The organism is Litorivivens sp. (genome assembly GCF_041624475.1).
Classification (GTDB): domain Bacteria; phylum Pseudomonadota; class Gammaproteobacteria; order Pseudomonadales; family Spongiibacteraceae; genus Litorivivens.
In genome coordinates, this window is sequence record NZ_JBFJUX010000006.1 from 1 (window position 1) to 56,172 (window position 56,172).

The 56,172-nt window shown below is 56.4% G+C and carries 54 protein-coding genes and 1 tRNA gene (1 of these 55 only partly in view); 25 read left to right on the forward strand and 30 right to left on the reverse strand.

Annotated elements, in window-relative coordinates; all coding sequences use genetic code 11:
- The first annotated feature begins 64 nt into the window (after positions 1–64).
- Positions 65–140: transfer RNA gene (locus ABY734_RS08435), tRNA-Gly, on the forward strand.
- A 97-nt stretch (positions 141–237) separates the two neighbouring features.
- On the opposite strand, the gene ABY734_RS08440 is transcribed toward ABY734_RS08435, so the two are convergent.
- A complete protein-coding gene (locus ABY734_RS08440) occupies positions 238–621 on the reverse strand; it encodes a PA2817 family protein (protein WP_372778545.1) in 384 nt (127 codons plus the stop codon).
- Positions 622–740: 119 nt separating this feature from the next.
- On the opposite strand from ABY734_RS08440, the gene ABY734_RS08445 reads away from it, so the two are divergent.
- The 4 genes from ABY734_RS08445 to ABY734_RS08460 are packed head-to-tail and all read left to right on the forward strand — an operon-like array spanning position 741 to position 4,453.
- Positions 741–1,667 carry an ABC transporter ATP-binding protein gene (locus tag ABY734_RS08445; RefSeq protein WP_372778546.1) on the forward strand — a complete coding sequence of 309 codons (927 nt, stop codon included), beginning with the start codon at positions 741–743 and terminating at the stop codon, positions 1,665–1,667.
- Entirely contained in the window at positions 1,664–2,437 is a 774-nt protein-coding gene (locus ABY734_RS08450) for an ABC transporter permease (RefSeq protein ID WP_372778547.1), read from the forward strand. The genes ABY734_RS08445 and ABY734_RS08450 overlap by 4 nt, the downstream gene beginning before the upstream one ends.
- A gap of 7 nt (positions 2,438–2,444) precedes the next feature.
- The gene (queF, locus tag ABY734_RS08455) at positions 2,445–3,263 is read left to right on the forward strand and encodes an NADPH-dependent 7-cyano-7-deazaguanine reductase QueF (RefSeq protein WP_372778548.1); all 819 of its coding nucleotides are present in this window, start codon (positions 2,445–2,447) and stop codon (positions 3,261–3,263) included.
- 20 nt (positions 3,264–3,283) lie between these two features.
- Complete coding sequence (locus ABY734_RS08460) at positions 3,284–4,453, forward strand: alanine--glyoxylate aminotransferase family protein (protein ID WP_372778549.1); 1,170 nt, start codon at positions 3,284–3,286, stop codon at positions 4,451–4,453.
- 46 nt (positions 4,454–4,499) lie between these two features.
- Here ABY734_RS08460 and ABY734_RS08465 read toward each other — a convergent pair whose 3' ends face one another.
- Together ABY734_RS08465 and ABY734_RS08470 are read right to left on the reverse strand one after the other, a co-directional pair.
- Entirely contained in the window at positions 4,500–5,522 is a 1,023-nt protein-coding gene (locus ABY734_RS08465) for a M14 family metallopeptidase (protein WP_372778550.1), read from the reverse strand.
- Positions 5,516–6,940: a hypothetical protein gene (locus ABY734_RS08470; protein ID WP_372778551.1), complete on the reverse strand. Its 1,425-nt coding sequence runs from the start codon at positions 6,938–6,940 to the stop codon at positions 5,516–5,518. Before ABY734_RS08470 ends, ABY734_RS08465 begins: the two co-directional genes overlap by 7 nt.
- Before the next feature lie 131 nt (positions 6,941–7,071).
- Here ABY734_RS08470 and ABY734_RS08475 point away from each other — a divergent pair, with 131 nt between their 5' ends.
- Positions 7,072–8,211 carry a PilT/PilU family type 4a pilus ATPase gene (locus tag ABY734_RS08475; RefSeq protein ID WP_372778688.1) on the forward strand — a complete coding sequence of 380 codons (1,140 nt, stop codon included), beginning with the start codon at positions 7,072–7,074 and terminating at the stop codon, positions 8,209–8,211.
- Positions 8,212–8,227: 16 nt separating this feature from the next.
- On the opposite strand, the gene ABY734_RS08480 is transcribed toward ABY734_RS08475, so the two are convergent.
- The 3 genes from ABY734_RS08480 to ABY734_RS08490 all read right to left on the reverse strand — a co-directional run bounded on the left by ABY734_RS08480 (position 8,228) and on the right by ABY734_RS08490 (position 10,393).
- On the reverse strand, positions 8,228–9,289 hold the full coding sequence (locus ABY734_RS08480; protein ID WP_372778552.1) for a GGDEF domain-containing protein: 1,062 nt from the start codon (positions 9,287–9,289) through the stop codon (positions 8,228–8,230).
- Between the two features lie 91 nt (positions 9,290–9,380).
- The gene (locus tag ABY734_RS08485; protein ID WP_372778553.1) at positions 9,381–10,058 is read right to left on the reverse strand and encodes an aquaporin; all 678 of its coding nucleotides are present in this window, start codon (positions 10,056–10,058) and stop codon (positions 9,381–9,383) included.
- On the reverse strand, positions 10,055–10,393 hold the full coding sequence (locus ABY734_RS08490; RefSeq protein WP_372778554.1) for an ArsR/SmtB family transcription factor: 339 nt from the start codon (positions 10,391–10,393) through the stop codon (positions 10,055–10,057). Before ABY734_RS08490 ends, ABY734_RS08485 begins: the two co-directional genes overlap by 4 nt.
- Before the next feature lie 121 nt (positions 10,394–10,514).
- Between ABY734_RS08490 and ABY734_RS08495 the strand changes: the two genes are divergently transcribed.
- Positions 10,515–11,375, forward strand: a complete 861-nt coding sequence (locus ABY734_RS08495; protein ID WP_372778555.1) for a hypothetical protein — start codon at positions 10,515–10,517, stop codon at positions 11,373–11,375.
- 23 nt (positions 11,376–11,398) lie between these two features.
- Here the strand turns inward: ABY734_RS08495 and ABY734_RS08500 are convergent, their stop codons facing one another.
- The 4 genes from ABY734_RS08500 to ABY734_RS08515 are packed head-to-tail and all read right to left on the reverse strand — an operon-like array spanning position 11,399 to position 14,241.
- Positions 11,399–12,736, reverse strand: a complete 1,338-nt coding sequence (locus ABY734_RS08500; RefSeq protein ID WP_372778556.1) for an ATP-binding protein — start codon at positions 12,734–12,736, stop codon at positions 11,399–11,401.
- Positions 12,733–13,413, reverse strand: a complete 681-nt coding sequence (locus ABY734_RS08505) for a response regulator transcription factor (RefSeq protein ID WP_372778557.1) — start codon at positions 13,411–13,413, stop codon at positions 12,733–12,735. The genes ABY734_RS08500 and ABY734_RS08505 overlap by 4 nt, the downstream gene beginning before the upstream one ends.
- A gap of 21 nt (positions 13,414–13,434) precedes the next feature.
- The gene (locus tag ABY734_RS08510; RefSeq protein WP_372778558.1) at positions 13,435–13,746 is read right to left on the reverse strand and encodes a PepSY domain-containing protein; all 312 of its coding nucleotides are present in this window, start codon (positions 13,744–13,746) and stop codon (positions 13,435–13,437) included.
- Positions 13,747–13,752: 6 nt separating this feature from the next.
- On the reverse strand, positions 13,753–14,241 hold the full coding sequence (locus tag ABY734_RS08515; RefSeq protein ID WP_372778559.1) for a glycine zipper 2TM domain-containing protein: 489 nt from the start codon (positions 14,239–14,241) through the stop codon (positions 13,753–13,755).
- 134 nt (positions 14,242–14,375) lie between these two features.
- Here ABY734_RS08515 and ABY734_RS08520 point away from each other — a divergent pair, with 134 nt between their 5' ends.
- A complete protein-coding gene (locus ABY734_RS08520) occupies positions 14,376–14,999 on the forward strand; it encodes a glutathione S-transferase family protein (protein WP_372778560.1) in 624 nt (207 codons plus the stop codon).
- A gap of 93 nt (positions 15,000–15,092) precedes the next feature.
- Here ABY734_RS08520 and ABY734_RS08525 read toward each other — a convergent pair whose 3' ends face one another.
- Positions 15,093–15,446, reverse strand: a complete 354-nt coding sequence (locus ABY734_RS08525) for a hypothetical protein (protein WP_372778561.1) — start codon at positions 15,444–15,446, stop codon at positions 15,093–15,095.
- A gap of 215 nt (positions 15,447–15,661) precedes the next feature.
- Here ABY734_RS08525 and ABY734_RS08530 point away from each other — a divergent pair, with 215 nt between their 5' ends.
- Genes ABY734_RS08530 through ABY734_RS08540 form a run of 3 tightly spaced genes read left to right on the forward strand, consistent with a single transcriptional unit; the run spans position 15,662 to position 19,494 of the window.
- On the forward strand, positions 15,662–17,572 hold the full coding sequence (locus ABY734_RS08530) for a DUF3604 domain-containing protein (RefSeq protein WP_372778562.1): 1,911 nt from the start codon (positions 15,662–15,664) through the stop codon (positions 17,570–17,572).
- A gap of 6 nt (positions 17,573–17,578) precedes the next feature.
- Entirely contained in the window at positions 17,579–18,508 is a 930-nt protein-coding gene (locus ABY734_RS08535) for a peptidyl-prolyl cis-trans isomerase (protein WP_372778563.1), read from the forward strand.
- Entirely contained in the window at positions 18,505–19,494 is a 990-nt protein-coding gene (locus tag ABY734_RS08540; RefSeq protein WP_372778564.1) for a HupE/UreJ family protein, read from the forward strand. The genes ABY734_RS08535 and ABY734_RS08540 overlap by 4 nt, the downstream gene beginning before the upstream one ends.
- On the opposite strand, the gene ABY734_RS08545 is transcribed toward ABY734_RS08540, so the two are convergent.
- Positions 19,468–20,277, reverse strand: a complete 810-nt coding sequence (locus ABY734_RS08545; protein WP_372778565.1) for a hypothetical protein — start codon at positions 20,275–20,277, stop codon at positions 19,468–19,470. The two genes, ABY734_RS08540 and ABY734_RS08545, sit on opposite strands and share 27 nt — an antisense overlap.
- A 79-nt stretch (positions 20,278–20,356) precedes the next feature.
- On the opposite strand from ABY734_RS08545, the gene ABY734_RS08550 reads away from it, so the two are divergent.
- Positions 20,357–21,121, forward strand: coding sequence for an alpha/beta fold hydrolase (locus ABY734_RS08550; RefSeq protein ID WP_372778566.1), 765 nt, complete (start codon positions 20,357–20,359; stop codon positions 21,119–21,121).
- A 6-nt stretch (positions 21,122–21,127) separates the two neighbouring features.
- Here ABY734_RS08550 and ABY734_RS08555 read toward each other — a convergent pair whose 3' ends face one another.
- Complete coding sequence (locus ABY734_RS08555; protein ID WP_372778567.1) at positions 21,128–21,757, reverse strand: TetR/AcrR family transcriptional regulator; 630 nt, start codon at positions 21,755–21,757, stop codon at positions 21,128–21,130.
- A 107-nt stretch (positions 21,758–21,864) separates the two neighbouring features.
- Between ABY734_RS08555 and ABY734_RS08560 the strand changes: the two genes are divergently transcribed.
- Positions 21,865–22,884, forward strand: a complete 1,020-nt coding sequence (locus ABY734_RS08560; protein WP_372778568.1) for a TIGR03617 family F420-dependent LLM class oxidoreductase — start codon at positions 21,865–21,867, stop codon at positions 22,882–22,884.
- A 21-nt stretch (positions 22,885–22,905) separates the two neighbouring features.
- Here the strand turns inward: ABY734_RS08560 and ABY734_RS08565 are convergent, their stop codons facing one another.
- From ABY734_RS08565 to bioA, 10 genes are all read right to left on the reverse strand, one after another.
- On the reverse strand, positions 22,906–23,475 hold the full coding sequence (locus ABY734_RS08565; protein WP_372778569.1) for an outer membrane beta-barrel protein: 570 nt from the start codon (positions 23,473–23,475) through the stop codon (positions 22,906–22,908).
- 206 nt (positions 23,476–23,681) lie between these two features.
- Positions 23,682–25,130 (reverse strand): coniferyl aldehyde dehydrogenase, encoded by a 1,449-nt coding sequence (locus ABY734_RS08570; RefSeq protein ID WP_372778570.1) that lies wholly within the window; start codon positions 25,128–25,130, stop codon positions 23,682–23,684.
- Between the two features lie 3 nt (positions 25,131–25,133).
- Complete coding sequence (locus tag ABY734_RS08575; protein WP_372778571.1) at positions 25,134–26,729, reverse strand: GMC family oxidoreductase; 1,596 nt, start codon at positions 26,727–26,729, stop codon at positions 25,134–25,136.
- 233 nt (positions 26,730–26,962) lie between these two features.
- Positions 26,963–27,526 carry a YtfJ family protein gene (locus ABY734_RS08580; protein WP_372778572.1) on the reverse strand — a complete coding sequence of 188 codons (564 nt, stop codon included), beginning with the start codon at positions 27,524–27,526 and terminating at the stop codon, positions 26,963–26,965.
- Positions 27,527–27,636: 110 nt separating this feature from the next.
- Positions 27,637–28,044, reverse strand: coding sequence for a secondary thiamine-phosphate synthase enzyme YjbQ (locus ABY734_RS08585; RefSeq protein WP_372778573.1), 408 nt, complete (start codon positions 28,042–28,044; stop codon positions 27,637–27,639).
- 44 nt (positions 28,045–28,088) lie between these two features.
- A complete protein-coding gene (locus ABY734_RS08590; RefSeq protein ID WP_372778574.1) occupies positions 28,089–29,315 on the reverse strand; it encodes a thrombospondin type 3 repeat-containing protein in 1,227 nt (408 codons plus the stop codon).
- Positions 29,316–29,326: 11 nt separating this feature from the next.
- Positions 29,327–30,394: an OmpA family protein gene (locus tag ABY734_RS08595; protein WP_372778575.1), complete on the reverse strand. Its 1,068-nt coding sequence runs from the start codon at positions 30,392–30,394 to the stop codon at positions 29,327–29,329.
- A gap of 119 nt (positions 30,395–30,513) precedes the next feature.
- Positions 30,514–31,284 (reverse strand): 4,5-DOPA dioxygenase extradiol, encoded by a 771-nt coding sequence (ygiD, locus tag ABY734_RS08600; protein ID WP_372778576.1) that lies wholly within the window; start codon positions 31,282–31,284, stop codon positions 30,514–30,516.
- Positions 31,281–32,093 carry an ion transporter gene (locus ABY734_RS08605; protein WP_372778577.1) on the reverse strand — a complete coding sequence of 271 codons (813 nt, stop codon included), beginning with the start codon at positions 32,091–32,093 and terminating at the stop codon, positions 31,281–31,283. Before ABY734_RS08605 ends, ygiD begins: the two co-directional genes overlap by 4 nt.
- Before the next feature lie 2 nt (positions 32,094–32,095).
- Positions 32,096–33,379 (reverse strand): adenosylmethionine--8-amino-7-oxononanoate transaminase, encoded by a 1,284-nt coding sequence (gene bioA, locus ABY734_RS08610; RefSeq protein ID WP_372778579.1) that lies wholly within the window; start codon positions 33,377–33,379, stop codon positions 32,096–32,098.
- A 160-nt stretch (positions 33,380–33,539) separates the two neighbouring features.
- On the opposite strand from bioA, the gene ABY734_RS08615 reads away from it, so the two are divergent.
- Positions 33,540–33,791, forward strand: a complete 252-nt coding sequence (locus ABY734_RS08615) for a hypothetical protein (RefSeq protein ID WP_372778580.1) — start codon at positions 33,540–33,542, stop codon at positions 33,789–33,791.
- 37 nt (positions 33,792–33,828) lie between these two features.
- Here the strand turns inward: ABY734_RS08615 and ABY734_RS08620 are convergent, their stop codons facing one another.
- Together ABY734_RS08620 and ABY734_RS08625 are read right to left on the reverse strand one after the other, a co-directional pair.
- Positions 33,829–34,587 carry an SDR family oxidoreductase gene (locus ABY734_RS08620; protein WP_372778581.1) on the reverse strand — a complete coding sequence of 253 codons (759 nt, stop codon included), beginning with the start codon at positions 34,585–34,587 and terminating at the stop codon, positions 33,829–33,831.
- 16 nt (positions 34,588–34,603) lie between these two features.
- Positions 34,604–35,524 carry a sterol desaturase family protein gene (locus ABY734_RS08625; RefSeq protein ID WP_372778582.1) on the reverse strand — a complete coding sequence of 307 codons (921 nt, stop codon included), beginning with the start codon at positions 35,522–35,524 and terminating at the stop codon, positions 34,604–34,606.
- A gap of 49 nt (positions 35,525–35,573) precedes the next feature.
- On the opposite strand from ABY734_RS08625, the gene ABY734_RS08630 reads away from it, so the two are divergent.
- Positions 35,574–36,614 (forward strand): AraC family transcriptional regulator, encoded by a 1,041-nt coding sequence (locus tag ABY734_RS08630; protein ID WP_372778583.1) that lies wholly within the window; start codon positions 35,574–35,576, stop codon positions 36,612–36,614.
- Between the two features lie 58 nt (positions 36,615–36,672).
- Here ABY734_RS08630 and ABY734_RS08635 read toward each other — a convergent pair whose 3' ends face one another.
- Positions 36,673–39,285 carry a TonB-dependent receptor gene (locus ABY734_RS08635; RefSeq protein ID WP_372778584.1) on the reverse strand — a complete coding sequence of 871 codons (2,613 nt, stop codon included), beginning with the start codon at positions 39,283–39,285 and terminating at the stop codon, positions 36,673–36,675.
- A gap of 178 nt (positions 39,286–39,463) precedes the next feature.
- Between ABY734_RS08635 and ABY734_RS08640 the strand changes: the two genes are divergently transcribed.
- Positions 39,464–39,910 carry a TM2 domain-containing protein gene (locus tag ABY734_RS08640; RefSeq protein ID WP_372778585.1) on the forward strand — a complete coding sequence of 149 codons (447 nt, stop codon included), beginning with the start codon at positions 39,464–39,466 and terminating at the stop codon, positions 39,908–39,910.
- Positions 39,910–41,271 (forward strand): class II fumarate hydratase, encoded by a 1,362-nt coding sequence (locus ABY734_RS08645; RefSeq protein ID WP_372778586.1) that lies wholly within the window; start codon positions 39,910–39,912, stop codon positions 41,269–41,271. The genes ABY734_RS08640 and ABY734_RS08645 overlap by 1 nt, the downstream gene beginning before the upstream one ends.
- Here ABY734_RS08645 and ABY734_RS08650 read toward each other — a convergent pair.
- On the reverse strand, positions 41,263–41,871 hold the full coding sequence (locus ABY734_RS08650) for an arylesterase (protein WP_372778689.1): 609 nt from the start codon (positions 41,869–41,871) through the stop codon (positions 41,263–41,265). The genes ABY734_RS08645 and ABY734_RS08650 overlap by 9 nt on opposite strands.
- 34 nt (positions 41,872–41,905) lie before the next feature.
- Between ABY734_RS08650 and ABY734_RS08655 the strand changes: the two genes are divergently transcribed.
- On the forward strand, positions 41,906–42,589 hold the full coding sequence (locus tag ABY734_RS08655; protein ID WP_372778587.1) for an ABC transporter ATP-binding protein: 684 nt from the start codon (positions 41,906–41,908) through the stop codon (positions 42,587–42,589).
- Complete coding sequence (locus ABY734_RS08660; protein ID WP_372778588.1) at positions 42,586–45,057, forward strand: ABC transporter permease; 2,472 nt, start codon at positions 42,586–42,588, stop codon at positions 45,055–45,057. The genes ABY734_RS08655 and ABY734_RS08660 overlap by 4 nt, the downstream gene beginning before the upstream one ends.
- A gap of 16 nt (positions 45,058–45,073) precedes the next feature.
- Here ABY734_RS08660 and ABY734_RS08665 read toward each other — a convergent pair whose 3' ends face one another.
- Positions 45,074–45,688 carry a TetR/AcrR family transcriptional regulator gene (locus tag ABY734_RS08665; RefSeq protein WP_372778589.1) on the reverse strand — a complete coding sequence of 205 codons (615 nt, stop codon included), beginning with the start codon at positions 45,686–45,688 and terminating at the stop codon, positions 45,074–45,076.
- A 201-nt stretch (positions 45,689–45,889) separates the two neighbouring features.
- On the opposite strand from ABY734_RS08665, the gene ABY734_RS08670 reads away from it, so the two are divergent.
- Both ABY734_RS08670 and ABY734_RS08675 read left to right on the forward strand, forming a co-directional pair.
- Positions 45,890–46,663 (forward strand): SDR family oxidoreductase, encoded by a 774-nt coding sequence (locus ABY734_RS08670; RefSeq protein WP_372778590.1) that lies wholly within the window; start codon positions 45,890–45,892, stop codon positions 46,661–46,663.
- 19 nt (positions 46,664–46,682) lie between these two features.
- The gene (locus ABY734_RS08675) at positions 46,683–47,093 is read left to right on the forward strand and encodes a VOC family protein (protein ID WP_372778591.1); all 411 of its coding nucleotides are present in this window, start codon (positions 46,683–46,685) and stop codon (positions 47,091–47,093) included.
- Between the two features lie 85 nt (positions 47,094–47,178).
- On the opposite strand, the gene ABY734_RS08680 is transcribed toward ABY734_RS08675, so the two are convergent.
- The gene (locus ABY734_RS08680) at positions 47,179–48,159 is read right to left on the reverse strand and encodes a malate dehydrogenase (RefSeq protein WP_372778592.1); all 981 of its coding nucleotides are present in this window, start codon (positions 48,157–48,159) and stop codon (positions 47,179–47,181) included.
- 271 nt (positions 48,160–48,430) lie between these two features.
- Here ABY734_RS08680 and ABY734_RS08685 point away from each other — a divergent pair, with 271 nt between their 5' ends.
- Together ABY734_RS08685 and ABY734_RS08690 are read left to right on the forward strand one after the other, a co-directional pair.
- The gene (locus ABY734_RS08685; RefSeq protein ID WP_372778593.1) at positions 48,431–50,479 is read left to right on the forward strand and encodes an LTA synthase family protein; all 2,049 of its coding nucleotides are present in this window, start codon (positions 48,431–48,433) and stop codon (positions 50,477–50,479) included.
- A complete protein-coding gene (locus ABY734_RS08690) occupies positions 50,476–51,993 on the forward strand; it encodes a sodium/solute symporter (RefSeq protein WP_372778594.1) in 1,518 nt (505 codons plus the stop codon). Before ABY734_RS08685 ends, ABY734_RS08690 begins: the two co-directional genes overlap by 4 nt.
- A 542-nt stretch (positions 51,994–52,535) precedes the next feature.
- Here the strand turns inward: ABY734_RS08690 and ABY734_RS08695 are convergent.
- Positions 52,536–53,858 (reverse strand): exo-alpha-sialidase, encoded by a 1,323-nt coding sequence (locus tag ABY734_RS08695; protein WP_372778595.1) that lies wholly within the window; start codon positions 53,856–53,858, stop codon positions 52,536–52,538.
- Positions 53,859–54,098: 240 nt separating this feature from the next.
- Between ABY734_RS08695 and ttcA the strand changes: the two genes are divergently transcribed.
- Positions 54,099–54,926, forward strand: coding sequence for a tRNA 2-thiocytidine(32) synthetase TtcA (ttcA, locus tag ABY734_RS08700; RefSeq protein ID WP_372778690.1), 828 nt, complete (start codon positions 54,099–54,101; stop codon positions 54,924–54,926).
- 97 nt (positions 54,927–55,023) lie between these two features.
- Positions 55,024–56,172: the 5' portion of a FliG C-terminal domain-containing protein gene (locus ABY734_RS08705; RefSeq protein WP_372778596.1), read on the forward strand. 477 nt of this gene lie beyond the right edge of the window; the window shows 1,149 of its 1,626 coding nt (coding positions 1–1,149); the start codon lies at positions 55,024–55,026; its stop codon lies off the right edge, out of view.

Genomic DNA, 56,172 nt, shown 5'->3' on the forward strand with positions numbered 1-56,172 from the left:
AGGACACTGCCCTTTCACGGCAGTAACAGGGGTTCGAGTCCCCTAGGGGACGCCATTATTTTTGGCGGGAATAGCTCAGTTGGTAGAGCGCAACCTTGCCAAGGTTGAGGTCGCCGGTTCGAACCCGGTTTCCCGCTCCAAAAAGTTAGGCCAAAAAAGAAAAGGTGCCCAGAGGCGCCTTTTTTTTTGCCTGTGGTTTTTGCATTTGGTTTTACAGACGGCGCAGGGGCCTGCCGGTTAGTGGAGGCCGAACACTTGGGCGCGCAGATCCGCGTAGTCGGCCTGCTCGTCGCTGTCGAAGTAACGCTCTTCCAGGCGCTGAAATTTTTCTATCTCGTCGTCGCCGAGGTAATGCAGGCAATCGCCGCCGAAAAACCAGAACAAGTCGCGCTGCACATGCGGGGTAAAGGCCGGAAAGTGGGCCACGACGCGGCTCAGCAGGCGTTGTCCCAGCTCCGGATAATCCTCTCGTTGGGTCATGGCTGTGCGCGTCTGCTCCAGTAGAGCGAGTGTTTCGGTACAGCTTTGCGGGTCATGATCCGGGGTTTGCTTCAGAAACGCTTCCAGTGTTTCGTCAAAGCGCTGGAACAATTCCTGATGGTATTCAAAGTGGTCTTTCACTGATGCACCTCGGTTCTGCGGGCGGGCAGTGTATCGAACCGGGGCCTGTCGTGGCAAAATAGCCCGTTTTACTGACCGGGTGAAAATCCGGGAAATTTCTCAATAACGGATGTGAGTCTATGACTAAAGCCTTATCCATACGAGGCCTGCGTAAAACCTATGACAACGGGTTTGAAGCGCTGAAAGGCATCGATCTGGATGTTTCGCAGGGCGATTTCTACGCTCTACTGGGGCCTAACGGTGCCGGCAAGTCGACGACGATCAGCATAATCTGCTCACTGGTGAAGAAAACTGCCGGTGACGTGCACGTGTTTGGTAAATCCATCAGCGACGAGCCTGCCGAGGCAAAAAAATTCATTGGCCTGGTGCCGCAGGAATTCAATTTCTCCAATTTTGAATCCCTGTGGGACATTGTACGCAATCAGGCGGGCTACTACGGTCTGCCCCGCAAACTGGCGGAAGAGCGGACAGAAAAGTATCTGAAAAAGCTCGGTTTGTGGGAAAAGCGGCACGACGCAGCGCGGATGCTTTCTGGCGGTATGAAACGCCGGCTAATGATTGCCCGGGCGCTGGTGCATGAACCAAAACTGCTGATTCTCGATGAGCCGACAGCTGGCGTAGACATCGAGTTGCGTCGCTCCATGTGGGATTTCCTGCGTGAGATCAATGCGCAGGGCATCACGATCATTCTGACCACCCACTATCTCGAAGAGGCGGAAAGCCTGTGCCGTCACATCGGCATTATCGATCAGGGGCAGATTGTTGAAGATACCAATATGAAGGTGCTGCTCAAGCGACTGCAGAAGGAAGTGTTTATTTTTGATGTAGCAGGTGAGTTGCCTGACGAGGTTACCGTAGAGGGTTTTGACGCGCGGCGTGTGGATGAGCACTCCTTTGAGCTCACTATTGATAAGTCGCTCAGCCTGAATACGGTGTTTGAGCGTCTGACTCAGTCGGGCCTGCAGATCACCAGTATGCGTAACAAGGCTAACCGGCTTGAGGAATTGTTTGTCGGCTTGCTGGCAAAAGGGGGAGATGCCCAATGACCTTACGCGAACAATGGATCGCCTTTCTAACCATCGTGCGCAAGGAAGTGCGACGCTTTATGCGTATCTGGATGCAGACCCTGTTGCCGCCCGCGATCACCATGACCTTGTATTTCGTGATATTTGGCACTCTGATTGGTTCGCGCATCGGCGAAATGGGTGGCTTCAGCTATATCCAATTTGTGGTGCCGGGCCTGGTCATGATGGCGGTTGTTACCAATTCCTATGCGAATGTGGTGTCTTCTTTTTATGGCGCAAAATTTCAGCGTTTTATTGAAGAGATTCTGGTGTCTCCCATGTCGAACAGCATCGTGCTGTGGGGCTATATTGTCGGCGGAGTTGCACGGGGCTTGCTTGTTGGGTTGATTGTCACACTGCTGTCGCTGTTCTTTACCGAGCTGCATATCCACAACCTGTGGATCATGATAGCGATTGTCGCCTTAACGTCGGTGTTTTTCTCACTGGCGGGCTTTATCAATGCGGTGTTTGCCAACAGCTTCGATGATGTTTCCATTGTGCCGGTGTTTGTGTTGACGCCGCTGACCTATCTCGGTGGGGTGTTCTATTCCATCGATATGCTGTCTGACTTCTGGGCGGGCATGTCGAAGCTCAATCCGATGCTCTACATCGTCAATGCATTTCGCTATGGCATTCTCGGAGTTTCCGACGTGAATGTGGTGTGGGCTTTTGCCATGATATTGTGCTTCACCGCCGCAGCCTATGTGTATTGCATGTACCTTTTGGCAAACAGCAAGCGGCTGAGGCAGTAACGCCGCCATGAGCGATTACCGTGACCTGCCGCTGGGGAAACAGACTGATTACCCGGATCAATACGATCCTGGGCAGTTGTGTCCGATCCCCCGGGCAAAAGGGCGTTCAGTATTGGCGACACCGACTCTGGCTATGCAGGGCAGTGATCTGTGGAACGCCTACGAACTGTCTTGGCTGGATGGAAGCGGCAAACCGCAGGTTGCCTGCGGTCAGTTTGTGTTTCCAGCCAGCTCGCCGAATATGGTGGAGTCAAAATCCTTCAAGCTGTATCTGAATTCGCTGAACCAGACGCGGTTTGAAAGCCCGGAGGCGCTTGCGGCCGTCCTAGAGAAAGACCTCAGTGAGGTGGCCGAAGCCGAGGTCGCTGTTGAGTTGTTGTTGCCTGATCGCTGGTCGTCGCGCTTTGCCGTCGCCGAGCCCGAAGGCGAATCTCTCGATGAGCTACCGATGCAGCAGATGGCTAGCGAGCCTCGGGCCGAGTTGCTGCAGCTGACCGAGGCCTGCGGGGAAAAGCATTATTTCAGCAACCTGTTCCGTTCCTGCTGCCCGGTAACCGGTCAGCCGGATTGGGCGACGGTCGAGATAGTACTCGCTGGTGAGTTGCCCGATGCCAGCTCCCTGCTGACCTATCTCACCAGTTTCAGGCAGAACAATGAGTTTCATGAGCAGTGTGTGGAGCGTATCTTCAGTGATCTGTCCCAGCGTTTTGAGTTGGAGACACTGACTGTTTTTGCGCGCTATACCCGACGCGGTGGGCTGGATATCAACCCGCTGCGATCAAGTGACAGGCTGGCTCAGCCTTTTCAGCGGCTGGCGCGGCAGTAGTTTTCGTTTTAGGAGAGACCATGATCAGTTCATTCAAACCCAGAGCACGCACATTGATGGGCCCGGGCCCGTCCGATGTTAATCCGCGCATTCTTGAAGCGCTGGGTCGCACCACCATCGGCCATCTCGACCCCCAGTTTATTGAGATGATGGATCAGACCAAGCAGCTCCTGCAGTATGCCTTTCAGACCAAAAATGAGCTGACTTTGCCGGTGTCTGCGCCGGGCTCGGCGGGCATGGAAGCCTGTTTCGTGAATCTGTTGGAGCCGGGTGACAAGGCCATTGTGTGCATCAACGGTGTGTTTGGCACTCGCATGGTAGAAAACGTCAAACGGTGTGGCGCGACCGCGGTGACTGTAGAAGATGATTGGGGCAAACCGGTTGACCCGGAAAAGGTTGAGGCTGCGCTGAAAGCCAACCCGGACGCCAAAGTGCTGTGTTTTGTGCATGCGGAAACCTCCACCGGCGCGCGCTCGGATGCCAAAACACTGGCGGCACTGGCGCAGCAGCATGATTGCCTGACCATAGTCGATACGGTGACTTCACTGGGCGGGGTAGAGCTTAGAGTGGACGAGTGGGGGCTGGATGCGGTGTATTCCGGCACGCAAAAATGCCTGTCCTGTACACCGGGTCTGTCACCGGTGACTTTCTCTGAAAAAGCCGCCGATGCCATTCGCAATCGCAAAACACCGGTACAAAGCTGGTTCCTCGATATGAATCTGGTGATGGGTTACTGGGGTGGCGGAGCCAAGCGCGCCTACCACCATACGGCGCCGATTAATGCCCTGTACGGTTTGCACGAAGCATTGGTGATTCTGCAGGAAGAGGGCCTGGAGAAGGCCTGGGCGCGCCATGCCGCCATGCACGAGTCTCTGGCGGCCGGATTGGAAGCGCTTGGGATTGGTTTTGTGGTTGATGCCGAATACCGTTTACCGCAGTTGAATGCAGTCACCATACCGGAGGGTATCGATGACGCCGCGGTGCGCGCTAAATTGCTAAGCGACTACGATCTCGAAATTGGCGCGGGTTTGGGTGCCTTGGCGGGTAAAGTTTGGCGTATTGGCTTGATGGGTCACAGCGCCAATGCCGAGAATGTTTCCCTCTGTCTGAATGCGCTGGAAAGCGTTCTGATTGAGATGGGCCAGCCTGTCGAGAAAGGCGCGGCGAACAAGGCGGCGTCTGCAGTCTGATAGATAAAGGGCGCTGCCTTGTTCCGGAAAAGAGCAGGGCAGCGCGCTAGTGTGCCCCGTCGTGCGGGTAGCGTTCCATAATATAACCCACGCAATCCTGCACCATAACGCGCTCGTCCAGCGTCAGCATGGTGGGCGAAAAAGTCTTGCGTGTTTTCATCACGCCGTTTTCCAGCGAAAAATAGTTCTCTGTAATATCGCGTCCGGCGTCGTTGCGCACGCACAGGCGTTTGTCTGCTGACAGTGCCACACCAAAGTGGGTCCCCACGGGCAGCGGCTGAAAATTCCAGGCATCGAAACCCTCGGGAAAGACAAAGTCTGCGTTTGCTAAATCTAGATTCTGGATCTGGTCAAACGCTATCCGGCTATCAGGGGGAACAATCATGCGGGCAACGGTATGGAACAGCTTTACCTTGTCGATATCATCGTTAGCGACAGCTGAAATCTCGCTGTGCAAGCAGTACTCAAGCGTGTCAACGGCACGTTCAATTCCGAGCCTGTCTCCCGGTTGACCGCATTCCAGGGTAACGGCGGGGCAATAGCGCGCCATATTGTTGGCGAAGATCTGGTGGGGCTCGCTGAAAAACACAATGGTGTCGCTGAAGCTGCGAGCCAGTCGCAGGAAACGCCGGTCAACGTGATTGATGCAAGCGTACAAGGGATTGCGCCCGGTATTGTTGTGAATGTCGACGGCGGCAACCGGATTACAGCTGGCAGCGTAGTCCAGTACTTGCTGTGCCATAAGGTGTTCTTTCAGCTCGCCCCCAGCCCAGATTCGATTGTAGTCGGGCTGTCCATCGAGGCGGCGCAGTCCCGCTGCCGCCGCGCGAGTGTTTCCCACAAAGATCAGCAGATCACGGGGCATCGTCGTCGATTGCTGCAGTAAATTCTGCACAACCGTCAGCCCGCTGACTTCGTTGCCGTGCAGCAGAATGGAGACCACCACGGCCTGCTGGGTGCGTCCGCGCAGGTGAATAAGGCAGGGCCCGCCCAGCAGTGGCTGCAATTCATCGGCCCGGCAGCTCAAAAATCCATCAGGTAATGTCTTGCGAACAGGGAGGTCTACCATGTGTGAACAGCTCCCTGGGTGCACTGGTACTGGTAGGCCTCCATCAGGGCGCGGCTGTCGCGCTGATTGCGTTCATAAAAATCGCGCTGCCAGCGTGCGCCGGTCTGGCGTTTCATAACCCGCTCGCGCATGACTTCCTGTAAGAAGTAATCCACTTCCGAGGAATCGAAACCGATATTCTTCAGGGCCTGAATGCTGGCGGGCAGGGCCTGCTCAAGCAAAATATCTGCCGGACTGGCCTGCACACCATCAAGCCACTGCAGCGGAGTGTCGAGGCCCCAGCGGGCGGCGGCGTAGAAATTGCGGCGTACCTGTTCGAACTCGGGCAAGTCAGCTTCCGCTAGGGCATTCGTCAGCCAACTGACCAGACCGTAAAACAGGGCAATGTTGGCGACGTTATCGGTGGTGGTCGGCCCGGCGGGTAGTGAGCGGTGCTCCAGTCGCAATTGCAGCTGCCCTGATTGTGTGATTTGTAGTAGCGGCCGGTTCCAGCGCCAGATGGTGCCGTTGTGCAATTGCAGATGTTTGAGCTGTGATTTGTCGGAATAGTCCATGGGCAGCAACACGGGAAAAGCGTGGAGATTTTCCTGAAACAGCTCCAGCGCCGACCTTTTGCAATAATCGCGGCCAAAGGTGACTCGGTGGATTATGGCCCCTGAGTTGCTGACGAAGCAGGGCAGGGCGACCGATTGTTCAAACAGGGGGATACGGCTTTCCTCCCACAGTACCTGGTCGAAAACCAAGGGTGAGTTGGCACCGGCTGCGACCAGTAGCGCAGAGGCCAGCAAGCTGGCGTTGTAGTAGGCGGCGAAATCGTCGGGCGCCAGCTGCAAATGAATCTGCAGCGAGGTTGTCGCCGCCTCAGTCATCACATCATTGTGTTGCAGGCGAAGTTGATCCGCTGCGCCGTCAATGGCGATATCCAATGGCCTATAGCGCCGGCCCTTGAGAATCTGCTGGTTCAGCGCGATGTAACGCTGTTGGGATGAGACGTTGCCCAGGTGCAGATCCGAATCGCACAGGCTGGGCAGAATACCCACCTGACAGACATCGAGGTTTAGTTGCTGTGCCGTTTGTCTACATTGGCGCCATTGCGTGTCGAGGTAGCTGTGCAGCGCGCTCAGCAGTTTGGGCGCTACCGGAAAGGGCGGCGTATTAAGTTCGAAATTGAATTTGGCTAGCTCCGGCACAACCAGAGGGTCGTTGAGCTGATGGATAAATCGATCATTTTCAGCGGCTGGCCGAAAGGCCCTGTCTATCAGGCAGGCCTCCAGTTCGAGGCCACAGGTGCCGGTCTCGGCGTCTACGCGGCCATCGTTGAGATAGTCGGCCAGACTCTGAGTTTCCAGCGCCAGTTGCGCCTGGAATGCCTGAAAGTCGGCTTCACTGAACTCGCTCTGATCTATCTCCCGACCCACGCTCTCTCCCATGTGTGCACGCGCTACATTGAAGTGTAGTAAGACGGGGCTTTTTCGTCAGCTTTCAAGGGTGGTATCGCGGATCAAATCAGGTGAAAATGCCTGAAATAAAAAGCGGTAAGGTTGTATCCATGGAATTCACTGACTATCTGCGTATTCTTGCCAAGAACGACGGTTCGGACCTCTATTTGAGTACCGGCGCGCCGCCCTGCGCCAAGTTTCAGGGGGTGCTGAAACCGCTCTCCAAAGAAGCCCTGGGTTCCGGGCAAATCAAGCAAATAGCCGACAGCATCATGGATGATGAGCAGCGTGAAATTTTTGAGCACGAACTGGAAATGAACCTGGCGATTTCCGTCCCACGGGTTGGCCGCTTCCGGATTAATATTTTCAAACAGCGCAACGAAGTTTCCATTGTTGCGCGAAATATCGTCACGGAAATCCCGAAGTTTGACGACCTGCGGCTGCCGGAAATTCTCAAAGATGTCATCATGACCAAGCGTGGTCTGATCCTGTTTGTGGGTGGCACCGGTAGCGGTAAATCTACTTCGCTGGCGGCATTGATCGATCATCGCAACACCAACAGCGGTGGCCATATCATCACCATCGAAGACCCGATTGAGTTTGTCCACAAACACAAGAAATCGATTATCAACCAGCGCGAAGTGGGTGTGGATACCCGCTCCTTTGCGGCGGCGTTGAAGAATACCCTGCGTCAGGCCCCCGACGTTATTCTGATAGGCGAGATACGCGACCGCGAGACTATGGAACATGCGCTAGCTTTTGCGGAAACGGGCCATCTGGCCATCTCGACCCTCCACGCCAATAACGCCAATCAGGCTCTCGATCGCATCATTAACTTTTTTCCGGAAGAGCGCCGCAACCAGCTGTTAACCGACCTCGGTATGAACCTGCGCGCCTTTGTTTCTCAGCGACTGGTACGCACGGTGGATGGCAAGCGCGCGGCAGCGGTGGAGGTACTGCTGGGTACCGCCACGATTCAGGAATTGATTCTGCGGGGCGAGCTGGACGGCATTAAGGAAATCATGGAAAAGTCCGAGCGGCTAGGTATGCAGACGTTCGACTCGGCGCTGTTCAAGCTCTACAAAGAAGGCCGCATCTCACTTGATGAAGCGATCAAGAACGCGGACTCTGCCAATAACCTGCGCTTGAAAATCAAACTTGATTCCGGGGTGGCGGCCAGCAGCGATGGCGGCAGCAGTGCAGGTTTGTCGCTGGAAGAGTTTCCGGAAGACGACGAAGGTATGCGTTAAACGGGGTGACTGGCTGTCAAGCCAGCGCAGTACCGGGCTTGGCCAAGGCGACACCATTTTTACCATGGTGTTTTGCTTCGTACAGAGCTCTGTCAGCTCGCAGCATCAGATGCTCCAGCGCTTCGTCCCCGGGGCCCCGAGTGGCCAGACCCTGACTGACAGTCACAGGGATGTGTTGCTCGCCGACGCGGCAACTGAGGCTGGCTATCGCCGAGCGCAGTTCCTCGGCCCGGCGATGGGCGATGGTGCGATTCACCCTGAGCAAAATACAGAATTCTTCACCGCCGGTGCGTCCGAGCAATGCGTCGCCCCGCAGTCGATGATCCAGCAGACGTGCGATGGTAATAAGCACCTCGTCACCACAGGCATGGCCGTGGGTATCGTTGATCTTTTTAAAGTCGTCGATGTCGAGCGCAATCAGACTTAGAGAACCGGGTTGCTGGAAAAGGGCTTTAGCCCGCTCAAAAAAGTGCCTGCGATTGCTGACGCCGGTCAGGTAATCCACATTGGCGAGACGATCCATTTTTGAAAGTGAATTCGTCAGTGCGTAAGTGCGTTTAGCCACCGCGTGCTCGTAGTAGTAGGCGATAATGGCGGTGCAGGTGATTGAGGTAATCAGAACATAGAATTCATTCATCGCCTGAACGGAAAGCAGAGCCGGGGGTAAATACAGCAGCACCGCAGCTAGAGCGCAGGCCATGCTGTAAAGAATCCCGCCGGTGATGCCGAGAAAAAAGAAGGCACCGAGTATGGTGCAGAAGTAATAGGCGGCCCCGATGCCATCGGGCTTGCCGAAAAAGGCCATCAGGTGAATAACACCGTACACGATAGTCACCATGCAAATAGACGCCGGCAGAAAGGCGATGCGTTGATATTGCAGGGCGACAAAAACGGCCATGGCTGAAAGGCTTGCTGCTGCCATGCCGAAACCCAGCCAGGCATTCTGAGGCCAAAACAGCGCCACCATTCCACCGCACACGACAAAAGTTAGGACAAGGCAAATACGCAGTACCTGAAGATGGTCGCCGTCGACCAGTTGTTTGGCATCGGGGGTATTGCCGATACAATTTTCAGGCATGTCCTTCGCCTCTTGCGCAATTTGCGAGCTATATGCTTTTGGACGCTACCCCCTACGCGAAAGACTGACAATACGTATTAGCCGAAAACGGTCAGGCGGTCGTCTGCGTTGGCAAAGGGCTACGATTGCGGAGTTTCAGCAACAGCCCTATGGCAACTGCAGTGGCCAGTTGCACGAGGATAAACTCGGGCACACAGGCGGGCGCAATTCCGGCAAAGGTGTCGCTGAACATGCGGGCGAATGATACTGCGGGGTTGGCAAACGAGGTGGAGCTGGTGAACCAGTACGCGGCGGTGATGTAGAGGGCTACGCCCAGCGCAACGGAGTGAGCGCTGTTGCGGAGAAAGAGCACAATGGTCAGCAGCAGGCCTGCGGTGGCGACCGCTTCACTGAGCAGCAGGTGGGCGCCTTGCCGCTCGGTACCGGACCACTGCCAGGCCGGGAGCTCAAACATCAGGTTGGCCAACACCACCCCCAATGTGGCGCCGGCAAACTGCAACATCAGGTAGGGTAGAAGCTCGCGCAGGGGAAAGCGGCCGGAAAGCACCAGCGCGACGCTGACGGAAGGATTAAAATGGGCGCCGCTTATCGGCCCCAGGGCGCTGATCAGTACATAGAGGGTTGCCCCGGTGGCCAGAGAGTTGGCCAGCAGCGCGACGGCGCTATTGCCGCCGGCGAGGTTCTCTCCCATGATGCCGGAACCCACCACACTGGCCAGTAACACAGCGGTGCCAAAGAATTCGGCGCAATAGGCATCAAAACGGTTCACACGATGTCTCCTAGTTGTCGGCGAGGCGCTGCCGGTGTTAGATCGCAGTTATTGCCCTGGCAGCAATTTTCAGAAAGGTAGTCGAGCAAATCGCGCATGGCGTCGATGTTGGCACTGTAGAAAATGCGTCGTCCGGACTGCTGTCCACTGATAAGTCCGGCTTGGGTTAGCTCTTTCAGGTGGAAGGACAGGGTGGCTTTGGGTAGCGATAGGGCGCTAGCCAGATCGCCGGGCGTGCTCGCATTCGGCGACTGTTGCACCAGATACCGGAAAATCTCCAAGCGAGAGGACTGGGCGAGTGCAGACAGGGCTGTAACAGCAGCTATTGATTCCATAGTTCCAAATATATGGAAATGATATGGTCTGCGCAAGCCGGGCATTGCCCGTTGTATATTTGTACAGTAGGCTTGTCGCAACTGAGCTTTCTCAAGACTGGTTTCGGAGCCGGATAGCCCCATGAGTGATGACAAAATTTCGACCACCGCCCTGGCCAAGCTGTTGGAAGTGCCAGTGCAGCAGCTGTTTGGAACCCTGAAAGACTACGACTGGATTCGAAAAGTCAGCGACGGTTGGGTGCTCACTCCCAAAGGCGAATTCGAAGGCGGGGAGTATCGCACCAGCAAACGTTACGGCCGCTATATCGTCTGGCCGGTCAGTCTTGAGCAGCACGCCATGCTGCGAGCCCTCGAAGACAACAAAATGCTGTCGGCTGCAGCGCTGGGCCAGCCCCACCGCCTGAGCGGTCGGGCGGTCAACCGGATTCTGGCCGAGCTCGGTTGGCAGAAGCGGGAATCTCACGGCTGGATGCTGAGCCCCCGGGGACAGCAGCAGGGCGGGGTGCAGATGGAGAATCGCCAGAGCGATATGCTTTATGTGCTGTGGCCTGAAGCCATTATTGATGATGCAGTCCTGACGCAGCGCCTACGGGAAGCCGGCATGGCATCGGAGAACAGCGCGGCGGGGGACCTGTTTGCTGAAAACGAGGGCTTGGTCAGTATCGATGGCCACCAGCATTCCTCGCGGGAGCTGCAGCAGATTTGCCAGTGGCTGTATCTCGCTGGCGTGCTCCACGCTACCAATCGACAGCTGCCGGTGAAAGAGCCACTGAAAGCGGATTTTTTCCTGCCACTTAATCAGGTGTTTATCGATTTTTGGGCCGCAGACGCAACGCCGACAGAGCTGAAGGCGCAAATGCGCAAGGCCGAGCTCTACAAAATGCAGGGCTGGAATGCGATTGAATTACATCCGGAAGATATTGCCCAGCTGGACGACATCATGCCGCGCCAGTTTCACAAGTTCGGGGTAAAGTTCAGTTAGGCTTCTTATCAAAAGTGGCTTATTCAGGCGGGCAAGGTCATGGTCACTTTAGCCCCACCCAAGCTGGCGCGGCCGATACTCAGCTCCGCCTCGTAGGCATTGAGAATGTCGACGGCGACGGCCAGCCCCAGCCCCTGACCGCTGCCGTACTGGTCACCGCGATTGCCGCGTTCCATCAGTAAGCCAATTTTATCCTCGGGAAAGCCGGGGCCATCGTCTTCGATGGACAGCTCGACGCTGGCTGAACCAAGGGCTTTTACCTCGATCGACACAGCACTTTGCGCAGCTTTGCTGGCGTTATCGATCAGGTTGCCGAGCAATTCCATAAGGTCCTGTTCGTCCATTGCCAGGGCATGTTGCTCATCGCAGGATAAGTTGAAGCTCAGATTTTTATCGAGGTATACCTTGTTCATTGTCTGGCAGAGTCGGTCGAGCAATGCCCGCAGCGGCGTTTTTACGCCGAGCCGTCGCGGTCCTGCGCTGACCGCACGCTGCAGCTGGTAGGCAATGATATTGTTCATTTTGTCGAGCTGGTCGGTAATCTGTGGGTCGGTATCAGGAGTGGTGGCTGAGCGCATCACACTGAGCGGGGTTTTAAGGCTGTGGGCCAGATTTCCCAGGGTATTGCGGTAGCGTTCGCGCTGCTGCTGCTCTTTTTCCAGCAGGCGGTTCAGGTTGTGGGTCACACCCGTTAATTCGCGGGGATAGATACCCCCAAGCGATTCGCGCTTACCGGCTTCGAGCTCGCGCAATTCCCGGCTCATATCGCGCAGTGGCCGCAGGCCCCAGCGCAGCACGATAACCTGAATCAGCAATAGCACCACGGCGGCCAGCCCGAGCCAGAGCGCAATGTTTTTGCGAAAACTCAGCAGCTCCGAGCGAAAGGTGTCCTGATGTTCCAAAAGGGTAAAAATCAGTGGAAATTCGACGCCGTGCTCGTCTTCCCAGATAACGTGGTAGCGGTAGCGGAAGTAGGGCGCGCCCCGCAGAACGATTTCGTCAAACACTTCCTTGCCCGCCGGAGTCGGGGTGAAGGCCTCCTGCAGGTATTCCATAGAATTGGCTGACGACGACTGCCATTGCAGATAGCCGTTGCGGGTGTGAATAAAAGCATAGAGCCCTGAGCGAAATTGCCAGAAGCGCGGCTCGCGCAAACGCTCTACCGAAATCGGTTGGGTGTTGCTCCACTCCATTACGCCGAGAATGCCGTAAAACTGCAACTGCAGTTGCGACTGCTGGGCCGCCACCAGGCTGCGCGTGTGCGCCTGATCGATGGCGTAGCCGGTGATGCCCAGGAACAGTGGCAGCGTCAGAATAGAGGCTCCCAGCAGCCGCCGGATGATGGAGCCCCGGGCTTTCATTGCTCGGCTTTCAGATCAAAGCGGTAGCCGCGACCGCGCACGGTAGTAATGGGTTTGAGGCTGCCCTCCGGATCGAGCTTTTTACGCAGCCTGGCGATAAACACTTCGATGACATTGCTGTCTCGGTCGAAATCCTGATCGTAGAGGTGTTCTGTTAATTCGGATTTGGAGACGGTCTGACCGCAGCGGTGCGTAAGGTATTCCAGTGCATTGTATTCGTAAGTGGTCAGCTCCAGCCGTTGGTCGCCGCGTAAAACGGTTTTGGCCCGGGTGTCGATAATGATAGGGCCAAAACGCATTTCAGGGCTGGCGTGACCGGCAGAGCGTCGGATCAGGGCGTTGGCACGGGCGAGGATTTCTTCTATCTGGAAGGGTTTGACCACGTAGTCGTCGGCACCGGCCTCCAGCCCTTCCACTTTGTCCTGCCAGCGACCGCGGGCGGTAAGGATCAGCACGGGAAAGTTGCGGTTGTTTTTGCGCCAGCGGCTGACGACCTGAATGCCATCCAGCTTGGGGAGACCGATGTCGACCACCGCCAGATCGTAGTCGAACTCTTCGCCGAGAAACAGCGCGTCTTCACCATCGGCGCTGCGGTCACAGGCAAAGCCTTCGGCTTCAAAGGAGCGCGCCAGATAGTCCAGCAGATCGGGTTCGTCTTCGACAATCAATACGCGCATGTAGGTTTTCCTGGGCTGAGATTATTCGGGGCGGACCGTAACGGTTTTTACCTTGCCATCGTCCTGCAGGATGCGCACCCGGTAAACCCCATTACCCATATGGCGGGCGCCGACCGCGCGCCCACGATAACGTTGTTCTGCAATTTCTACAGCGCGCTCTGGTGAAGCGTCCAGATCGTGCCGAAGTTGCGGACGGTTGTCGGGCAGCGAAGGGCGCGCGCCCGGCACTCTATCAAGGCCGGGCAGGGCCTGAGCGGGCAGACAGAGGGCCAGCAGCAGACTGATCAGGGCGCCTCTACGTATTGCGTGTCTTGTAAACAGGCTTGACTTCATAATGCATTAACCGGCTGGTGTTACCGACACATTGATTCTCAGGCGCTTGCCCGGATCGTAGGGCAGGCGGGTTTTATAGTTTCGACCATGGTATCGGTAAGTCACGTCGTAGCCAACAACCTCCTCGTGCCATTCTACGTCATACACCGTATCACAGCGCTCTTCGATGTGATGGTGCCGTTCGCGGCGCTGGCTGTGACTGCCGATAGCGGCACCGACGCCGGCACCGAGAAAGGTGCCGAGCGAGGCATCGCGATCACTTGAAACGTGGTTGCCGATAAGGCCGCCAATGATGGCTCCTACCAGTGGTGCAGCGCTGTGCCGCCGCGACTCATAGCTGACGGTTTCCTGCCAGCAGTGCTCGCGGGGAACCTCATGCCTGACTTGTTCATAAACCGGCACGGCAGAAGTAACGCGGGCATAGTCCGCCTGCTCGTGCCCCGCCATGGCGCTGGAACTGATTGCTATCATCAGCAGTGGCATCAAACGCTTCATGGTGTATGACCTCTACGGGGATCTTGGGCCTAGACTAACCCAGTGAGCCTGAATGAAAGCTTAAGGGAAGAGCTTCGATTGATTTTGTAAAGCCTGGGCGATATAACAGGTGCCTTACAATTTGGGGGAAGTTCATGAAACTGTATACCTATGATATCGCGCCGAACCCGCGTCGCCTGACCATGTTCCTGCAATACAAGGGCATTGACATCGACACTCAGCAAATTGATCTGGGCAAGAAGGAGCAGTTCAGCGACAGCTACCGGGCGATTAACCCTGACTGCTCGGTGCCGGCCTTGGTACTGGACGATGGCACGGCACTGGTGGATGTCGTGTCTATCTGCCTCTATCTCGAGAGCCTGCATCCGGAAAAGGCTTTGTTCGGACAATCCGATCTGGAGCGCGCCCAAGTGGTGGGCTGGATGCACCGCCTGTATATGAATGGGCTGACGGCGATTGCCGATATGCTGCGCAACCAGGGCGATATGTTCAAAGACCGTGCCCTGCCGGGGCCGGGCATTGTCAAACAGATTCCGGAGCTGATTGGGCGCGGTCGCCAGCGACTCGATACTTTCTTCAACAGCATGGACGAGGTCTGTGCCGAGCGCGATTATCTGGTTGGCGATGCCTTGTCTCAGGCTGATATTGACCTGTTGGCGGTGTGTGAATTTGCCAGTTGGGTGAAGGTAAGCGTTCCTGAAAGTTGTACCGACCTCAAGGCCTACCTCGACCGGGTGCGGTCTCAGCTTGCCGGCTAAGACTGCGTAAAAAGGCACTGCAAATAAAAAAGCCCCGTCACAGGCCGGACGGGGCAGAGGAGACATCGTCATATCGACGAGTCAGGGTGTCGATCAGAAGCGTATATTGAGGTTGCCTCTAACGCCTTCACGTACTCTGACAGTCGTACCGCGCTCGTAGTGGTGCTTGCGCTTGTACTTGTATTTGGGCCGCTCGTAGTAGTAATAGCTCTCACTGTAATAGTGCGGACGGCTGTGGTAGGTGTAGGTGACATGCCCTGAATTTCCGCGATAGCGGGGATGATCATAGGCGTGGCTACCATGGAAATAGTGGTTGCCATGATGGTGGCGCCCGGTTTCATGGCAGACATATTCGGTATGATGGTTGTGATGACGGTGGCCGGCCAGAGCCTGGTTTGCACCGAAACCGAGGGTTAACAGACTGCCTGCAAGTATCCATTTCTTCATGACGTTCTCCAGTGGGCTCTTCCCAGTGTCAGGGCCAGTCTGGCACAGTGAATCTGAACAAAAGCTGAAAGCAATCCAAAAAATATAAGGTGCCGTAAATATTACCTTTGCGAAAGAATGGGGTCCTTGGCGCGGTGAAAGGGTGACAGGCAGCGCTGTGCTGTCTATTATGCGAAACATTTTAAAACACTTGTTTTCATGCTGAAGGGGGAGTTGTGACGAGCAATCTGCGCTGGGCGGTCATTGGGCTGTTGCTGTGTCTGGGGGGGCTGTCTCACGCCTTTGAACGTACCGAAACGAGAGATCCCTGCAAGCGGGTCGTGCCCACCAAAATGCCCCTGTTTGGCGACACCCATGTCCACACTCGCTACTCGCTTGACGCGAGCACTCAGGACACCCGAACCACGCCGCGCCAAGCCTATGAGTTTGCCCGCGGTTCCCGTATCGGTATTCAGCCCTGGACTGAAGAGGGCAAGCCACTGCGTGAACTCAAGCTGAGCAGACCGCTTGATTTTGCGGTGGTCACCGATCACGCCGAGCTGATTGGCGAAGTGGCCATGTGCAACAACCCCGAACTAAAAGGCTACGATGCCTGGCAGTGTCGGCTCTACCGCCGCTGGCCAAGAGCTGCCTTTTTTCTCTTTAACGCCCAGGCTTCGGCCGGGAATCGCTTGGGCCTGTGCGGTGAGGATGGTGTCAACTGCAAGGCTGCCGCGCTTGGCCCCTGGCAGGAAATGCAACAGGCCGCCGAATCTGCCTATGACCGCTCGGAGCGTTGTGAATTTACCAGTTTTATCGGTTACGAATGGACCGGGGCTTCAGAGAATCTTGCCAACCTGCACCGCAACGTAATTTTCCGGAACGACAAGGTGCCGGCTCTGCCATTCAGTTTTGTCGATGACCCGACCGCGCGGGGTTTGTGGAATGCGTTGGAGCAGGACTGCCTCGATAGGGGCAATGGCTGTGATGCGCTGGTGATTCCGCATAACTCCAATCTGAGTGATGGCTATATGTTCAGTCTTGAGGACGCTGACGGTGAGATGCTCACCAAAGCGGATCTCGTCAAGCGCAGTCGTCTGGAGCGTCTGGTCGAAGTGATGCAGCACAAGGGCAGTTCCGAGTGTTATTTTGGCCCCGGCCAGATGGAGGACGAGTTGTGCGCCTTTGAGCAGCTTCCCTACGATAAATTTTCCGGCAAGTTCATGAAGCTCACTCGCTCAGAGCCGAAGGCCGACGACGGCTTTTTGCGTGATGTGTTGAACGACGGCCTGAAACTGCAGCAGAGTGAAGGCGTTAATCCTTACAAGATGGGTTTCATAGGCAGCACAGATACTCATCTGGGTGCGCCGGGGGCGGTTGAAGAAACAGACTTTCCCGGTCACGGCGGGGCGGGTGAGCCGGCCAGTGCAGATTCCAGCTCGGGCCTGACCGACGATCTCGAATTCAACCCGGGCGGCCTGGCTGTTGTGTGGGCCGAGGAAAACAGCCGCGACGCCATTTTCGATGCCATGCAGCGCCGGGAAACCTACGGTACCAGTGGCCCGCGAATGACGGTGCGTTTCTTCGGTGGCTGGGATATTGAAAGAGAGCTTTGCGTCAGCCCGGACTATGTCGAGCAGGCCTATCAGCGGGGTGTGCCCATGGGCTCGGAACTGGGACCGGTACCCGAAGGTCGCTATCCGCGTTTTCTGGTGTCTGCTTTAATGGATCCGGGCACGGTTGATGCGCCGGGAACGCCCTTGCAGCGCATACAGATCATCAAGGGTTGGATCGACGAAAAAGGTGAGAAGCGGCAGCGCGTGTATGAAGTTGCGGGCAATCCGAGCAATGGTGCGAGCGTAGACCCGCTCAGCTGCAAGCAGTCAGGCGATGGCTACAAGCATTTGTGTCGGGTGTGGACAGACCCTGACTTTGATGCCGAGGACAATGCCTACTACTACGCCCGCGTGGTAGAGAACCCCAGCTGTCGCTGGAGCCAACAGATCTGTGTCGCCAACCGTGTCAACTGCGCCAATCCGGGCACCGTGCCGGATGGCCTGGAAATCTGCTGCAGTGACGAGCATCGCCCGGTTATCCAGGAGCGCGCCTGGACTTCGCCTATCTGGTATACGGCCAAGGAGCCTTAAGTTTTTATGAGAGCATTGATGCGCCAGCCGGCGCTGCATTTCCTGCTGATTGGACTGATGCTTTATTTCTATCAGGGCTACCGCGAGGAAACTGCGCTGCGCAAACTGGAAGCACTGGACCAGGAAACGGTTCAACGCCTGCAGGACGACTTTATTCGCCAAACCGGTCGGCTGCCCACCGAAGCCCAACTGCAACTGCTGACCCAGCAGGAGTTGGATAGCCGAATGCTGTACGCCGAGGCTCTGAGGCGCAATTTCCACCGGGATGACCAAGTGGTGCTGCAGCGTCTGCTGCGCGACGCTAACTTTCTTGGCTTGACCGGAACCGACGAGGAAAAAATCCGCACCGCCATTGAGCTGGGCCTGCACGAATCCGATGAGGTGATTCGTCGGCGTATGATTCAGCGTATGGAAAAGCACGCTCAGTCTGCGCTGCAGAAAACACCGACTGAAGAAGACTTAAGTGAGCTTTACACGGAGGAAGAGTCGCGCTGGCAGATTCCAGCGCGTTATTCCTTTGAGCAGATATTTTTCAGTTCTGACCGCGACGGCGATGCCGAACAGCGCGCCAGTGAGATGCTCGCGGCGTTGCAGCGGGGAGCCGAGCCCGGTGCTGCGGGAGATCCCTTTCTGCATGGCCGGCAGTTCGCTGCCCGTTCTTTGCAGGATATGACCTTTATGTTTGGCGCGGCCTTCAGTGATGCGGTGGCAGCGGAGGGGCCACCGCAGCAGCAGTGGTTTGGACCAGTGCCGTCTGCCTATGGCTATCATCTGTTATACGTCGAAGACATCGCCCCTCAGCGTCAGCGTTCGCTGGAGGAGGTCAAGCCAAAACTGGCCCAGATATGGCGTGAGCAACAGCAGCGCGAGCAGTTGAATAATTACATACAGGAATTGCGCCAGCGCTACGTGGTGGTCGAAGGAGGGGAGTCGTGAAGCGATTACTGATACTCGTACTGGTGCTTGTCGCCGGCCCGGTCTTTGCCCACAAACTGGCGCCTTCCCTGCTGGAAGTAGAGGGGCAGACAGCAAACCAGTTTGCGGTGATGTGGCGCACGCCGGCAGTGAGTGGCAGCATCAGTCCTGAACCCATCTTTCCGCCCAGCTGCAGCCTGGACGTGCGTCAACAGCAGGCTGTTGGCACATCCATGGAATGGCACTGGTTGATGAAATGCCCCGACGGACTCGAAGGCGAGACCTTCAAGGTCATGGGGCTCACGGCAAGTCGCACCGCGGCACTGCTGAAAATAAATCTGGCGGACGGGCGCAGCTACAGTCAGTTGTTAAGGCGCGATGGTCAGGCCTATACCGTGCCCCGAGAAGCGGGGACGATGGCCGTGGTCTGGCAGTACTTTGTGCTGGGTATCGAACATATTCTGATCGGCATTGACCACCTGCTGTTTGTCACTGGCCTACTCTTACTGGCTGCAACCTGGAAACAATTGCTGGTCACGGTAACAGCATTTACCGTGGGGCACAGTATTACGCTGGCCTGTGTCAGCCTTGGGCTGATACCGGAAGTGGCTTCATGGGTGGAGCTGGCAATTGCGGCGACCATTCTCTATCTGGCCCTTGAGCTGAGCTACAAGCGCATGGCGCATCACAGTGGTCGCGTGCGCTGGCCGGTAATAGCGTTGTTCGGGCTGATTCACGGTCTGGGCTTTGCCAGTGTGCTGGAGGAGCTTGGCTTACCGCAGAATGATCTTATGGCAGGGCTGGTGGCCTTTAATATTGGTATTGAAGTGGGGCAGCTGCTGTTTGTTGCAACATTGGCATTGTTGATTGCAGCGCTTGGCAAACTGTCGCCGCAGGCTGGACCGGTGGTGCGCAGCGCTGCGGTTTACGGTATGGGCGGCATGGCGGTTTTCTGGTGTCTGGACCGCGCCGAAGGACTGTTACTCAGCAGCTTCTACTTCTTCTGAGTTATCTTCGATATTGCCGGGGTAGCGTGACATTTTCACCAGCGGGTGAAGTGCCAGCGCTACCCCTTCTTCGTTAAAGCTGTTGTTCTTGAGTATCTTGTCGCGGCGTACAAAACCCAGGTGCGGTTTGCGCATATCAATCGCTGACAGGGTGTCGAGCCCGCCGCGACTGGCGAACAGCGGGCGACCGTCCAGATCATATAGAGTAACAATCAGGCTGGCAGCCTTGATGGTCTGGCTCCAGTTGAAGTCAACGGGAACACCCGTTCCCGCGCCCTGAGTGGCGGGTTTGCGGGTTACCCCGTACCAGCGGGCGTAGTGATTCATGCCCCCGCTGTGCTGGGCGTCGTGGGCGATCAGGTCGGTAAACACGACGGCGTCAACGCCCGAGTCTTTCAGACTGCTCAAGGTACTGGCCATCACCGCCTGCCAGTTGCGCCGGTCTACCTTGCCCGAGGTGGGATCGTAGAAATCACCGTAGGTGTAGATAGCCTGATTCCAGGCATTGTCGAACAGGTGGCCGGGAGCAAAGCTGTAACCGGCGTTTTCCAGCCTTTCCACCACAAGCTCGTCGATTTTGGGTACTGCTTTCCGTAACATGGTCAGCGTGGGCTCGCCGGTGACATTAACGCTAGCCAGCAGGAGCTTTTTCGGTGGGTTTTCAGCCACGGCTGCTTCATCAAAGTGATAGTTGAACACGGTCGGGTTGTAGGTGACGGTAGAGCACGCCACCACGAAAATAGAAACAAACAGGATAGATAAAGCCAGCCGGAACAAACGCACGGGAACCCCCAGAAATAATCGCTGACGGGATTCTATCAACCGCACCGGGCTGTGAGAAGGAAAGGATTGGAGAGAACTGATGCAATTGAATTACCTGGAGTCGGGAGCCGGCGAGAGGGTCGTCTTCCTGCTGCACGGGCTGTTCGGCTCGGCCAGCAATCTGAACGCGGTTGCCAAAGCGCTGGAGTCTGACTTTCGTGTGGTGCGGATCGATCTGCGCAATCACGGTGACTCGTTTCACATGGATAGCATGAGCCTGAGTGAGATGGCGGCGGATATTCGGCGGCTGGCGGATCACCTTGAAGTAAATACCCTCAGCTTGCTGGGGCATTCACTCGGCGGCAAAGTGGCAATGCAGTTTGCGCTGGATAATCCTGAGCGGGTCGAAAAATTGGTGGTGGCCGATATCGCGCCGGTAGCCTATAAACCCCATCACAATGAGACTCTGTCCGCGCTGTGTGAAATCGATTTGCGCGGCCTGAAAAGCCGCGCTGAGGCGGACCAGATACTGCAGAAAGCCGAAAGTGAGCTTGGGGTGCGGCAGTTTCTGTTGAAGAACCTAGCGCGGGATAGCAATGGCGGCTGGCGCTGGAAGCTCAATCTGCCAGCCATTGATGCCTGCTACGACGACTTGCGACTGGCGCCTGAGGGTAAGGCGTTTGCCGGCCCGACCTTATTCATCAAAGGCGAGTTGTCCGCCTATATTCAGGACAAACACAGGGGCGATATTTTTAAATTGTTTCCGCAGGCGCAGTTGGAGGTAATACCCGGTACCGGGCATTGGCTTCACGCGGAAAAGCCCGCGGCTTTCAATGAGATTTCGGGTAATTTTCTGCGGGCTTAAGGCTTCTCAAGGTTTGAGCATATTCAGGAGAATATCGACGGTAGCGTCCAGGGATTCTTCACTGGCCATGCTGATTCCGGCAGCGCGCTTGGTCAGGGGCGATACCAGTAGGGGATAGGTCAGGGCGCCTGATATTATATTCAGGATATGCAAAGGCGAGCCTTGTGGTAAAAGGCCGTGGCTCTGCGCCAGGGCAATAAAGGCGGAGCCTTCTTCGATATCTTTTTTGAGATGATTTTCCACCAGCCAGTCGAGGCGCGGGCCGGGCGTTGAGGCTTCGCGAAACATGATGCCGACCCAGTCCGGATGGCTTCTGGCGAAATCAATAATTGCCCGAAATACCTGCCTCAGTATTTCCCGCTCTTCATCGCGAGTGCTGACCTCCGCCAGGCGGGGTAAGCGGTTTTCGAGGGAATGGAGTTCTTCCCAGAGGAAATTGACAGCCTCTTGCCAGAGGTTGAGCTTGGTTTCAAAGTGGTATTGCACCAAAGCCTTCTTCAGTCCGGCGCGATTGGCGATGCTGCCCATCGAGGCAGCCTCAAAACCGAGCTCAGCAAAAACGCGCACAGCGGCCGTGAGAATTTTTTCGCGGGTTTCTTCGCGGCGCTGTGCTCTGCGGTTAATACTGTTGGTCAATGTTTATTCCTCTTTCGCAACAGCGACTGTACTGACAATTTTGTAATTTGACAATACGATCGCATAGTGAAACGATCGGTCCCTCCAAATTGCAGGCTGGCTGAATAATGAAAATTGATGGGCCGTTTTACGCGGATATGGATACAGCTGCCGACGAAGCGGCGCGCTTGGCAGACGCAGGGTACGATGGAATATACACCCTGGAAGGTAGCCGCGACCCTTTCTTTCCGCTGGTATTGGCCTCGCAGGCCCGGCCTGAACTGGAGATTGCTACCGGCATTGCAGTAGCGTTTCCCCGCAACCCATCGCATATCGCTTATCAGGCCTTTGATCTGCAGCGTTTTTCCAAGGGCAAGTTTCTGTTGGGTATCGGGCCTCAAATCAAAACGCATATTGAAAAGCGCTTTGGCCTGGACTTTGATCCGCCCGCGCCGCGGATGCGCGAATATATTCAGGCTGTGAAAGCGTTTTTTGACTGTTGGCAAAATGGCACGCGCTTGAATTTTGAAGGCCGCTTTTACCGCCACACGCTGATGACGCCCATGTTTAATCCCGGACCGCTGGAATGCGGTGTGCCGCCCATTCTGCTTGGAGCTCTTGGCCCGAAAATGACGGAAGTAGCCGGCGAAGTGGCAGACGGCCTGATTGTTCACCCCTTCAATACAATCCCCTTCCTGAAAGAGCGACAGTATCCGGCCGTAGCCAAAGGGCTCGAAAAATCCGGTCGCAAGCGAGAAGACTTTCTGATGCAGATCGCTGCGATCTGTGTCACCGGCGCCAACGAAGAAGAGTTTGCAGCCGCCAAGGCCACTGTTAAAGGTTTGCTGGCTTTCTACGGTTCAACCCCCGCTTACACGCCGCCAATGAAAGCTGTGGGTATGGATGACTGCCACGACGAGCTGAATCGTCTTTCGAAGGAAGGGCGTTGGGATACCATGTCAGAACTGATCGATGACGAGTTTCTCAATCATTTTGCTGTTGTCGGTGAGCCCGACACGATCGCAGCCCAGCTTTATGAAAAGTATGGCGCAGATGCGGATAGATTGAGCATTTATGCGCCTTACCATACATCGCCAGAAGTCTGGCCGTCGATTATTGCTGAGCTGAAACGTTTGAGTGGGCGCTAGGCCCACTCAAACGACGCTGTCTTACAAGGTCAGTTCAAACACCACCGACGCCACATCGTAGTCACCAATATCCGCGTCATCCTCTTCGTCTGACAGTTTCATTTTGTCGTACTGGAGACGGATGGCGGTGTTTTCGGTGATCTCACCGCGAATACCTGCGCCGTACATCACATCAGTGCCATTGGCTTCATCGCGATCGCGCGGACCAAAGGCATTGCTTGCGGTTTCAACGGTCCAGTGGTGAAAACCGGCGCGGCCGAAAATGCTGAAGCGCTCCGTCAGCGGCAGGCCGAGCAGGGCGGAGAGCGAAACAGAATCCGTTTCACCGCTGAGGGTCGTCAGGCCATTGCTGACTTCAAATTCGCCCAGGTCGTGATAGCCGAGCTCAAAAGAAAGCGCATCGCCGGCTCGATAGCCGATAAAAGCATTTTTGGTGCTGTCTTCGTCGTCGGTATCCGCATTCGGAAAGTTGCTGCCCTCATCGAGCTGCAATTCGCCTTTACCGGCGCCGAGGCCGAGAACGAGTCCATCCTTGGCGTAGGCTGGTGTGCAAAATACCAGAGTAAGCAGTGCGATAAGATAGTATTTCATGAGGAGTGCTCCTGTTAATGACAGACGCTGGATGCTAGTCATCAGGAGGCTTTCTCAACTTTGCGCCGCGTCGCAAAAAATCGGCATAAGAGAGCCGTCAGAGGCAGGGAAATCGGGCTTTGAGATACAGGTCTCTGGAAATATTCACACCTGTCGGGATTTGCAAACAGGGAGTGTTGCACCCGCAGGTGCAACACTTTGGTGCCTTATTTTTTGATTTGCTGAGCCATCATGTTGTCGACTTTTTCAGAATAGGGCGGCAGTGTGCCTGCCAGCTTGGCAAGATTCACAAAGCCTTGGGTAAAGACTGATTTTGCGTGACTGAAGGTCCGGAATCCTTCAAAACCGCGATAGTTACCCATGCCACTGTGACCAACACCACCGAAGGGCAGATCGTCGCAGGACACATGCATGGCTATGTCGTTGACGGTGACGCCGCCAGCGATGGAATTGGCCAGCACGTGTTCGCGTTCGATCTTGTCGTTGCCGAAGTAGTACATGGCCAGCGGGCGCGGCCGCTGGTTGATAAAGCTCAGGCACTCTTCGATGGTGCGGTAAGGTTTAATGTTCAGGATTGGGCCGAATATCTCGTCCTGCATACAGCTCAGCTCATCGCTGGGGTCGACAATCAGGTGCAGCGGAATCTTGTGTTTGCTGCGATCGCTCCAGCCTTCTCCGGCGGGGTTCAATGCTTCGACGCGAACGCCTTTCTCTTTCGCCTCGTCAATGTAGCCCTTCACGCGGTCGTAGTGCCGCTCGTTGATCACGGCGACAAAGTCCGGGTTGTCCATAATGGTCGGATACAGCGTGTTGATGTTGGCTTTGCAGGCGCTGATAAAGGCTTCAAGGCGGCTGGCGGGGACAAAGCAGTAATCGGGGGAAATACACAGCTGGCCCGAGTTCATGCCCTTGCCGGCGATGATTTTCTCGGCGTATTCCTCGATGTTGCCGGAATCCGAAACGATAACCGGTGACTTTCCGCCCAGCTCCAGGGTGACAGGCGTCAGGTTTTCGGCAGCGGCTTTCATGACCAGTTTGCCGATGGAGGTGGCACCGGTGAAGATAAGGTGGTCGAACTTCAGACTGCTGAAAGCCGCACCGACTTCGGCGCCGCCGGTGACGATGGCGATTTCGCTGTCGTCAAAATAATCACGAAACAGTTTTTGCATCAGCTCGGAGGTTTTCGGTGTGAACTCCGAGGGCTTGATCATGACCCGGTTGCCGGCGCCAATAGCGTCAGCCAGTGGGCTGAAGATCATGTTTACGGGCACATTCCAGGGCGTCATGATGCCGATCACGCCCTTGGGCTGATACTGGATACGGGCGCGGGCACCAAACAGGTTCATGGGTATCGGCGCGCTGCGCTTTTCTCCCTTCATCCACTTTTTCAGGTTTTTGCGCACAAACTTGAGTGAGCCGACAGAGGTAAAGATGTCGGTCATCAGGGTGACGTGGCGCGAGCGACAGCCAAAATCTTCGTTAACCGCGGCGCAGATATCTTTCTGGTGATCAACCAGCATGGCTATGCAACGGTTGAGACGATCGATGCGGGTTTCCAGCGCTACTTCGCCTTCACGAACAAAGGCTTCTCGCTGCAGGTTTAATGTTTCTTGCAGCGGAGCAAGTACGGAATCAATAGAAGGTTGCGAGCTCATGGTTCACTCCTTATTCAAAATAAAGTCGGCGCAGCGCTCACCAATAAGAACACAGGTGGCGTTGGTGTTGCCGGAAAGTATGGTGGGCATGATCGAACCGTCTGCTACGCGCACGTTTTCAAGGCCGCGTACTCGCAGTCGGTCGTCGACCACGGCCATGTCGTCCTTGCCCATTTTGCAGGTGCCGACCGGGTGATAAACCGATTCGGCGACGCGCTTGATGTGTTCCAGCACTTTTTCGTCGGTATCCGCTTCGGGCCCGGGTTGCAGTTCACCGCGGTAGTATTTCTTCAGGCTGGGCGCGCGAAAGATTTCGCGGGTTTTCTGAACGACCGCGATGGTTTTTTCGATGTCGTTGTCTGTGTTCAGATAATTGGCGCGAATGATCGGGTGCGTCTCAGGGTTGCGGGCACGCAGGTGGACGGAACCCCGGCTGGTAGGACGCAGATAACACACGGTTGCCGTGGTGCCGGGCAGCGGATTGATGCGGCCTTTTTCGTCGGGCTCACCGGCGGCTGGCGTGAAATGTATCTGGGCGTCCGGGCGTTCCACATCGTCACTGCTGCGGAAAAAGGCGCCGACCTGTGAGGCCGGATGAATCAACAGGCCCTTGCGCTTGAAGGCCAACTTGGCAAGGTTCTTGACCATGCCGAGGGGCTTGAGTTCGTCGTGAAAGGTCGGCACATCCGCCAGAGAACACTGGGTGTTGACGGTCAGGTGGTCCTGCAGGTTTTCGCCGACACCGGGGAGGTGGTGGACGGTTTCGATACCCATTTTCTGCAGGAATTCGCCATCGCCAATACCTGAGAGTTCCAGTAACTGTGGTGAGTTGATGGTGCCACCGCAGAGAATGATTTCACCGCGACACTCAACTCGTACTTCCTGTCCTTTCTGACGGTAGCACAGGGCGACGGCTTTTTTGCCTTCAAACTCCATGCGAGTGCTGAGGGCGTTGGTTTGTACGTCCAGATTGGGACGGTTCATGATCGGCTTGAGGAAGGTCTTGGCGGTGCTCTGGCGCATGCCGTCTTTGATATTCAGCTGGTAGTAACCAATGCCTTCCTGGGATTCGCCGTTAAAGTCTTCGTTGTAGGGAATGCCGCTTTCGATGCCCGCCTGAATATAGAGCTGGGCCAGTTCCATTTTGTCGGTGGGCTCATCTACCCACAAACCGCCGCCGACACCGTGGAAGTGGTTCTTGCCGCGCACATTGTGCTCGGAGCGACGGAAATAGGGCAGCAGGTCATCGTAGCCCCAGCCGCGGTTGCCGGCAGCAGCCCAGGCGTCGTAGTCCTCGCGCTGGCCGCGAATGTAGACCATGCCATTGATGGCGCTGGAGCCCCCCAGCACTTTTCCTCGCGGCCAGTCCAGCTCCCGGTGGTTAAGCATGGTCTCGGGCTCGGTTTTATAGCACCAGCTGGATTTCGGGTCTTTCATGGTGAAGGCGAACCCAAGCGGAATATGCAGCATGGGATTGCTGTCCTTGCCGCCCGCTTCGAGCAGAAGAACTCGCCGCGAAGCCTCGCGGCTCAGGCGATTGGCGAGCGCGCAGCCGGCTGAGCCAGCGCCAACAATGATGTAGTCGTAGGTCTGGGTCATCACAGATTCCGTACAGGCTGAATTGGTTGATTGTACCCCCGTGGGCCGGGCACTATGGTCGTCAATTACTATACGGTTGTAAAGTGAAAACGGTTTCGGGGTATTGAAGTCGCGATTAATTTTTAGACATGAAAATGGGCTTTTCAAAGGGTGTAGACGGCGGGATCAATAATGAAAGGGCCAGAAACGAAAAAGGCCCGCGGTTGCGGGCCCTTAGAGCATAGCGAACGAGATCAGCTACGTTTGCCAACTTCCTCGCCAATCAGCTTGATGACAGCATCAATTTCATCTTTCTTGAGCTTGCCGTCTTTGACAAAAAGGATCTTGCCGTCCGCGTCGAGCACAATCAGAGCGGAGCCCTTCGGTTCAAAGCCCCAGGTCTTCAGGCCTTGGCCTTCCATATCGGCCACCATGGTGGACATGGGGTATTCACGCTTGTTCTTTTCCAGCTCGGACAAGGCCCAGCTAGAGGCGCCAAAGGTCACATCATCCAGATTGACCACGGTGGTCACGTGGTGCAGCTCCACCGGATAGGCCGTTTCTTCCAGCTTGTCGGTAAAGGGACGAATCGCTTTCTCGGCGGAGGGACGGGCCGCCATGTACTGAATAATCTGTACCTGACCTTGGGTATCGAGGTTTTCCGTGCTCCAGGGTACGTAAACAATCTCCTGTTTGGCATCCAGCGTCAGCTCACCCTTGTCGGTGAGGTAGAGCTCGGGCAGGGCGTCGCCTTTTTGCAGGGCTGCTGCGGACAGTGGCAGCAGGGCGGCAAAAAGCAGGGCAATAATACGGGGCATAGTGTCTTCCTTTGTTATTGGTCACCGGTTACGGCGAGCAAAAGCTTATCACAGCTGGGTTAGTTGGAAAGGATTGTAGCGTCACAGTGTTAATGACAGCTGAACACCCATTAAGTGCCGATATGAACAATAACTTTGCGCTGGCCGCTGTAGTGGCGGTGCTCCCACAGGTAAATGCCCTGCCATGTGCCCAGCGCCAATTTGCCGTCGATTACCGGAATCGACAGGCTGGTTGCGGTCAGCGCGGCTTTGATATGGGCGGGCATATCGTCCGGGCCTTCGAGGGTATGGGTGTAGAGCGGGTCATTTTCCGGCACCAGACGGTTCAGCCAGTTTTCCAGATCGGCCTGGGCTGAGGGATCGTAGTTTTCCTGTATCAGGAGGCTGGCGGAGGTGTGTTGTATGAAGAGAGTGCAGAGGCCTTCGTTTTGCTTGGCCTCGGCAACCACGTTTTCCACCTGTGAGGTGAAGGTGTGAAGGCCTTGGCCGTTAATAGTGATTTGCAGTGTTTTGATCATGGAGAAAAAAGGGTGGCCGTGGCCACCCCATATTTCGAAGTTAACTAGATGTCACTACAGCCATCATCGGGATTAATGTCAATAGTCGGATTGTCGATAGGACAGGCGTCAGCGCCGTCAAGGTGACCATCACCATCGGTATCGTCGTCGTTCGGGTCTGTTGTCGGGCTGCCGTTAACTTCGTCGCCGTCGTTTCTCCCATCGTCATCGCTGTCACTGTCATTTGGGTCAGTGTTGTGAGTAGTTAGCTCCTCATTATCATTTAGGCCGTCGCCATCAGTGTCTTCATTCGTTGGGTCTGTCTTGGGCGTGCCATTAATTTCGTCGTTATCGTTACGTCCATCGCCGTCAGTATCTGCCTTTTCCGGTTCGGTACCGTGCGTATCGACTTCATCCTTGTCGATTAGGCCGTCCCCGTCGGTATCATCACAGGCATCGCCTTCCAGGTCATCGGCCGGACCATAAGTATTGGCTTGGTCGGGATTCTTGATCAGTGGGCAGTTGTCATCGCATCCCGTCGACTCGCCAGTCGTACAGACGTTGTCGGTGGTGCTGCCGCTGTTATCGCCATCATCGAGAATGCCGTCACCATCGACATCGTTGTCACACACGTCGCCACGGCCATCACCATCTTGATCGGCTTGATTGGTGTTAGCGTTGAAAGGACAGTTGTCGTAGCAGGACGAGCTATTGCCGCCAGTGCATTGACTTAGCGTGCCCTGTCCCTGATCCGGAATGGTGTCGTTGTCGTCGTCGGTATCGCAAACATCACCTTCGGTATCGCCCAAGGCTGAATCGTTGTTGGCCTGATCCGGGTTGGACACGGTGGGGCAGTTGTCGCTTCCGTCGACCACTGAGTCATTGTCACTGTCCTCGCAGGCATCGCCGAGTACACCACCTACAGTGTTTTCCTGTTCGGGGTTAAAGGCTGCCGGGCAGTTATCGTCACAATTGGTTTTAACGCCATCAGGACAGGCGGTGAAGACTTGTTTGGTGTCTCCGGCACCGTCGTCTAGGATGCCATCCCCATCGAAGTCAGCTTCGCATGCATCGCCGACACCATCATTGTCGGAATCAGTCTGATCGTTGTTGGCTACCAGTCGGCAATTGTCTTTGCCATCCGGAATGCCATCGTCATCTTGGTCCGGGCCGGCGGTCAGAATTTCAACGATGGTTCTATCACCTTCGTCAGATTTGCAGCCCTGTAACAAACCCAGTGCGGGAAGGGTAAGTAGCAAGGCCATCAGTGCGGATTTGGTATTTGAGTTCATCCCTGGGTTCCTCACTTCTGAATTCGGAATTCAACGCGACGGTTTTTCGCGCGGCCAGTGGCGGTGGAGTTGGTGGCAATTGGCTGTGATTCGCCATAGCCTACCGCCCGCATACGGCTACCTTCGACTCCCGAGCGGACCAGGAAAAACTTCACTGAATCGGCGCGTTGTTGGGACAGTTCCTTATTGAGGGTGGCGCTGCCAAGAGAATCGGTGTGGCCTGCAATTATCAGTTGCAGCTCAGGCTGGTTGATCAGGAAACTGGCGATATCCGTGAGCGTTTCGATGGAATCACCGGTCAGTTCGGCAGAGCCGGTTTTGAATGTGACACCTTCGAGTTTCACGGTCTGTGCTTTCTGGGCGCAGCCGTATTGGTCAATCTTGGCGCCGCGCAGCGTGTTGGGGCAGCGGTCTACGCCATCGATGACACCGTCGTTGTCGGAGTCTGCGGTGGCAACTGGTACTTCGCGTACGACTTCTTTTACCTGAACGACGGTGTTGGTAACTGTCTTGCGGCCCAGCGGCAATTCAAAACCCAGACTGAAATGACCGTCTTCAAAACCGTCGGCAAATTCGCTGATAACGTAGCGCGCGTCGGCGCGCAGTTTCAAACCGATATCGAACAACTCGGGAGAGGTGATACCAAAACCAACGTTGGAGAAAAAGCTGGTTTCGTCTTCACTAGGGCGGCCGGCGAGAGGATAAACGTCATCGCGTACCGCACCAATGCCTATCAACAGAAAGGGGCGCACACCGTCAGCACGGCCAAAGCGGTAGGCAAGGTCCACACCGGCATGGAGTTGGTAGTAGTCGGTGTAGCCGCCAATACCATTCTCAAGCACGTTGTAGGCGAGGTTACCTTCCCAATGCCAGCCATTTGAAATCTGGCGGCCGAAGCCGAGACGGAAACCCATGCCATCGTCATCATAGATGGCACGCTCATTGTCTTGTACCACGTAATAAGCCTGGGAGAAGAAGTAGCTGTCTTTGCTATTTGTATTTTCGGCGGTTTGTGCTGTGCTCAACCCGGCGGACGCCATCGCGAGCGCTGCGACGGTTGTTTGCATGCGACTTGGCATCGCTGCTCTCCTTTTTTGAACATTATTTTTAAGCGCAAAAGGATACCAGCTATCAAAAGCCAGTTACACGATTTTGGTTATTTGAGACGTTGCAGTAGTGGTTTTTGTTTGAAAAATAATCAGCCGGTATCAAAGGAAAGCGATCGCATGCTGCAGTGCTCAAGGGAGAGTGGAGGGTAGTCGGTCATGCTCAAGCGGTCATCAGGTCGCGCCGCGCCGGCGATACACAGCAGCGGCAGATAGTGCTCAGCACTGGGTACGGACAGTGAAGCTCCGGGCAGAGTGGAATAGTTCGTAATTGCCTGAAAGTTTCGCTGAACCAGAGCTTCCGCGACGGCCTTATCAAAAGACTGAGCCCAGTCATATGGGCCGTTAGGGTTGTGCAGCCACCTCTGTATGTTATGCACGATATTACCGCTGCCGATCAGCAACACGCCCTCATCGCGCAACCAACTTATTGACTGGCCCAGTTCAAAAAAGCCTTGTGGTGACAAGTCCCGGTCAAGACTGATTTGTAATACCGGAATGCGAGCTTCAGGAAATAGATGAACCAGCAGTGACCAGCTGCCGTGATCCAGGCCCCAGTCGTGGGCCACTTCAATTTGCCCGGCGGAGCGGTGGCTGATCTGTGCAGCCAGCGACGGGCTGCCCGGGCAGGGATAGCGAATTTTGTGGAGGGAGTCGGGAAAATCCCTGAAATCATGAATGGTGGGCGGTTGTTCGTTACCGGTCACAAAGGTGCCCCTGGTTTCCCAATGTGCAGAGATGCAGATTATTGCTCGCGGAGAACGCTGATTGGCGATGAATTGCCGCCAGTCCTGTGTATAAGCATTGGAATGCAGCGCATTCATCGGGCTGCCATGGGCTAGAAATAGTGCGGGCTGGGTCATTCTGATGGCTCCGGTAATTCCGCGCTGCAAAACCGACAAAAGCGCGCGTCTTGCTCATGGCCGCCACGCTCGCAGTGGCTGCATCTCACCGGGCGGCGCTGACGCTGGCTCTCTTGAATCAGTTCTGCGCTGAAGATTCCCGTGGGTATGGCGATAATGGCGTAGCTGGTAAACATCGCTATTGCCGCTACAAACTGCCCGACAGGTGTCTGCGGTGTTATATCACCATAGCCTACAGTCGTGATGGTAACAATCGCCCAGTAAATGCTTTTCGGCAGGCTGGTAAACCCTGATCGGGGCCCTTCAATCACATACATCAGCGAACCGAAAATCACCACCACGGTAATGACGCTGAAGCCAAAGATGATGATTTTGCGCCGCGCTGCAACCAGAGTGCGTATTAGCAGGTTGGCGTCGGCCAGATAGCGAAGCAGCTTCAGCACCCGGAAAATACGCAGTACCCGCAGCAGGCGAATGACCAGCAGTTGTTGAGCGCCGGGGAACATCAGTGCCAGATAGCTGGGTAGAATGGATAGCAGATCAACTAACCCGTAAAAACTGAACAGATAAGCCCTGCGGTTGGGTGAGCAGTAGAGCCGCGCCAGAAACTCTAAAGTAAAGATGATGGTAAAAAACCATTCGATACCGAAAAACAGTTCGCCGTAACGTTGATTTAATGGTGCGACGGTGTTGAGAAGCAGTATCCCGACACTGCAAAGAATCGCAGCGATCAGCAGCAAGTCAAATGTTTGGCCTGCACGGCTTTCGGTGCCGAATATGATGTCGTACAGACGGTTTTTGAGTGGCATGGCTACTCCACGCTGGCAATCATGGCGGCCGTCAGAGTGGCCAGATCCTCATTGCTCATTATATAGGGGGGCATGGTGTAAACCAGCTTGCCAAAGGGCCGCACCCACACACCGTTGTCGACAAAGCGCTGCTGATGAGTGCGCAAATCCAGCGGTGTTTTCAGCTCGATCACGCCGATTGCACCCAACACCCGTACATCGTTGACACACTCCAGAGTGCGGGCCGGTTCAAGGCCTTTGTTCAGCGCGGTTTCGATACGCTGGATCTCCCCCTGCCAGTCCTGGGACAGCAGCAGGTCAATACTGGCGTTGGCAATGGCGCAGGCTAAGGGGTTGCCCATAAAGGTCGGGCCGTGCATAAACGCGCCGGCTTCGCCTCGGCTGATCACATCGCTCACCTCATCGCTACACAGCGTGGCTGCCAGCGACAGGTAGCCTCCGGTAAGGGCTTTGCCCAGGGCGAGAATATCCGGGCTGATCCTGGCGTGATTCGCCGCAAATAGCTCTCCACTGCGACCAAAACCCGTGGCGATTTCATCGAACACCAGCAGCACATTGTAGCGATCACAGAGCTCCCGGAAGATTTTCAGATAGCCAGGGGAGTAAAAGCGCATGCCCCCGGCGCCCTGGACGACCGGTTCCACAATCAGCGCGGCGAGTTCCTGGTGGTGCTGGGAAAACAGCGCTTCGAGGGCGACAATGTCGTCGTCCGCAGGTTGCTCATCAAAGCCAGCTTGCGGGGCGGGGGCGAAATGATGCTTTGGCAGAATGTCGCTGAACAGGTGGTGCATGCCCGTCACCGGGTCGCACACGGCCATCGCGCCGAAGGTGTCGCCGTGATAGCCGTTGCGCAACGCCAGTAGCTTGTGTTTTTGCGCCTGTCCGCGCGAGGCCCAGTACTGCAGGGCCATTTTGATAGCAACTTCCATGGCGACGGACCCCGAGTCGGCGATAAACACCCGATTCAAGCCTTCGGGGGTCATTTCAACGAGCTTCTGACAGAGACTAACCGCAGGGGCGTGGGTCAGCCCGCCAAACATGACATGCGACATAGACTGTAGCTGCTCGGTGGCCGCCTGGTTGAGCGCAGGGTGGTTATAGCCGTGAATGGCGGACCACCAGGAAGCCATGCCGTCGATAATTTCGCGACCATCCGCCAGTGTCAGGCGCACGCCATTAGCGCTGATCACCGGAAACACCGGCGGGGGGTTATCGAATGAGGAGTAGGGGTGCCAGACGTGCTGGCGATCCCAATCGGAGAGATTTGAAGTCCATTCGGCGGGCATGAGGCGCGAAGTTACCTGAAGGTTGACTGTGGAGGCCGTTGATCATTGCTGGCAGGCGTGGAAATTACGTATTTCTGCCAACGCTTGGCAATGCTAACGTCCACCCTGTGAGGAAGGCCCTAGCAGCCTTTTACCATCGGATGATACAGGCGAGGATTCCATGCAATCAAGTCAGAGAGAAAGACGAATTGGCGTAGACAGCGTCCCGGAGAGCCTGGAGTCATATCTCAATGCGTCGCAAATCTCCACTCTCCACAAGGTCGAGCACTTCGGCTGGGCGCTGAAGTATGTGCGCCGACCGCTGTTTATGGAACCGGTGCCGATCCTGATACATCAGGATATGGGCACTTATGCGGTACTCGAAATGGACGGCAGCCTCAATCGCAATGTGGATGTGGCGCTGCGGTTCTGAAACCGGGGCCTCTAGCCACTATCGTTAATCTAGGCGACTAGTAGCCCGCGAGAGAGCGAATCAGCCACGCTGTCCAGGCATTGGGTAGCAGTTTGCGCAGCAATCGCAGGGTGCCGTACTTGAGCCCTACCACGTGGTGAACTCGCGGCGTAGTCAGTGATTTCAAAACTACCTTCGCAATATCTTCCGCTCTTAGATCGACCCCCATGCTGTCGATGATCTTACTTTCATTGCCTTGCAGCAGTGGTGTGCGCACAAAAGAGGGCTCTACCGCGGTTACGTGAATGCCGTGCTGCTTCCACTCAATATTCAATGCCTCGGTAATACCCTTTACCCAGAACTTGGTTGCCGAATAATTGGCCAGGCTTGGTATGCCGTAAACCGATGAGGCCGAGGACATGGTAATTGCCCAGGATTGCTCCCGTTGCTTCAGATATTCAAATGCGAAATAGAATCCGTCCAGCACGCCGCGAATATTGATATCGATTGCCAGGTGGTGACGCTCCAGCGGGATCTGCTCGAAGGGCGCGATATCCATAATGCCCGCGCAGTTAAAGATCGCATCCAGGTGACCGACGGAGGCCACATAAGCATCGATAGCCGTTTTCAGCTCGTCAGATTGGGTAACGTTACAGATGTGAACGCTGCATTTGTCGGCGCCAAGCTCCTGTTGCAGGTTGTCCAGTGCCTCGCGGTTGATATCGAGCAGGCCGATATGCCAGCCTTCGCGCGCCAGCAATTCAGAGGTCGCACGACCAATGCCAGAGGCGGCGCCGGTGATGATAATGGTTTTCATGGTGTTGCTCCGTTGCTTAAGCAGCGTCTAAGGAAGACGCGGGTTGAATTTGCGGCGGTCGCTGCCATTCCGGTGGCTTCCACAGATGGGCAAGGCGCAGATGCAGCGGGCCGGGCGCCAGCATGTCGCCAAACATATCCCGCCACTCGTGGAAATTCAGTGTGAACAGGTTGCGACTTTTCACCTGCCGCGGAATACCGTAATCGACCGGCTCTTCGTCCAATTCAGGCTGGAAGGTGCCGAACAGACGATCCCAGATAATCACGATGCCGCCATAGTTTTTGTCGATATAGACATCGTTGCGACCATGGTGAGCGCGATGATGACTGGGCGTATTGAAAATATACTCGACCAGCGGTGACAGGCGCCCGACCGACTCGGTATGGACAAAATACTGGTAGGCCAGGTTGATAGAATAGGCCACCATCACGGCCGCCGGCGGAAAGCCAGCCAGAATCAGAGGTACCCAGAATATCTGGCTCAGATTCAGCGAGTAGGTCATGCTCTGCCGCATGGCCGTGCTCAGGTTCATGTGTTCGCCCGAGTGGTGAACCACATGGGCGCACCAGAACCAGCGAATCCGGTGGGAGGCGCGGTGAAACCAGTAGTAGAAAAATTCCTGGGCGAATAACAGAACCGCCCACATGGACAGGGTCATTTCAATGGTGGTCAGCCGGAACTCCCAAAGGAGCGCCATGGCCAGGCCGAGGAAGAGGGCGTGGTAGAGCAGCTCGACGAGCTGATAGCTCGCACCAAGGCTGAAATTGGTGAAAATATCCGCGAGCTGGAAATGCCCCGTGCGTTTGCGGTGGCGCATCACCAGATACTCCAGCGCCAGCGCCAGCATAAACACCGGGGTGAGCGACATCAGCAGCATCTGCTTCGGCTCTGGTGAATGCCCGGTCAGGGCAATGTAATAATCAATCCAAGCGGTCATAGGTCCCCCTATCGTGAGGCCCATCATGCCGAAAAGATGAAAAGACTAATTGACCGCCACGGACAGTTTTTTGATAATTGGCGCCATGCAGCGCGAAGCCTATATCTCCACCGCTTACGTCGGCCTGCTTTTCGAGTACCTGAAGGGGCGCGGTTATGACCCGGAAGCGCTGCTTGGAGCACCCTGGCCCGACACTTCCAGCGACCCGCTCGGACGCTTTCCCATGTCCGAATGGCAGCGCCTGCTGAATCGTGCCAACGACGTTTTACAGATGCCTGCCATGGGCATCGAAATTGGCCGGCTGATAACCCCGGCACATATCGGTATTCTCGGCTACGCGCTGCTGGCCTGTACCAATCTGGCTCAGGCCCTGTCGCGATTAGAGCGTTACGTTCGGCTGATCTATGACCACGGCCCGATGGATACCCACTTCAAAGGCAACAGTATCGAGCTGGAGTGGGGGGAGAGCTGTGTTCAGCCGGGCCAGTTGGTGGATGAAGTGGCGATTACTGCGCTGGTGCAGTTTGCCCGCAATGTTACGGATCGCCACCTGACACCGGAATATGTGTGTTTTCTCAACCCCGAACCCGCCGATGTCAGTGTCTATGAACGCTATTTCGGCTGTCCCGTGGCCTTCAATCAGCGCAGCACCATTGTACGCTTTCCCATTGAGTCGCTTGAGCTGCCCCTGCGTCAGGCGGACCCGGCGCTGCTCAGTATTCTGGAGACGCAGGCCGACAAACTGCTGGCGGAACTGCCTCAGGGCGATGGCTTTGACCAGAAGGTGAGGCTGGCGATTTCGCGGCATTGTCGTAGCGGCAGTCCGTCTCTGGAGCAGGTCGCCTCTGATATGAAAATGTCCGGTCGCAGCCTGCAACGCAAGCTTCAGAAACGCGGGCTCAGCTTTCAGGTGCTGCTGGATGAGACTCGACTGACCCTGGCCAAGGATTATCTGCGGGAAGGGCATCTGCAGTTAACGGAAGTGGCGCAGATGCTGGGCTATTCCGAACAGAGTGCTTTCAATCACGCCTTTCGTCGCTGGACGGGTATCTCGCCGCGCAAATTCCGGCAGATGCACTTCTCCAACTGAGGCCACAACGAAAAACGCCCGGCAATAACCGGGCGTTTGATGAGGGCCGGACCGGCACTTAGTACTCGTAGCGGAACTCGAGGCCGTAAGTGCGGGGTTCACCGTAAAAGCTGAAGAAGGTGCCCAGCGATGAGCCTACCGAGGCGGCGCCGGGAAGGTAGCGTTCGTCAGTCGCATTTTTTACAAAGGCGGCAACGGTAGTTGTGTAGTCCGAGTTAGCCCAGCTAAAGCGCAAATCCACCAGCGTTTTGGCGTCGTCTCCTGCGAGTGATTTGTCTCGCTCGTAGGCCTCGAAAGAGCCGCGGTCCAGCCCCAGATAAATTTCGCTTTTGTACGAGGCATCGATGCGCGGCGTGAACGAACCGATAGAGGTGTCCCAAGTGTATTGGATACCGATGGAGTAGGTCTCTTCTGGAGATACCGGGAAGGGCTCGTCGGTGCGATCTACCACCACGGTATTACCCAGCGAGGCCTGCAGGAGATCGCGGTCGCTGAACTCAGTAAATTCGTAGTCGTTATAGCTGGCCGAGAAATTCACCAGCATATTGGCAGAGGGCATCCACTGCACCTCCAGCTCGGTGCCATGGATCTCGGAGTTACCCGCGTTGTCGAAGACCACCGCGAGATTGCCGGCCGAATCGGTTTGTACCTGAATCAATTGCTGATCGGTAAACTCCATGGCGTAAATCGCGCCGTTGATACGCAGTGAGCGTTGCAGGGCCTCGATTTTGTAGCCGAACTCGAGGTTTTGCACTTCTTCTGGTTCAACCTGCTGCAAGCCATCCTGCACACGTGGCTCGAAAAAGCCTGACTTGAAACCGTCGCTGTAGGTTGTGTAAAGCGTGACGCTGGAGAAGAAACCGTCGCCCAAATCGGGAATGGTGTAAGACAGCGAGGCCATCGGCGTTACCTTGCTGAAGGTCTTTTCCTTTGACTGATCGAGAAAGGGCGTGTCGTTCATCGGGAAGTCGTCAATCCCGTTGCCATCTTCATCAGTAAACAAGGCGGCGACGCGGCCTACAGGGTCAAGTGCCCACGGCAGGGTCGACTGACACACGCCGGGTAGCGCAGGTCCCAGGCAGGCACCGACCAGGCCAGCAGCACGCATACGGTTTTCGATGGCGGTTGTGTCGGCTTGCGTCAGTACCAGGTTCGATTCGCGGGTTTCAGAAGTCCAGCGCAGACCCAGTGTCAGCTCCAGAGCCGGCGTAATGTCAAACGAGGTCTGCACATAGGCGGCGAGTGTATTATTTGTCAGATCGAATTCATTTTGCTGGATGGGGTTGCCCGTTACTGCGCCGACAAAGGGGACGCCGCCGGTAGCGGGTGGTTGGGTCGGTTCCTGTCCTGCGCCAAGTTCAGCAATAGTCTGAGAATCCAGGCCGCCGAGGCCAGAGACGAGCGTAAAGGGCTCGAAGTTTTCTTCGAGCATATAAAACAGACCGCCGGTGTAACGCAGTCGATCTTCGAAGAATCCACCGCTGAACTGCAGTTCAGCGCTCAGCGATTTTTGCTCGCTGTCACCGTCGTTGTGAGACTCGGACCAGTTGCCGGGGCCGCCATCCTGATCGCTGGTAACCAGTGGGCCTTTCTCAGCTTTGCGCGCGCCGAACACCCCTTTGATTTGGTGGTCAGGGCTGTAGAACCAGTTTACCGTTGCGCCGATCATGGCTTGCTGCTGATCCCAATTGAGGTTTGGGTGGGCCCCTGTGTTGCTGTTCAGTTCTCCCAGCCGTTCCGCGGAGTTGGATTCGCAGTTTTCGCGATAGGCAGTGGGTTGGTCAGGCCGGGTGTCGCCCGGCCACATCAGATACAGGCCTTCCAGAAACAGGGCCTTGTCGTTGTTAATGCGGCAATTGTTGTGTTCCAGTGTGTCGTCCCGGTCGCTGAGGAACAGCAGGGTATCCACAGAGACGCTATCGCTGGCATGCCAATTGGTTTGAATCAGGGCTGAAAGGCGGTCCACTGAGCCGCCTTTTTGGCCAGACACAACATCTTCGGTAAATCCGTCGCGGCGGCGGTTATTAACCGCAAATCGCATCGAGAAGTCATCTGTAATGGGCTGTGTCCAGGCGGCGCGGACGGTTTGCGCACCGAGGCTGCCGAGGGTCACATCTACATAACCTTCCTGCGTGTCGCCGGGCTTGGCCAGGGTCAGTACCATGGCCCCACCCGTGGTGTTTTTGCCGAATAGCGTGCCCTGCGGGCCGCGCAGAACCTGCACGTTTTCGATATCTACGGTATCGAGCAGCTGGCTGTCAGAACGAGGAATAAACAGATCGTCGAGATAGACCCCGACAGTTGGGTCAACCCGGGCAAAGCCCGACCGCTGACCAACGCCTCGGATATAGATCTGGGTGGCCCGGCCCTGGCTGATTTCCAGACTGGGTACGCTTTTGGTCAGTTCGCTGGTATTGGCTATGCCCCGTTGACGCATGGCGTCACCGGAAAGTGCCGATACCGCGACCGGCGCAGTCTGCAGGTTTTCTTCCCGGCGGCGAGCCGTAACCACTACTTCCTCAAGTACAGCCCTCTTCATCGGGGTTTTGGCTGTGGCGGCCTGGGCGGCGGTGTCGGGAGACTCTTGCGCGTGCGCGCTGCCTAGGAGAAGTGAAGCACCCATCAGGGCTGCGGCTGAGAGAATATTGGTATTGGTGTCTTTTTTGCTCATGGTAATTAACTTCTTATATTGTATCGTGAACAAGGGCGGCAGTTTACGTGGAGTAGATTCTCGTCAAGGGTTACAGTCTATTCATCTTTTGCTGCACCGTTATTGGGCAAAGCCGGGTAAGCCTACCATGCTGAAATCAAAGCAGCAGGTGGTGATTGTTGGCACTTAAGGAGGACGCATGAAAGGTGTGGTTCTGGATTTTAACGAAGACACCAGTCGCGGAATTATCGCCGCCGAGGATGGCAAGCGTTACGAGTTCGCTGGCATCAACTGGTTGTCGGAGCGCTACCCCGGGAGCGGCATGCATGTGGACTTTGAGGCCCAGGACGAGCGAGCAGAAAACATTTATCTGGATCCCTGCCTCAACAAGATTGTGGAAAAAGACCGGATGGCAGCTGCCTTACTGGCCTTCTTCTTCGGCTGGCTTGGTTTTCACAAGTTCTATCTCGGTCACAAGCAGCCAGCTACCATTATGCTCTGCGTTTCTCTGGGCGGTTTGTTACTGCTCGCCATTCCGACGCTGGTGATGATGGTGATCGGCTTTATTGAATTTATCATCTACGTGACCTGCTCGGACGAAACCTTTGATCGGGTTTACATTCACGGCAACAGGGACTGGTTTTGATGAAGACGCGCAAAGAGAAAGACAGCCTTGGGAGCATTGAGGTGCCGGTTGATGCGCTTTACGGTGCCCAAACCCAGCGAGCCGTGGATAATTTCCCGATCAGCGGCCAACCCATGCCCGAGGATTTCATCCAGGCAGTGGTGCAAATCAAGCGCAGCGCAGCGCTTGCCAACGCAGAGCTGGGCGCCTTACCGGCGGATATTGCCAAGGCCATTGTGGGCGCCTGTGATCGCTTGCTGGCCGGTGAGCATGCGGATCAGTTTCCGGTCGATATTTACCAGACCGGATCCGGCACCAGTACCAATATGAATGTTAACGAGGTAATCGCGAGACTAGCCAGCGATGCCCTGAAGCAGACGGTTTCCCCGAACGATCACGTCAACTGCAGTCAAAGCAGCAACGATGTTATTCCCACCGCGATTCACCTCTCGGCGAGCACTTCTCTGCAGGGCGATCTTCTGCCTGCGCTGCAGGCCCTGCAAAACATAGTGCGCCGTCGTGCAGCAGAGTGTGCGGCGCAGATCAAAACTGGTCGCACACATCTGATGGACGCCATGCCCGTGTCATTGGGGCAGGAGCTAGAGGGCTGGGCGGATCAGCTCGACAAGTGTGGCTCCCGTCTGCAACAGCATCTGGCGTTTCTCGCCCAGCTCGCTCAGGGCGGCACGGCGGTGGGTACCGGGGTTAATGCGGAAGAGGGTTTTGCCGGCGCTTTTGTCGCCCAACTGAATAAGCTGACGGGCGCTCATTTTGTCGCCCCCCAGCGGCGCTTTGATTTGATGGCGAGCCAGGACACCGCTGTGGCGCTGTCGGGGGAACTGAAAACACTGGCGGTGGCGCTCAGTAAAATCTGCAACGATTTGCGCTGGATGAACAGCGGGCCGCTGGCGGGGCTCGGTGAAATCCAGCTGCCCACTCTGCAGCCGGGCAGCAGCATCATGCCGGGCAAAGTGAACCCGGTGATCCCCGAAGCGGTATTGATGGTGGCGGCCACGGTGATTGGCAACGACACCAGCATAACGGTCGCGGGGCAGTCGGGTAATTTTCAGCTTAATGTCATGCTGCCGCTGGTGGCCAGTAAACTGCTGGAATCGATTAAGTTACTGAGCAATGCCTGCACCGTATTGGGTGAAAAAGCGGTATCCGGGTTTACGGTCAACGAACCGGCGTTGCAGGCGAATTTAGCAAAGAATCCGGTGTTGGTGACTGCGTTGAATCCGGTGATCGGCTACCTGAAGGCTGCCGAGATTGCCAAGCGCGCCTACGCGGAAAATCGGCCCATTATCGATGTTGCCGAAGAGGACACGGACATTCCGCGTAGTGAGCTTGAACGCCTGCTCGACCCGGCCCGTTTAGTCTGAACGATTCTTAATGCTTTGCCGCACCAGCGGCAGCACATTCTGTAGTATTTTGGGCTGTGCCTGTTCGTTGGGGTGAATGCGATCGGCCTGCATCAAACTTGGATTCAGCGCGATGCCGTCTAGCAGAAAGGGCAGCAACAGTATCTGTCGCTCGCGCGCAACCTGGTGGTAAACCGCGTGAAAAGCCTCGGTATAAGTCCTGCCGTAATTGGGCGGAATTTGCATGCCCAGCAACAAAACGTCTGCGCCATGCGCCTCAGCCAGATCGATCATGTCATTGAGGTTCTGTTTGAGCAGGGCGACCGGCTGTCCCCGCAGCCCGTCATTGCCGCCGATTTCAATGATGACTAACTCCGGTGCGAAGTGATCCAGCAGGGCGGGCAGGCGGGCCTTGGCGCCGCTGCTGGTGTCGCCGCTGATACTGGCGTTGATCACTTTGTGCTGACTGAGTTCGGCATCGAGCAGACTGACCCAATTGGCCTGCTCCGGCACGCCGTAACCAGCGCCGATGCTGTCGCCCACCACAAGAATCTGAGCATGACTGGCGCTGGACAGAAAAAATGCCCAGCATAGGGCACCAATCAGACGCCACGGGCGTATTAAGGTTTTAGCAAATGGAGCAGATCTGGATTTCATGATTCACGCAGAGAATGTGAGCAAAAGGGTACAGGTCGCCGACAGCGAGTTGTGCATATTGAAAGGGACGTCCCTTGAAATCAAGCGCGGCGAGTCGGTGGCGATCATTGGTCCTTCGGGATCAGGCAAATCGACCCTGCTGGGTTTGCTCGCCGGCTTGGACGAGCCGACCGACGGCGATATCTGGCTGGCGGGCGAACACCTGAACGCACTGGATGAGGACGGTCGCGCGGCGCTGCGCTCAAAACTGGTGGGTTTTGTGTTTCAGTCCTTTCAACTGCTCCCGGGTTTGACCGCACTGGAAAACGTCATGCTGCCGCTGGAGCTGCGCGGCGACCGCAGGGCCGCCAAAGTGGCCCGAGACTACCTTGAGCGGGTCGGCCTGGCCCATCGCCTTGACCACTACCCACGCCAGCTGTCAGGTGGTGAGCAGCAGCGGGTTGCACTGGCGCGAGCGTTTGCACCGCAGCCGGATATTCTGTTTGCGGACGAACCTACCGGCAATCTGGATGCGGAAACCGGCGCCAGTGTGAATGATCTGCTCTTCAGCCTTAATGCCCAAAGCGGTACGACACTGGTGTTGGTAACCCACGAACCGATACTGGCAAGGCGTTGTGCTCGCCGTATCACTCTGTCGGCGGGTGAAATCATTGAGGACAGTGGCGAGGTTGTTCCCGCATGAATCACCTGCGCTGGTTGATGCGTGAATGGCGCGGCGGCGAGTTGGCTTTGCTCTTGGTGTCACTGGTATTAGCGGTGACTATCGTCAGCGGCGTCGCTGGCTTCGCCGATCGTCTCCAGCGCGGTATTGTCGGTGAAAGCCACAAGTTTCTGGCAGCCGATCTGGTGTTGAAAACGCCGCGGTCCCTACCTGATAGTGCGCTCAATAAACTTCCCGCCGTGGTTGAAAGAGCGCTGGTTGTCGAATTTCGCTCCATGGTGGTTGCGGAAAATGCGATGGAGCTGGCCTCGATCAAGGCAGTATCGGACAGCTATCCCCTGAAGGGCGAGTTGACGGTCAGTGAGACTCCCTTTGGCGCCGCGCAGACCACCCGTGAGGTTCCTGCGCCCGGCAGGGCCTGGCTCGATTCACGGTTGTTCCCGCTGCTTGGGTTGGAGGTGGGCGGTGCTTTGCAACTGGGCGAACTGACTCTGATTGCAGAAAGGGCATTGCTCACCGAGCCTGATCGCGGCACCAGCTTCTACGGCATGGGCCCAAGAGTTTTGATTAACGCCGCCGATGTGGCGCGCAGCGGCGTGGTGCAGGCGGGGAGTCTGGTGGATTACCGCTATCTTTTTGGCGGCACAGAGGAGCAGCTGCAGGCGGTGAAAGCCAGTTTGCAGCCTGAACTTACCGCCAGCGAGCGCTGGCAGGGGCTGGACGACAGTCAACCACAGATTGCCAAAACCCTGCAGCGAGCTGAACGTTTTCTGTTATTGGCCGGCAGTTTTGGTGTTGCCCTGGCCGGCGTAGCGGTTGCCTTGGCAGCGCGACGCTACAGTCAGCGACATCTGGATACCGTGGCCGTCATGAAAGCACTGGGCGCGGGCAGCCGGCAGGTGACCGGCCTCTATGTAGGGAATATCCTGCTGCTGGCGATTCTGGCCACCTTGGTAGGCTGGGTCTTGGGGTTGGGTGTGCAAAATGCATTGTTCGCCATGATCCGAGACCTGGTCGGCTTTTCACCGCCGGCCGGCACGCTGCGGCCGCTCCTGGCCGGTGCAATTACCGCATTGCTATGTGTGGTGAGTTTTGCCTTGCCGCCGGTGCTGCGATTGCGCAGCGTACCTCCACTCAGGGTGCTGCGGCGCGATCTGGGCAATGAATCGCTGAGTTCCGGGGTTAGTGCTTTTGCCGGCATCGGTGGATTGTTTCTGCTGATGCTCTGGTATACCGGCTCGATTGAACTGGTGTTGGCTGTGCTGGTGGGTGTCAGTGCGATTCTCGGCCTGGCCGGGATTCTGGTGCTGCGTCTGTTCAGTGCCATGCGGCGTTGGGCGCAGGGTGCTGGCGGGGTATTGAAACTGGCGCTGTCGGCGATGGTGCGACGCCGACAGGCCAATGCTTTTCAGGTGGTCAGTCTCGCGCTGGCGTTGATGGTGCTGTTGTGTATTATCGCCGCGCGCTCAAGCCTTATGAAAGAGTGGCAGCTGCAGCTTCCCGCCGATACACCCAATCATTTCCTGGTTAATATCGCGCCTGATCAGGTCGGCCCGGTTAACGACTGGTTTGAGCGGCAGGATATCGACAGCGCCGGCCTCTTTCCTATGGTGCGTGGCAGACTGGTGACTATCGACGGCAGGGATGTTCAGGAAATTCCTGAAATTGAGGCCAATCGTGGCAGTGTAAACCGGGAGATCAACCTGAGCTGGAGTGATGCGCTGCCCGGTGACAATCGCCTGACGGCAGGTCAGTGGTGGCCGGATGCCTCTGCAAGCCTGCCACGGGTTTCCGTTGAAGACGAGTTTGCCGAGCGCTTGGGTATTTCTGTTGGCACGAAGCTTGGCTTTCGTATTGGCGGCCTGCCTCTGGAAGCTGAAGTGACCAGCCTGCGGAGTCTGAGCTGGGACAGTATGCGCCCGAACTTTTTTCTGCTGTTTGAACCCGGCGTGCTGGACAACTACCCCTCGTCGTCGATAACCAGCTTTTATCTCGACGCCGCGGACAAGGTCTTGCTGAATGATCTGCTGCGGCAGTTTCCTACCATCACTTTGATCGAAATGGATGCAGTGATCAGGCAGGCGCGCACGGTGGTGGAACAGGTATCGGCCGCTCTGGAACTGGTGCTGGTGCTGATTATCGGCTGTGCCCTGCTGGTGGGCGTGGCCAATATTCAGGCGAGTCTGGATAGTCGGCTGCATGAAAATGCGATTCTGCGAACGCTTGGCGCCTCACGGCAATTGATACGAACCTGTCTGCTGGCGGAATTTGCGATGATCGGGCTGGTGGCTGGATTGCTTGCAGGTGTTGGTGCCGAGCTTTGTCTGTACCTGATTCAAACCCGCCTGCTGGACATGAGCGCGTCCTGGCATCCCTTGCTCTGGGTTGTCTCGCCGCTGGGCGCGGCCTTGGTGGTGGCGGTTTCTGGGTGGTGGTTCTGTCGGGAGGTGATCGTGGCGCCGCCGCTGCAGGTGCTCCGGCGCCTGTAGCGGCGGCAAATGCTGATCAGTCTGCGTGAGTCTTGAGGCCTTCGACCATGATCTTGAGAGATTTCTGGGCCTGACTGTCGAGATCGTGGTAGTAGCCGAAGCTGTCGCCGTGATCGAGTATCAAGGTGGCAACGCCGTGCACGCCAGCCCAGGCGGTGTGGGCCATGCTGGGAATGTCGTCTTTACCGAAGATGTTCTGCTCGGCGCCGCGCTCAATAATGCGCTGTACATAATAGAACGCTTCACGGCCCGCGGAGAACAGCTCGGTGTATTGCTTGCGTGGCAGCAGTACCGGGCCGAACATCAGGCGGAAAATCTCGGTATTTTCCTGAGCAAAATGCACGTAGTCCATGCCGAGGCTGATCAGATCCTGAACCGGGTCTTCACCGCTGGCATGGGCATTGAGTTGGTTAAGCAGTCGGCTGAATCCCTCGGTCGCCAGCGCCGCCAGTAGGGCATTTTTATCCTTGAAATGACGGTAGGGCGCGGTTTGAGAGACGCCAATCTCCCGAGCCAATGCACGCAGGCTGAGTTCGTTGATACCACCTTCAAGCAGGTGCTTTTCCGCATGGGAGAGGAGTTCTTCTCTCAGATTGCCGTGGTGATAGCTGGAACTGCTGTTATTACTCATAAAGGTTTATCTGTCGTGTGCTTATGAATTAGGGTTGCGTTCATTATGTAGCCCTGCAAAGGGTGGTGGAGCGCAACGCAGACTGCGGCTAGGGGCTTGATAGGGGCCTGTTAGCGACAGAAACTGACAATAGGGCGCCATTTTTAAGGAAAAGCCCGAACAAGGCAAGCCAAGTGTCAACATTAACAGGGGGAGATAGGGATGAATTTGGGCTTAGCGGGTAAAACGGTGATGGTGGCAGGTGCCAGCCGAGGCCTGGGCTTCGCCATTGCCCAGTGTCTGCAGGATGAAGGTGCGAATGTGAGCCTCAGCAGCAGCAATCCCAAGGCGATTGCAGCGGCGGGAGAGGCCTTGCCCGGCAGTCACGCCCAAGCCTGCGATGTGCGCAATGCAGACGATATTGCCGACTGGGTGGCACAGACCGTCAACCGTTTTGGCGGTATTGACGCGCTGGTAGTCAATGCCGGCGGCCCACCGCCGGGCGGTTTCAGGGATTTCGATGATGCCGACTGGCAGGGTGCCTTTGAGCTTACCCTGCTCAGCGCAGTGCGACTGGTGCGGGCGGCGCTGCCGGCGCTGACTGAACGGCAGGGCAATATCCTGTTTATGACCTCGTCGTCGGTCAAGGAACCCATCGATTTTCTGTTGTTGTCCAATGTAATGCGCTCGGGCGTTGCCAGCCTTGCGAAAAGTCTGTCGCGGTCTCTGGCCGTCGACGGTCTGCGGGTGAACTGCATTGTTCCGGGGATTGTCGAAACCGATAGAATCAAGGCGCTGGTGGCCAATCAGGCGAAGGCCAAGGCTGTTACCGCGAAGGAACAGCGGGCGCAGATGGAAGCCCAGGTACCCATGGGCCGATTCGGCAGCCCCGACGAGTTCGCCCGAACCGCCACATTCTTGCTGTCACCGGCGGCCAGTTACATCAACGGTGAGACGGTTACAGTGGATGGCGGTACCATGAAAACGCTGTTTTGAATTCAGAAAAGGAGGCTGCATGTCCCCGACGCTGACCCACATTGCGCTGCATGTCAGCGACCTCGAGGCCAGCAAGGCATTTTATCAAGCCTTTTGCGGGCTTGAGGTCTGCCACGAGCGCCACGATGGCGGCAAAACCATACTCTGGCTGGCTGAGAAAGGTCGCGAGCATGAGTTTATTCTGGTGCTGATTCCCGGCGGTCCCGGCCGCCCCCAGTCAGAAAAAGATTTCAGTCATCAGGGTTATGCGCTGGAAAGCCGAGAAGCTGTGGATGCCATTGCCGAAAAGGCTGAACGCGAAGGTTGCTTGCTCTGGCCTCCCCGTCAGGAGGCTTATCCGGTAGGTTACTACTGCGGTTTGCGTGATCCTGACGGTAATGCGGTGGAGTTCAGTTATGGTCAGCCACTGGGGCCAGGCGCGGAGGGTTAATCCGCATTGCCTGCTGGCCTGCGTGTAAAAATCGGATACAAAAAAGCCACCCAAAGGGTGGCTTTTGTTTTTCAGTGAGCGTGTATCACGGCAGCAGGTGCTGAACCGCGTCGCGCTCTTCCGCCAGTTCCTGCTCGGTAGCAGTCATCTTGGCACGGCTGAAGTCGCCGACTTCAACACCTTGAACGATTTCCCAGTCACCGCCTTTGCAGCGGCAGGGGAAGGAGTAGATCAGGCCTTCAGCGATATCGTAGCTGCCATCGCTGTAGACGCCCATGCTGACCCAATCGTCGCCCTCAGTGCCCAGCGCCCAGCTGCGCATGTGGTCGATAGCTGCGTTGGCGGCAGAGGCGGCAGATGACGCACCACGGGCCTTGATAATAGCTGCGCCGCGCTGCTGTACAGTCGGGATAAAGTCGTTTTCGTACCATTCCTGATCCACCAGATCGGTGGCTTTCTTGCCGTCTACCTTGGTGTTGAACAGATCAGGGTACTGGGTGGCAGAGTGGTTGCCCCAGATGGTCATGTTTTTCACGTCGTTGACGGTTTTGCCTGTCTTCTGGGCAATCTGGGTCATGGCGCGGTTGTGATCCAGACGCGTCATGGCAGTAAAGTTACGCGGGTCGATGTCCGGCGCGTTGCGCTGGGTGATCAGGGCGTTGGTGTTGGCCGGGTTGCCGACAACCAGCACCTTGATGTTTTTGCTGGCGTTGTCATTAATGGCTTTGCCCTGTACCGAGAAGATCGCGGCATTGGCTTCCAGCAGGTCTTTGCGCTCCATGCCGGGGCCGCGCGGACGGGCGCCAACCAGCAGCGCGTAATCGGTGTCTTTGAACGCAACGTTCGGGTCATCAGTGGTTACGATGTCGGCCAGCAGCGGGAAGGCGCAATCATCCAGTTCCATTTTCACGCCTTGCAGGGCGTCCATGGCAGGAGTGATGTCCAGCAGTTGCAGAATCACGGGCTGATCGTCGCCCAGCATGGCACCGGAAGCGATGCGGAACAGCAGGGCGTAACCGATTTGACCGGCAGCACCGGTGACAGTGACACGAACGGGTTGTTTCATGAGTACAGATTCCTGTTTGTGATGTTACTTGTGGGTAACGACGAGTTTGAAGCGGGCCACCTGCAGGCTGCGGATCACACAGGCCTGAGCCACCCTGGCCGGGATTTGGCCGCACCGCGCAATCTCAAAAAGGAGCGGCTACGGTGCCTGAAGCGGAGCATATGATAGTCACCTGAGCCGGAAAATGCCATATCGCGAGGGCGCCGACCTTATCCCTTTACCACCTCCCTGTTACAATTGCGCGCTTCTAAAATGGGGGATAGCGGTTCACATGCGTCTTTTACAGTCTCGTCGCCTGCGGCTTTTGCTCAGCGTAGCCCTGCTGCTCTTTGCAGTACAGGTGGTTTTCCGGCTTATATTCTTTCTGGGCTTTGCAGATTTCAGTGACAACGAGGCGGCCAGCGCCGCTGCGCTGGCCAAGGCCTGGTGGATCGGTCTGCGCTTTGATGCCCGACTGGCGATCCTACTCACTGCGCCCCTTTTGCTGCTGATGCTCCCAAGGTTGCACCTTTTTGAGAAAACGTGGGCGCAGAAAGTGGCCGCCAGCTATGTTCTGGTGGTTGTATTGTCGCTTAGCCTGTTCAACGTCTTTGATCTGGGACACTACGCCTACCTCGGTATCCGCATGGATTCGACCGTGGTGCGCTTTTTCGATGACATCGCCATTTCGGCGAGCATGGTCTGGGAAAGCTACCCGGTTATCTGGATTTCGCTCGGTGTCGCAGTGCTATGCGTGCTTACCTTTAGTTTTGCCAAACGGCAGATTGCAGCAGTGTTTGCGGTGCCCGGTTTGACGCTGGGCAAATGGGCGGTCACCTGGCGCTGTTTTCTAGTGTTTATGGTGGCGTTCTGGACCTGTATTGGGCGGCCGTCTGATGTTCCCCTGCGCTGGAACAATGCCTTTTTTACTGGCGATCCGGAAATCGGCGCGCTGGGCTTAAACCCGGTGCTGTATTTTTACGAGACCATGGATTTCAGCGAAGCGCATTACGATCTTGATCAGGTCAAGGCGCACTACAACGCCGTAGCCGATTATCTTGGCCTGGAAGGCGATGAGCGCGATGCCGCCAAGCCCAATTTTCTGCGCCGGATAGACGCGGACCCCGAGGCGCCGTTTGCCGGCATGGAAAGGCCTCCGAACATTGTCTTTATTATGCTGGAATCGCTGGGCGCGAGCCGGGTCAGTGCCTACGGCAACCCGCTGAAAACCACACCGACGCTGGATGAGATTGCCGAAAACGGCTGGTTCTTTGAACACTTCTATGTGCCGGTCTCAGGCACCGCTAAAACCGTATGGGCGAGCATCACTGGCTTGCCGGATGTGTCTACGGTCAAAACGGCTACCCGCAACCCGCTGATCGCTCATCAGCGCACCATCGTCAATGCCTTCAAAGATCACGAGAAATATTACTTTCTCGGCGGCAGCGCGGGCTGGGCGAATATGCGGGCGTTGATCAAGGCCAGTATCGACGACCTGCACCTCTATGAAGAGGGCTCCTATACCGAGCCACGGGTGGATGTGTGGGGGATTTCCGATCTGAGTCTGTTCCGGGAAACCGACAAGGTCCTGCGCACTATTCCCAAAGAAAAACCCTTTTTTGCCATTGTTCAGACCGCGGCCAATCACCGACCCTTTACCCTGCCGGACGATATGGGCGACTTCGAGCCAGACCGCCCTGATGATGAGGCTCTTTACCAGGCGGGCTTTAAAAGCGCTGAGCAATACAACGCGGTGCGTTTTCTGGATTACAACGTCGGTGAGTTTTTTGAGATGGCCAAGGCGGGCGGTTATTTCGATAACACAGTGTTTGTGTTTTACGGAGACCACAATAACCGGATAACGATTACGCCGCATATGGCGGATTTTTACGAAAAACTCGACCTTGATGGCCTGCACGTGCCGCATATGATCTATGCCCCCAAATTGCTGCAACCGAGGGTGGTCGAAGAGGCCGTGAGTCTGGTGGATGTGTTGCCTACCGTGGCGGGACTGTTCGGCGTGCCTTATGAATACGCCGGCCTCGGTCGCGATTACACCAAACACCCGCAAGGTGAAGAGCGCTATGTCTTTACCCAGACAGCCGATAAGCGCCATCCGGTGATCGGTGTTATCAGCAAAGACTGGATGCTGCGCATGCAGTCTTCGGGCGAGAAAGCCAAACTGCACAAACTCTACAGTGAGGATTCGACCGCAGACCACAGTGCCGAGCTGCCGCAAAAGGCGGAGCGTTTGAAACGGTTGGCGAAGGGGCTCTATGAAACCAGCCACTACCTGCACTATCACAACGTGGAAGAATCGGCAGCGGGGGCAGGACAGTGAGCCTTGCCGATACGCTGGTGCTGGCCGGCTATCTGCTGGCTATTTTACTGCTTGGTGTTTTTTTCTCACGCAAGACCCACACCACCGATGATTATTTTGTTGGCGGTCGCAATTATCGGGGCTGGGTCATTGGTCTGAGTCTGGTAGGGACTTCGATCAGTTCCGTAACCTTTCTCGCCTACCCGGCGGATGCCTATAAAACAGCCTGGCTGCGCTACCTGCCCAATCTGATGTTGCCGGTAGCAATTTTTGTGGCAGCCCGCTATTTCCTGCCGTTTTTCCGGCGCGCCAATACGGTGACGGCCTATGAATTTCTGGAGGATCGCTTCGGCCCTTCGGTGCGGGTGTATGGCGCCGCGTCTTTCATGATTGCGCAACTGGTGCGCGTCAGCACGATTCTTTATCTGATATCCCTGTTGCTGTTTGAAATCAGTGGTCTTGATCCCGTGTGGTGTATCGTCGCGGCCGGTGTTTTTGTCGCCTTTTACACGGTTGCCGGCGGCATTGAAGCGGTTATCTGGACCGATGTGATTCAGACCTTGGTGCTTCTGTTTGGCGGGATTGCCTGTCTTTGGGTGATAGTGGATTTGTTGCCTGGCGGATTGGGGCAGGTGGTCAGCACGGCCACCGAGCACGGCAAACTGGGTTTCTCCGAGTGGCGCAACGGTGAGCTGACCCCCGTCAGCTGGGATCTCAGCCTGCTGAATAAAACTGGCACCATGATGCTGGTGCTCGGGCTGGTGAATTGGCTTACCGAATACAGCAGCAACCAGAATACCGTGCAGCGCTACTGTGCCGCCAAGTCGGAGCAGGAGGCGCGCCGGGGCATGTGGGTTTGTGCGCTGAGCAGCTTGCCGATCTGGGCCTTCTACATGTTTCTGGGAACGGCGCTGTATGTGTTCTATCTGCAGTTCCCGGCGCCCGAAGCGGCCGACATGCTCAGCGGTGAACGCAAGGCGGAGCAGATTCTGCCGTTTTTTATTCTCAGTGAATTACCGGATGGGCTGGTCGGGCTGGTATTGGCAGCGGCGCTGGCCGCCGCCATGTCATCCCTGGATTCCAGTATCAACGCTATTTCGGCGGTGTCCGTGGTGGATATTTACCGCCGCCACCTGAAAAAGGATGCGCCTGAAGGGCACTATTTATGGGTGGCCAGGGCTGTTGCGATTGCGGTCAGTGGTTTGATGATCGGGGGTGCCATCGCCTTCTACTACGCTGACACCAAAACCCTGCAGGACGCACTCACCATTCTGGTGGCCCTGCTCGGCGGTGGCTTGCTGAGCCTTTATCTATTTGGCTTTTTTTGCCGCCGCGGTGGCGCTGAGCAGGCCTGGCTCGGAATAGCCGTAACCATGTTGTTCACCGGCTGGGTTCTTCTCGCCCGCAACGGCTGGCTGTTCACGGTTGAGGACATGCCCTTTGATCTGTATTACACGGCCATCATCGGCAATATTCTGATGTTTGCTGTGCTCTGGCTCGCCAGCCGCCGTACGCCGCAGCGCGCGAAGGTTTGAGCTCAGATAGACCAGCGCAGTGATCGCGGCGAAGGGGTCGAGCAGGTAGTCCCAGAGGTTGTTGGATTCCAGCAACCCGAACTGAAAGCCGAGCAGGCCAAGACTCAGCACGGCGACGATCAGGTTGAGGCCCTTGAGCCACGCCAGTACACCCGTGGCGACCACCGCTAGCGCGACAAGCTTGGGTTGGAAGCCCCACTGGTAGGGGTCGATCATGCCGGCACCGAGGCTCATAGGGTAAAACCACAGCGCCGTCAGGCCAACCAGTCCCGCAAGCCAGATCATCTCATTCCTGGGCAGTAAGGCCTTGCCCGTGCCCCGGCAGAGTGCCAGACCGACCAGCACCAGGGTGGAGGTCAGGCTGAACTCACCGAATACGCCGCGTAAATAAAACACGGGTGCCAGGCCCGCGATGGGAATGCACAGAAACACGAGTGACAGGGTGTAGACCAGCACCAGCCGTGAAGACAGGGCGGGGCGACGGCACAGCAGGAGGCTGAACAGCGCGGCCCAGTGCAGCGCTGAAACGATCAGGCCAAATGTCATATCCATTGGCTCAACCACTCCTGCGAGAATGCGCGGTGTTTGATATAGGCTTTGTTCCAGGTGTACACAAGGTGGATGGTTCCGTCTGTAGCTTTGATCAAATAGGGGTAGTCGTAGCGATAGCGACAGCCGCCGTCAGTGCAGAGGGCTTCGCTGGCTGATTCGAGAAACTGGGCGCGCTGGCTTTCCGAAAGGCCTTCTTCGGCCATGGTGCTTTCCAGGGCCTGGGAAAACTGCTCCAGGGGCACACGCCGCGGTGCCGTGCCGTTTTCGCTGTTGTCTTCCACTCGAATAATCGGGTTCCAGCTCTGGCCGCGATCCTCGGAAATCAGCAGGGTCAGGCGATTGCGCTCATCTTCGGTGTCATTGGCAACCGCCAGTATCCGGCCGCAGTCCATTACGACGGCGGCGAGCGCGGAATTAGGATTGAAGAAGCTGGCGTTTTCGGGCTTGCTCCAGGTGGTTCCGCTGCTGTCGCTTGAGGTCATAACCGCGGTAAAGGGGGCCTCGTCGCCAGAATCGCGCAGCAGCGCAAGGGCTTCATCATCCTCCACCGGCAAAATCACCGGCTGGATAGCTTCGCGTCCGGTAGTCAATCGGGTCTTGTCGAGGACGCGTCCATTCGGTGATAGCCGCAACAGCTCACCAAATTTGCCGGCCATTTCGTGATACACCGGCAGGGCGATGGTTCCGTCCTCGTAGAGGTAAGGGGTGCCTTTCACCAAGGTGCTGAGATTGAAAAAGGGCGAGGTTACCAAGCGGCGAACCGAATGCCAGCTCTGACCATCGTCGTCGGAGTAGGCGACATTGAGCTGGCTCGTGGCCCAGCCGCCCAGCGACACAGAAACGTAGTAGAGCGCCAGACGGTTATCCTTGAGACGAGTGATAACCGGGTTGCCCAGTTTTTTGATGTAGCGGCCCAATTCCCGTTCGGTAAATTCCCGGGTAATCAGCGGGCGGACCTCGCTCCAGTTATCGGAAGCCGGGTCGAAGTAGGCGCCGTAAATGGCCACATCCTTGGCGCCTTCGCGGCTGCCGCCGAACCAGGTGGCGAGCAGGCGACCGTCGGCGAGCTCGGCAACGGAGGCTGAGTGGACCATATCGGTGGCGTTGCGGCGCGAGACGATCTTAGGGGCGCCGTTATAGACGGTTAGGCGTTCGGCATCTATCGGTGGTAGGGCAGCCGGGGTGTCATCCCGATGTTCGGGCAGGGTTGCATCCGCGAATACGGGCTGCCCCAGGCTGGTTGTGCCGCGAAGCGTGACGCTGGCCGCAGCAATAAGTAAAAGCAGCCCGATTAAGCTGTAACGGCTTGGCATAAATGGCGACGACTCAGAATGAAATAGATTTTGCTTTTGGGCGCGCTTGTAATCGCGCATTTATTGTACAGAGGGATTGTAGCTGAGTGCGGCTGCGCTGTTAAGTCTTGCGAGCACATGATATCGACGTATCCCTCGAAAACACTGGGCATTTTTTAGGCTGAGCCGCTACAATACGCGGCCTCGAACGCCCCTATAATCCGTAATTGCCACAGGGTAGATGCCGTGACCGTTGCAGAAATGTCGAAAAAGCAGAAAACCGAATTCAACAAATTGCAGAAGCGGCTGCGGCGCCATGTCGGCAAGGCGATCGAAGACTACAACATGATCGAGGAGGGTGACCGTGTCATGGTCTGCCTGTCCGGCGGCAAGGACTCCTACGGCATGCTGGATATCCTGATGAACCTGCGCCAGAGCGCGCCGGTGAATTTCGAGCTGGTGGCGGTGAATCTCGACCAGAAACAGCCGGGATTTCCCGAAGAAGTGCTGCCTAACTACTTGTCACAGCTGGATATTGAGTATCACATCCTGGAGAAGGATACCTACAGCATCGTCAAATCCGTGGTGCCGGAGGGCAAAACCACCTGCGGCCTGTGCTCGCGGCTGCGCCGGGGTTCACTGTACGGCTTTGCCGAGCAGATTGGGGCCACCAAAATCGCGCTCGGCCATCACCGTGACGATATTATTGAAACCCTGTTTCTGAACATGTTCTTCGCCGGCAAGCTCAAGGCCATGCCACCCAAACTTTTGAGCGACGACAAGCAGAATATTGTGATTCGTCCCCTGGCCTACTGCAAAGAGGCGGATCTGGCGGCCTACGCCGAGATCAAAGCTTTCCCGATTATTCCCTGTAACCTCTGTGGTTCGCAGGAAAACCTCCAGCGACAGGCGATCAAACAGATGCTGCAGGACTGGGAAAAGCAGTTTCCGGGGCGGATGGACTCCATTTTTACCGCCATTGGCAACGTTGCCCCCTCACAACTGGCGGATGGCGAGCTGTTTGATTTCAAGACCCTGAAACTGGAGCGCCCCAGCCTGGACAAAATCCGGGCCGTCAACCTCGGCTGATTGGCTTCGCAGTTTTTGACAGTCCTTGACACCGAGCTTGATAAATACCCCAAACTAGCGGTAAATAAGGTGTTTTTCGCGAATAGCGTCCATTTTCATGCCCATATCCGCTCGCCAGCCCCAAAAAGCCCTTCTGTGTGTCAGCACCTTGCTGGCACTGTGGCTTTGTATCTTTCCCGCAGCCAATGGGCAGCCGGGCCTGTCAGCTGGCAGCGCCGACCAGCGTGAAGTGACCTTTATCCGGGAAAAAGTTGGCGGCCTGCTCGATACTGTCTTTGGCCGTTCGGCCTACCACCTTGAGGTTTCCACTCGCGGCAAGGGGCACCGCATTGTGTTGGTGGTCGATAGCCGCTTCCGCGGTGACTATACCGAAGCCGAACTGCGCACCCTGCTTGGCAGTGTTGCCGAGCTGGATTTTGGCGGGGCTGACGACCTGATTCTGTCGTCTTTGCCGATGGCGCACGGTCGTGAGACACCGACTGACGAATCTTCGCCCTCGACTCCCTTACTACTCTTGCTTGGGGCATTGCTGCTTAGCGGAGGCGGTGCTGTTGGCTGGCTGCTGGCGCGGCGCCCGCTCAACCCTTATCGCGATCAACTCGACGCACAACTGGAAAGCCTCCACAAACTCGCTGAGGAGGACCCTTCACGGGTGGCTCAGGTACTGCGCCTGTGGATGCGACCGGCGGCGGCTACCAGCGCCGAAAGCGGCGGCATGACCCAACGCGAGCTGGCTGCGGTGATCGTACTGAGCCTGCCGAAGGCCACGGCTGCGTCAGTGTTGCGCCAGTTGCTGCCGCGAGAGTTACAGACGCTCGGCGATATCATGGTGCGTATTGCTCGGGTGCGGCGCACGGTGCTGCGCTATGCGGTCAAACAGTTTTTTGATGATGTGCAGGAGGCGACCGGTTTCGGCGTTAAATCCGAGGCCGACTATCGCAGTCTGCTGGAAAGCGCCTTGGGCGAGCAGCGGGCTCAGCTGATCGCCGGCGCGCCGGAACTGCAGGCTCATATCCCCTTGTTGGAAAATCTGCGCTGGCTGGAGGCGGATACCATTGCCGAGATGATCTCCGGCGAGCACCCCCAGATACAGGCGATTGTGGTGGCCAGCCTCGATACTGAAAAAGCCACCCGCACTTTGGAAAACTTGCCCGAGCAGGGCCGTGCCGATGTGCTGTTGCGGGTTGCGGAAATCGACAAATTGCAGCCGGCCGCCGCCGAGGCCGTATCCCGCCTGATTGAATCG

Coding starts and splice junctions, on each gene's coding strand:
- ABY734_RS08445 (WP_372778546.1), top strand. CDS start 741: ATGACTAAAGCCTTATCCATACGAGGCCTGCGTAAAACCTATGACAAC.
- ABY734_RS08450 (WP_372778547.1), top strand. CDS start 1,664: ATGACCTTACGCGAACAATGGATCGCCTTTCTAACCATCGTGCGCAAG.
- queF (WP_372778548.1), top strand. CDS start 2,445: ATGAGCGATTACCGTGACCTGCCGCTGGGGAAACAGACTGATTACCCG.
- ABY734_RS08460 (WP_372778549.1), top strand. CDS start 3,284: ATGATCAGTTCATTCAAACCCAGAGCACGCACATTGATGGGCCCGGGC.
- ABY734_RS08465 (WP_372778550.1), bottom strand. CDS start 5,522: ATGGTAGACCTCCCTGTTCGCAAGACATTACCTGATGGATTTTTGAGC.
- ABY734_RS08475 (WP_372778688.1), top strand. CDS start 7,072: ATGGAATTCACTGACTATCTGCGTATTCTTGCCAAGAACGACGGTTCG.
- ABY734_RS08480 (WP_372778552.1), bottom strand. CDS start 9,289: ATGCCTGAAAATTGTATCGGCAATACCCCCGATGCCAAACAACTGGTC.
- ABY734_RS08490 (WP_372778554.1), bottom strand. CDS start 10,393: ATGGAATCAATAGCTGCTGTTACAGCCCTGTCTGCACTCGCCCAGTCC.
- ABY734_RS08495 (WP_372778555.1), top strand. CDS start 10,515: ATGAGTGATGACAAAATTTCGACCACCGCCCTGGCCAAGCTGTTGGAA.
- ABY734_RS08500 (WP_372778556.1), bottom strand. CDS start 12,736: ATGAAAGCCCGGGGCTCCATCATCCGGCGGCTGCTGGGAGCCTCTATT.
- ABY734_RS08505 (WP_372778557.1), bottom strand. CDS start 13,413: ATGCGCGTATTGATTGTCGAAGACGAACCCGATCTGCTGGACTATCTG.
- ABY734_RS08510 (WP_372778558.1), bottom strand. CDS start 13,746: ATGAAGTCAAGCCTGTTTACAAGACACGCAATACGTAGAGGCGCCCTG.
- ABY734_RS08515 (WP_372778559.1), bottom strand. CDS start 14,241: ATGAAGCGTTTGATGCCACTGCTGATGATAGCAATCAGTTCCAGCGCC.
- ABY734_RS08520 (WP_372778560.1), top strand. CDS start 14,376: ATGAAACTGTATACCTATGATATCGCGCCGAACCCGCGTCGCCTGACC.
- ABY734_RS08525 (WP_372778561.1), bottom strand. CDS start 15,446: ATGAAGAAATGGATACTTGCAGGCAGTCTGTTAACCCTCGGTTTCGGT.
- ABY734_RS08535 (WP_372778563.1), top strand. CDS start 17,579: ATGAGAGCATTGATGCGCCAGCCGGCGCTGCATTTCCTGCTGATTGGA.
- ABY734_RS08550 (WP_372778566.1), top strand. CDS start 20,357: ATGCAATTGAATTACCTGGAGTCGGGAGCCGGCGAGAGGGTCGTCTTC.
- ABY734_RS08560 (WP_372778568.1), top strand. CDS start 21,865: ATGAAAATTGATGGGCCGTTTTACGCGGATATGGATACAGCTGCCGAC.
- ABY734_RS08565 (WP_372778569.1), bottom strand. CDS start 23,475: ATGAAATACTATCTTATCGCACTGCTTACTCTGGTATTTTGCACACCA.
- ABY734_RS08570 (WP_372778570.1), bottom strand. CDS start 25,130: ATGAGCTCGCAACCTTCTATTGATTCCGTACTTGCTCCGCTGCAAGAA.
- ABY734_RS08575 (WP_372778571.1), bottom strand. CDS start 26,729: ATGACCCAGACCTACGACTACATCATTGTTGGCGCTGGCTCAGCCGGC.
- ABY734_RS08580 (WP_372778572.1), bottom strand. CDS start 27,526: ATGCCCCGTATTATTGCCCTGCTTTTTGCCGCCCTGCTGCCACTGTCC.
- ABY734_RS08585 (WP_372778573.1), bottom strand. CDS start 28,044: ATGATCAAAACACTGCAAATCACTATTAACGGCCAAGGCCTTCACACC.
- ABY734_RS08590 (WP_372778574.1), bottom strand. CDS start 29,315: ATGAACTCAAATACCAAATCCGCACTGATGGCCTTGCTACTTACCCTT.
- ABY734_RS08595 (WP_372778575.1), bottom strand. CDS start 30,394: ATGCCAAGTCGCATGCAAACAACCGTCGCAGCGCTCGCGATGGCGTCC.
- ygiD (WP_372778576.1), bottom strand. CDS start 31,284: ATGACCCAGCCCGCACTATTTCTAGCCCATGGCAGCCCGATGAATGCG.
- ABY734_RS08605 (WP_372778577.1), bottom strand. CDS start 32,093: ATGCCACTCAAAAACCGTCTGTACGACATCATATTCGGCACCGAAAGC.
- bioA (WP_372778579.1), bottom strand. CDS start 33,379: ATGCCCGCCGAATGGACTTCAAATCTCTCCGATTGGGATCGCCAGCAC.
- ABY734_RS08615 (WP_372778580.1), top strand. CDS start 33,540: ATGCAATCAAGTCAGAGAGAAAGACGAATTGGCGTAGACAGCGTCCCG.
- ABY734_RS08620 (WP_372778581.1), bottom strand. CDS start 34,587: ATGAAAACCATTATCATCACCGGCGCCGCCTCTGGCATTGGTCGTGCG.
- ABY734_RS08625 (WP_372778582.1), bottom strand. CDS start 35,524: ATGACCGCTTGGATTGATTATTACATTGCCCTGACCGGGCATTCACCA.
- ABY734_RS08635 (WP_372778584.1), bottom strand. CDS start 39,285: ATGAGCAAAAAAGACACCAATACCAATATTCTCTCAGCCGCAGCCCTG.
- ABY734_RS08640 (WP_372778585.1), top strand. CDS start 39,464: ATGAAAGGTGTGGTTCTGGATTTTAACGAAGACACCAGTCGCGGAATT.
- ABY734_RS08645 (WP_372778586.1), top strand. CDS start 39,910: ATGAAGACGCGCAAAGAGAAAGACAGCCTTGGGAGCATTGAGGTGCCG.
- ABY734_RS08655 (WP_372778587.1), top strand. CDS start 41,906: ATGATTCACGCAGAGAATGTGAGCAAAAGGGTACAGGTCGCCGACAGC.
- ABY734_RS08660 (WP_372778588.1), top strand. CDS start 42,586: ATGAATCACCTGCGCTGGTTGATGCGTGAATGGCGCGGCGGCGAGTTG.
- ABY734_RS08665 (WP_372778589.1), bottom strand. CDS start 45,688: ATGAGTAATAACAGCAGTTCCAGCTATCACCACGGCAATCTGAGAGAA.
- ABY734_RS08670 (WP_372778590.1), top strand. CDS start 45,890: ATGAATTTGGGCTTAGCGGGTAAAACGGTGATGGTGGCAGGTGCCAGC.
- ABY734_RS08675 (WP_372778591.1), top strand. CDS start 46,683: ATGTCCCCGACGCTGACCCACATTGCGCTGCATGTCAGCGACCTCGAG.
- ABY734_RS08680 (WP_372778592.1), bottom strand. CDS start 48,159: ATGAAACAACCCGTTCGTGTCACTGTCACCGGTGCTGCCGGTCAAATC.
- ABY734_RS08685 (WP_372778593.1), top strand. CDS start 48,431: ATGCGTCTTTTACAGTCTCGTCGCCTGCGGCTTTTGCTCAGCGTAGCC.
- ABY734_RS08695 (WP_372778595.1), bottom strand. CDS start 53,858: ATGCCAAGCCGTTACAGCTTAATCGGGCTGCTTTTACTTATTGCTGCG.
- ttcA (WP_372778690.1), top strand. CDS start 54,099: ATGTCGAAAAAGCAGAAAACCGAATTCAACAAATTGCAGAAGCGGCTG.